48 protein-coding genes, 5 tRNA genes and 1 pseudogene (2 of these 54 cut by a window edge) are annotated in these 57,671 nt (G+C 25.3%); 27 read left to right on the top strand and 27 right to left on the bottom strand.

Annotated features, from left to right (window positions below; translation table 11 throughout):
• From DM815_RS00820 to ileS, 5 genes are all read right to left on the bottom strand, one after another.
• Positions 1 to 9 (bottom strand) — tRNA-Tyr (locus DM815_RS00820); it reaches 75 nt to the left of the window's first position.
• A gap of 14 nt (positions 10 to 23) precedes the next feature.
• A tRNA-Thr gene (locus DM815_RS00815) sits at positions 24 to 97 on the bottom strand.
• Between the two features lie 73 nt (positions 98 to 170).
• The gene (locus DM815_RS00810) at positions 171 to 809 is read right to left on the bottom strand and encodes a lipoprotein signal peptidase (RefSeq protein ID WP_110508628.1); all 639 of its coding nucleotides are present in this window, start codon (positions 807 to 809) and stop codon (positions 171 to 173) included.
• Between the two features lie 12 nt (positions 810 to 821).
• Positions 822 to 1,217 carry a TraR/DksA family transcriptional regulator gene (locus DM815_RS00805; RefSeq protein ID WP_110508626.1) on the bottom strand — a complete coding sequence of 132 codons (396 nt, stop codon included), beginning with the start codon at positions 1,215 to 1,217 and terminating at the stop codon, positions 822 to 824.
• Between the two features lie 2 nt (positions 1,218 to 1,219).
• Entirely contained in the window at positions 1,220 to 4,675 is a 3,456-nt protein-coding gene (gene ileS, locus DM815_RS00800) for an isoleucine--tRNA ligase (protein ID WP_110508624.1), read from the bottom strand.
• Positions 4,676 to 4,771: 96 nt separating this feature from the next.
• Between ileS and mutS the strand changes: the two genes are divergently transcribed.
• The 3 genes from mutS to DM815_RS00785 all read left to right on the top strand — a co-directional run bounded on the left by mutS (position 4,772) and on the right by DM815_RS00785 (position 7,609).
• Positions 4,772 to 7,306 (top strand): DNA mismatch repair protein MutS, encoded by a 2,535-nt coding sequence (mutS, locus tag DM815_RS00795; RefSeq protein WP_110508622.1) that lies wholly within the window; start codon positions 4,772 to 4,774, stop codon positions 7,304 to 7,306.
• 127 nt (positions 7,307 to 7,433) lie between these two features.
• A tRNA-Gly gene (locus tag DM815_RS00790) sits at positions 7,434 to 7,506 on the top strand.
• Positions 7,507 to 7,524: 18 nt separating this feature from the next.
• Positions 7,525 to 7,609: transfer RNA gene (locus tag DM815_RS00785), tRNA-Leu, on the top strand.
• A 3-nt stretch (positions 7,610 to 7,612) separates the two neighbouring features.
• Here DM815_RS00785 and guaB read toward each other — a convergent pair.
• Positions 7,613 to 9,082 (bottom strand): IMP dehydrogenase, encoded by a 1,470-nt coding sequence (guaB, locus tag DM815_RS00780; RefSeq protein ID WP_110508620.1) that lies wholly within the window; start codon positions 9,080 to 9,082, stop codon positions 7,613 to 7,615.
• A 221-nt stretch (positions 9,083 to 9,303) separates the two neighbouring features.
• Here guaB and DM815_RS00775 point away from each other — a divergent pair, with 221 nt between their 5' ends.
• On the top strand, positions 9,304 to 9,585 hold the full coding sequence (locus DM815_RS00775; protein ID WP_110508618.1) for a hypothetical protein: 282 nt from the start codon (positions 9,304 to 9,306) through the stop codon (positions 9,583 to 9,585).
• Between the two features lie 86 nt (positions 9,586 to 9,671).
• On the opposite strand, the gene rplS is transcribed toward DM815_RS00775, so the two are convergent.
• The 9 genes from rplS to DM815_RS00730 all read right to left on the bottom strand — a co-directional run bounded on the left by rplS (position 9,672) and on the right by DM815_RS00730 (position 20,058).
• On the bottom strand, positions 9,672 to 10,010 hold the full coding sequence (rplS, locus tag DM815_RS00770; RefSeq protein ID WP_201260570.1) for a 50S ribosomal protein L19: 339 nt from the start codon (positions 10,008 to 10,010) through the stop codon (positions 9,672 to 9,674).
• A 12-nt stretch (positions 10,011 to 10,022) separates the two neighbouring features.
• Complete coding sequence (gene glmM / locus DM815_RS00765) at positions 10,023 to 11,420, bottom strand: phosphoglucosamine mutase (RefSeq protein WP_110508616.1); 1,398 nt, start codon at positions 11,418 to 11,420, stop codon at positions 10,023 to 10,025.
• 35 nt (positions 11,421 to 11,455) lie between these two features.
• Positions 11,456 to 12,721, bottom strand: coding sequence for an ABC transporter permease (locus tag DM815_RS00760; RefSeq protein ID WP_110508614.1), 1,266 nt, complete (start codon positions 12,719 to 12,721; stop codon positions 11,456 to 11,458).
• Between the two features lie 24 nt (positions 12,722 to 12,745).
• Complete coding sequence (gene dnaB / locus DM815_RS00755) at positions 12,746 to 14,335, bottom strand: replicative DNA helicase (RefSeq protein WP_110508612.1); 1,590 nt, start codon at positions 14,333 to 14,335, stop codon at positions 12,746 to 12,748.
• An 82-nt stretch (positions 14,336 to 14,417) separates the two neighbouring features.
• Positions 14,418 to 15,374 (bottom strand): acetyl-CoA carboxylase carboxyltransferase subunit alpha, encoded by a 957-nt coding sequence (locus tag DM815_RS00750; protein ID WP_110508610.1) that lies wholly within the window; start codon positions 15,372 to 15,374, stop codon positions 14,418 to 14,420.
• A gap of 12 nt (positions 15,375 to 15,386) precedes the next feature.
• Positions 15,387 to 16,142 (bottom strand): succinate dehydrogenase/fumarate reductase iron-sulfur subunit, encoded by a 756-nt coding sequence (locus DM815_RS00745; protein WP_110508608.1) that lies wholly within the window; start codon positions 16,140 to 16,142, stop codon positions 15,387 to 15,389.
• An 8-nt stretch (positions 16,143 to 16,150) separates the two neighbouring features.
• Positions 16,151 to 18,187, bottom strand: a complete 2,037-nt coding sequence (locus tag DM815_RS00740) for a fumarate reductase/succinate dehydrogenase flavoprotein subunit (RefSeq protein ID WP_110508606.1) — start codon at positions 18,185 to 18,187, stop codon at positions 16,151 to 16,153.
• Positions 18,188 to 18,203: 16 nt separating this feature from the next.
• Complete coding sequence (locus tag DM815_RS00735; protein ID WP_110508604.1) at positions 18,204 to 18,839, bottom strand: succinate dehydrogenase cytochrome b subunit; 636 nt, start codon at positions 18,837 to 18,839, stop codon at positions 18,204 to 18,206.
• 43 nt (positions 18,840 to 18,882) lie between these two features.
• Positions 18,883 to 20,058, bottom strand: coding sequence for a cysteine desulfurase family protein (locus DM815_RS00730; protein WP_110508602.1), 1,176 nt, complete (start codon positions 20,056 to 20,058; stop codon positions 18,883 to 18,885).
• A gap of 238 nt (positions 20,059 to 20,296) precedes the next feature.
• Between DM815_RS00730 and rny the strand changes: the two genes are divergently transcribed.
• From rny to lpdA, 3 genes are read left to right on the top strand one after another with little or no spacing between them, the layout of a single operon-like run.
• The gene (gene rny, locus DM815_RS00725; RefSeq protein ID WP_110508600.1) at positions 20,297 to 21,868 is read left to right on the top strand and encodes a ribonuclease Y; all 1,572 of its coding nucleotides are present in this window, start codon (positions 20,297 to 20,299) and stop codon (positions 21,866 to 21,868) included.
• Between the two features lie 13 nt (positions 21,869 to 21,881).
• Positions 21,882 to 22,853, top strand: coding sequence for a deoxyhypusine synthase family protein (locus tag DM815_RS00720; RefSeq protein WP_110508598.1), 972 nt, complete (start codon positions 21,882 to 21,884; stop codon positions 22,851 to 22,853).
• Positions 22,854 to 22,908: 55 nt separating this feature from the next.
• On the top strand, positions 22,909 to 24,333 hold the full coding sequence (gene lpdA, locus DM815_RS00715) for a dihydrolipoyl dehydrogenase (protein WP_110508596.1): 1,425 nt from the start codon (positions 22,909 to 22,911) through the stop codon (positions 24,331 to 24,333).
• Between the two features lie 93 nt (positions 24,334 to 24,426).
• On the opposite strand, the pseudogene ung reads toward lpdA, so the two are convergent.
• Positions 24,427 to 24,992 (bottom strand): annotated as a pseudogene (gene ung, locus DM815_RS00710) (uracil-DNA glycosylase); the annotation flags it as partial.
• Between the two features lie 230 nt (positions 24,993 to 25,222).
• Entirely contained in the window at positions 25,223 to 25,552 is a 330-nt protein-coding gene (locus DM815_RS00705; RefSeq protein WP_110508594.1) for a 4Fe-4S binding protein, read from the bottom strand.
• A 48-nt stretch (positions 25,553 to 25,600) separates the two neighbouring features.
• Between DM815_RS00705 and DM815_RS03175 the strand changes: the two genes are divergently transcribed.
• Entirely contained in the window at positions 25,601 to 25,840 is a 240-nt protein-coding gene (locus DM815_RS03175; RefSeq protein WP_235610019.1) for a hypothetical protein, read from the top strand.
• 706 nt (positions 25,841 to 26,546) lie between these two features.
• Here DM815_RS03175 and ribD read toward each other — a convergent pair.
• The 4 genes from ribD to DM815_RS00680 all read right to left on the bottom strand — a co-directional run bounded on the left by ribD (position 26,547) and on the right by DM815_RS00680 (position 28,677).
• Positions 26,547 to 27,575 (bottom strand): bifunctional diaminohydroxyphosphoribosylaminopyrimidine deaminase/5-amino-6-(5-phosphoribosylamino)uracil reductase RibD, encoded by a 1,029-nt coding sequence (gene ribD, locus DM815_RS00695; RefSeq protein WP_110508592.1) that lies wholly within the window; start codon positions 27,573 to 27,575, stop codon positions 26,547 to 26,549.
• 22 nt (positions 27,576 to 27,597) lie between these two features.
• Complete coding sequence (locus tag DM815_RS00690) at positions 27,598 to 28,377, bottom strand: shikimate dehydrogenase family protein (RefSeq protein ID WP_110508590.1); 780 nt, start codon at positions 28,375 to 28,377, stop codon at positions 27,598 to 27,600.
• Positions 28,374 to 28,571, bottom strand: a complete 198-nt coding sequence (gene rpsU, locus DM815_RS00685; RefSeq protein ID WP_110508588.1) for a 30S ribosomal protein S21 — start codon at positions 28,569 to 28,571, stop codon at positions 28,374 to 28,376. The genes DM815_RS00690 and rpsU overlap by 4 nt, the downstream gene beginning before the upstream one ends.
• A 31-nt stretch (positions 28,572 to 28,602) precedes the next feature.
• A tRNA-Val gene (locus DM815_RS00680) sits at positions 28,603 to 28,677 on the bottom strand.
• A gap of 92 nt (positions 28,678 to 28,769) precedes the next feature.
• Here DM815_RS00680 and recG point away from each other — a divergent pair.
• The 5 genes from recG to murA are packed head-to-tail and all read left to right on the top strand — an operon-like array spanning position 28,770 to position 35,979.
• Positions 28,770 to 30,860 (top strand): ATP-dependent DNA helicase RecG, encoded by a 2,091-nt coding sequence (recG, locus tag DM815_RS00675; RefSeq protein WP_110508586.1) that lies wholly within the window; start codon positions 28,770 to 28,772, stop codon positions 30,858 to 30,860.
• Between the two features lie 46 nt (positions 30,861 to 30,906).
• Positions 30,907 to 33,018 (top strand): ATP-dependent helicase, encoded by a 2,112-nt coding sequence (locus DM815_RS00670; RefSeq protein WP_110508584.1) that lies wholly within the window; start codon positions 30,907 to 30,909, stop codon positions 33,016 to 33,018.
• Between the two features lie 23 nt (positions 33,019 to 33,041).
• Positions 33,042 to 34,076, top strand: a complete 1,035-nt coding sequence (locus tag DM815_RS00665; RefSeq protein ID WP_110508582.1) for a cation diffusion facilitator family transporter — start codon at positions 33,042 to 33,044, stop codon at positions 34,074 to 34,076.
• Entirely contained in the window at positions 34,066 to 34,659 is a 594-nt protein-coding gene (locus tag DM815_RS00660; RefSeq protein WP_110508580.1) for a DUF4290 domain-containing protein, read from the top strand. The genes DM815_RS00665 and DM815_RS00660 overlap by 11 nt, the downstream gene beginning before the upstream one ends.
• 12 nt (positions 34,660 to 34,671) lie before the next feature.
• On the top strand, positions 34,672 to 35,979 hold the full coding sequence (murA, locus tag DM815_RS00655) for a UDP-N-acetylglucosamine 1-carboxyvinyltransferase (protein WP_110508578.1): 1,308 nt from the start codon (positions 34,672 to 34,674) through the stop codon (positions 35,977 to 35,979).
• On the opposite strand, the gene DM815_RS00650 is transcribed toward murA, so the two are convergent.
• Positions 35,965 to 36,435: a thermonuclease family protein gene (locus DM815_RS00650; RefSeq protein ID WP_110508576.1), complete on the bottom strand. Its 471-nt coding sequence runs from the start codon at positions 36,433 to 36,435 to the stop codon at positions 35,965 to 35,967. The genes murA and DM815_RS00650 overlap by 15 nt on opposite strands.
• A 170-nt stretch (positions 36,436 to 36,605) precedes the next feature.
• On the opposite strand from DM815_RS00650, the gene greA reads away from it, so the two are divergent.
• Together greA and DM815_RS00640 are read left to right on the top strand one after the other, a co-directional pair.
• The gene (gene greA, locus DM815_RS00645; RefSeq protein ID WP_110508574.1) at positions 36,606 to 37,088 is read left to right on the top strand and encodes a transcription elongation factor GreA; all 483 of its coding nucleotides are present in this window, start codon (positions 36,606 to 36,608) and stop codon (positions 37,086 to 37,088) included.
• Positions 37,081 to 37,485, top strand: coding sequence for an HIT family protein (locus DM815_RS00640; RefSeq protein ID WP_110508572.1), 405 nt, complete (start codon positions 37,081 to 37,083; stop codon positions 37,483 to 37,485). The genes greA and DM815_RS00640 overlap by 8 nt, the downstream gene beginning before the upstream one ends.
• 17 nt (positions 37,486 to 37,502) lie before the next feature.
• On the opposite strand, the gene DM815_RS00635 is transcribed toward DM815_RS00640, so the two are convergent.
• Positions 37,503 to 38,276, bottom strand: coding sequence for a type III pantothenate kinase (locus DM815_RS00635; RefSeq protein ID WP_110508570.1), 774 nt, complete (start codon positions 38,274 to 38,276; stop codon positions 37,503 to 37,505).
• A 103-nt stretch (positions 38,277 to 38,379) separates the two neighbouring features.
• On the opposite strand from DM815_RS00635, the gene DM815_RS00630 reads away from it, so the two are divergent.
• Together DM815_RS00630 and DM815_RS03170 are read left to right on the top strand one after the other, a co-directional pair.
• Entirely contained in the window at positions 38,380 to 39,189 is an 810-nt protein-coding gene (locus DM815_RS00630) for an alpha/beta fold hydrolase (protein ID WP_110508568.1), read from the top strand.
• A gap of 174 nt (positions 39,190 to 39,363) precedes the next feature.
• Positions 39,364 to 39,813: a 5-formyltetrahydrofolate cyclo-ligase gene (locus DM815_RS03170; RefSeq protein WP_317046303.1), complete on the top strand. Its 450-nt coding sequence runs from the start codon at positions 39,364 to 39,366 to the stop codon at positions 39,811 to 39,813.
• Here DM815_RS03170 and rseP read toward each other — a convergent pair.
• Entirely contained in the window at positions 39,760 to 41,097 is a 1,338-nt protein-coding gene (gene rseP / locus DM815_RS00620; protein ID WP_110508566.1) for an RIP metalloprotease RseP, read from the bottom strand. The two genes, DM815_RS03170 and rseP, sit on opposite strands and share 54 nt — an antisense overlap.
• A 117-nt stretch (positions 41,098 to 41,214) precedes the next feature.
• On the opposite strand from rseP, the gene DM815_RS00615 reads away from it, so the two are divergent.
• Positions 41,215 to 41,436: a ferrous iron transport protein A gene (locus tag DM815_RS00615; protein WP_110508564.1), complete on the top strand. Its 222-nt coding sequence runs from the start codon at positions 41,215 to 41,217 to the stop codon at positions 41,434 to 41,436.
• A gap of 4 nt (positions 41,437 to 41,440) precedes the next feature.
• The gene (gene feoB, locus DM815_RS00610; RefSeq protein ID WP_235610018.1) at positions 41,441 to 43,510 is read left to right on the top strand and encodes a ferrous iron transport protein B; all 2,070 of its coding nucleotides are present in this window, start codon (positions 41,441 to 41,443) and stop codon (positions 43,508 to 43,510) included.
• Between the two features lie 124 nt (positions 43,511 to 43,634).
• Here feoB and DM815_RS00605 read toward each other — a convergent pair whose 3' ends face one another.
• A complete protein-coding gene (locus tag DM815_RS00605) occupies positions 43,635 to 44,624 on the bottom strand; it encodes a D-alanine--D-alanine ligase (RefSeq protein WP_110508561.1) in 990 nt (329 codons plus the stop codon).
• A gap of 30 nt (positions 44,625 to 44,654) precedes the next feature.
• On the opposite strand from DM815_RS00605, the gene DM815_RS00600 reads away from it, so the two are divergent.
• Both DM815_RS00600 and DM815_RS00595 read left to right on the top strand, forming a co-directional pair.
• A complete protein-coding gene (locus tag DM815_RS00600; RefSeq protein WP_110508559.1) occupies positions 44,655 to 45,557 on the top strand; it encodes a PASTA domain-containing protein in 903 nt (300 codons plus the stop codon).
• Entirely contained in the window at positions 45,538 to 46,533 is a 996-nt protein-coding gene (locus tag DM815_RS00595; protein ID WP_110508557.1) for an RluA family pseudouridine synthase, read from the top strand. Before DM815_RS00600 ends, DM815_RS00595 begins: the two co-directional genes overlap by 20 nt.
• Here the strand turns inward: DM815_RS00595 and mgtE are convergent.
• Complete coding sequence (mgtE, locus tag DM815_RS00590; protein ID WP_110508555.1) at positions 46,525 to 47,883, bottom strand: magnesium transporter; 1,359 nt, start codon at positions 47,881 to 47,883, stop codon at positions 46,525 to 46,527. The genes DM815_RS00595 and mgtE overlap by 9 nt on opposite strands.
• A 152-nt stretch (positions 47,884 to 48,035) precedes the next feature.
• Here mgtE and leuS point away from each other — a divergent pair, with 152 nt between their 5' ends.
• From leuS to rpoN, 6 genes are all read left to right on the top strand, one after another.
• On the top strand, positions 48,036 to 50,873 hold the full coding sequence (gene leuS / locus DM815_RS00585; protein WP_110508553.1) for a leucine--tRNA ligase: 2,838 nt from the start codon (positions 48,036 to 48,038) through the stop codon (positions 50,871 to 50,873).
• Between the two features lie 169 nt (positions 50,874 to 51,042).
• On the top strand, positions 51,043 to 52,473 hold the full coding sequence (locus DM815_RS00580; RefSeq protein ID WP_110508551.1) for a Glu/Leu/Phe/Val family dehydrogenase: 1,431 nt from the start codon (positions 51,043 to 51,045) through the stop codon (positions 52,471 to 52,473).
• Positions 52,470 to 53,180: a UMP kinase gene (gene pyrH / locus DM815_RS00575; protein ID WP_110508549.1), complete on the top strand. Its 711-nt coding sequence runs from the start codon at positions 52,470 to 52,472 to the stop codon at positions 53,178 to 53,180. The genes DM815_RS00580 and pyrH overlap by 4 nt, the downstream gene beginning before the upstream one ends.
• Before the next feature lie 10 nt (positions 53,181 to 53,190).
• Entirely contained in the window at positions 53,191 to 53,745 is a 555-nt protein-coding gene (locus DM815_RS00570) for a ribosome-recycling factor (RefSeq protein ID WP_110509354.1), read from the top strand.
• Positions 53,746 to 53,760: 15 nt separating this feature from the next.
• The gene (gene asnS, locus DM815_RS00565) at positions 53,761 to 55,185 is read left to right on the top strand and encodes an asparagine--tRNA ligase (RefSeq protein ID WP_110508547.1); all 1,425 of its coding nucleotides are present in this window, start codon (positions 53,761 to 53,763) and stop codon (positions 55,183 to 55,185) included.
• A gap of 3 nt (positions 55,186 to 55,188) precedes the next feature.
• Complete coding sequence (rpoN, locus tag DM815_RS00560; RefSeq protein ID WP_110508545.1) at positions 55,189 to 56,688, top strand: RNA polymerase factor sigma-54; 1,500 nt, start codon at positions 55,189 to 55,191, stop codon at positions 56,686 to 56,688.
• Positions 56,689 to 56,690: 2 nt separating this feature from the next.
• On the opposite strand, the gene DM815_RS00555 is transcribed toward rpoN, so the two are convergent.
• Positions 56,691 to 57,671, bottom strand: the 3' portion of a protein-coding gene (locus DM815_RS00555) for an aldehyde dehydrogenase family protein (protein WP_110508543.1). 375 nt of this gene lie beyond the right edge of the window; 981 of the gene's 1,356 nt are visible here — the last part of the coding sequence; the start codon falls outside the window, past its right edge — the gene reads right to left on this strand; its stop codon occupies positions 56,691 to 56,693.

The raw sequence follows: 57,671 nt of genomic DNA, 5'->3' as shown, positions 1-57,671 counted from the left end.
TATCTCCCCAAAAAACAAAAAAAAGCCGGAGGAGGGATTCGAACCCACGACACCGAGATTACAAATCACGTGCTCTGACCATCTGAGCTACACCGGCTATTTTTTCAAAACAATTTTCTACCAATAATGAAAATCAGGTAGGTACAAATCTATGGAGATTTTTATAATTATCAAAAAATCTTTACATGTTTAATCTTTTTTTTAAATATTAACAATAAAATAATTCCAATAGATATTACAAAATCAGAAACATTAAAAACAGGTTTAAAAAATTGAAAATTAGATCCTCCAAAAAATGGGATCCAATCAGGAATATAAATATCAAAAATAGGAAAATAAAACATGTCAACTACGCATCCTTTCATAAGGGAAGCATATCCTCCATTCCACGGAAATATATTGGAAATTCCTGAATAAGAAATCCATTTATGAGATTCTTTATTATAAACTGTTCCTGTATCAAATAACAATCCATATAAAAAACTATCTAAAAGATTCCCTATAGCTCCTGAAAAAATAAAAATAGTGGGAATAACTAAATAATTTGAAGATTTTTTCTTTATATTTTTATAAAGAAAAAAAAATAGGAATAAAACTAGAATAAAACGAAAAATACTTAAAATAATTTTTCCAAAATATCCAGGAGCAATAGAAAAACCATAAGCCATTCCAGGATTTTCCACAAATAAAATCCAAAAAAAAGAAAATATAGAAACTCCTTTTCCTAGTTCAAAATGAGTTTTTATATAAATTTTTAAAATCTGATCTATTAACAGAATAGGAAAAATACTTAAAAATATTTTTTTCAAAAAATTAAAAATTTACTTTCTTTTATCTTCTACCTCTCTCTTCCCTTCAATACTTAAAGTGGTATGTGGGACGGCCATAAGACGTGCTTTAGGTATAAGTTTTTTTGTAATACGACAAATTCCATAATCTTTATTTTCAACTCTAATTAAAGCAGAATTTAAACTTCGTATAAATTTTTGCAAATGTTCCATAATTTGAGCATTTTGTTCTTTACTAAGTGTTTCTGATCCTTCTTCAAAAGCTTTAAATGTAGGATAAGTATCATCTGTTCCATTATTTTGATCATTAGCAAAATTTTCTTTAAGAATTGACAAATCTTTTTTTACCTTTTCTAGTTTTTCAAGTATTAGTTTACGAAATTCTTTTCTTTCTTGCATCGAATATCTTTGTTTTGCTTTCTCTTTCATTTTTATGTATTTTCTACTTTTCGAATCAGTATATATATTGGATTTTTTTCAAAATCGATTTTTATGCCTTTTTTTTCTATATTTTTTTCTAAAAAAATATCTACGGCAAGAGTATCTTTACAGATGAAGTTTTTATTGTTCTTTATAACAGACTTTATTCTTTGAATAGAATTTATATATATAAATATTTTATCAATAACATTGTAGTTACACTTTTTTCTTAATTCTTGTATATATCTAATTAATTCTCTTGTAACCCCTTCTTCCCAAAGAGAATTCGTAATATTTAAATCTAAAGCTATTGTAAGTTCATTATCAAATACGATAGACCAATTTTTAATAAATTCGGTAGTAATTTTTACATCTTTTAAAAATAATATAATTTTTTCTCCTTGAAGAGAAAAAATATATTTTTTTTTAGATTCGATTTCTTTAATATTATCCTGAGTAAATTTTTTTATTATTTCCGAGATAATTGGAGTTTTATTTCCAAATCTAGTCCCTAGGGATTTATAGTTTGGTTGAATATGTTTCACTGATTCTAAATCTTTATAAGATTCCGTAAATTCAATATTTTTTACATTTATTTCTTGTTTAAGAATTTCAGACGTTTTTTTCAATCCAAAACGGATTTTTTCATCACGAATTAAAATGAGTAATTTTTTCAAAGGTTGACGAATTTTTATTCCATTTTTTTTCCTTATGGAAAATCCCATAGTAGTAATCCTTTGAACTAAAAGCATTTTTTTTTCCAATTCTTTATTGACAAATGATGAATCATAGATCGGAAAATTGGTAAAATGAATACTTTCAAAATTTTCTATTTTTGTGATAGAATTTAGGTCCATATATAATTTTTCCGAAAAAAATGGAGCAATAGGAGATAATAATTTAGCAATTGTAACCAAACATTTGTAAAGTATTTGATATGCCGAAATTTTATTATTCGTATATTCTTCTTTCCAAAATCTTCGACGACACAACCTTATATACCAATTACTTAATTGATCTAATACAAAAAATGAAATAATACGAGCAGCTTTAGTAGGATTATAATCTGTATAATATTCATCCACTTTTTTAATCATTGTATTTAATTCAGAAAGTATCCAAAGATCTAATTCAGTGTAATTTTTTAAAGAACAATCTACTTCTTTATAGTAGAATCCATCTATATTAGCATATAAAACAAAAAAAGAATAAACATTATAAAGTGTCCCAAAAAATTTATTAATTCCTGTATAAATTCCTTTTATATCAAATTTTAAATTATCCCAAGGTTCAGAATTAAATATAATATACCAACGTATTGCATCAGGACCATAATTTTCTATTAATTCAAAAGGATTTATAGTATTCCCTTTACTTTTAGACATTTTATATCCTTCTTTATCTAAGATTAACCCAGTAGATATAACATTTTTATATGCTATAGAATTAAATAATAAAGAACTAATAGTATGTAACGTGAAAAACCATCCTCTTGTTTGATCTATCCCTTCTGCAATAAAATCTGCAGGAAAAAATTGATATTTATCAATATATTTCCTATTCTCAAAAGGATAATGAAATTGAGCATATGGCATAGCTCCAGAATCGAACCACACATCTATTAAATCTGATTCTCTTTTCATTGGAGCTCCTTTACTAGAAACCAATATAATTTTGTCTAAAAAATGTTTATGCAAATCTATTTTTTCATAATTTTCATCTCTCATATCATCCGGAATAAAATTTTCCAAAATATTGTATGACATAAATCCATGTTCAATAGATTTTTGAATCTCTAAAAACAATTCCTTAATAGATCCTATAACTAATTCTTCTTTTCCATCTTTTGTTCTCCAAATTGGTAAAGGAGTTCCCCAATATCTAGAACGTGATAAATTCCAATCTCTTATATTCTCCAACCAGGAATCAAAACGTTTTGCTCCTATAAATTTAGGAATCCAATTTATTTTTTTATTTAAAGAAATTAATTTTTCTCTTATCCTTGTTGTTCTTATGAACCATGAATCTAAAGGATAATAAAGAATAGGTTTTTCTGTTCTCCAACAATGTGGATAAAAATGTGTATAAGTTTCTACTTTGAAAAGTTTTTTTTCTTTTTCAAGAAAGGAAACTATTTCTTGATCTACAGAAACTAGTTTTTTATTTATATTATTAGTAGTAGTACTAAAATCATTTTTTACGTATTTCCCACTAAATCCATGAGGATAACTATTTAAAAATTTTCCTTGCATATCTACTAAAGGAACAGGAATATTTTCTTCATTCAAGATTAACATAGATGGAATATTATTTTTTCTAGCTATTTTTAAATCATCTATTCCAAATGTAGGAGCTATATGAACAATTCCAGTCCCTTCATTTTCATTTACATAACCATCTCCATTGATTACTTGAAAAGCATTATTTTCTTCTTGATAAGGTTTAAACCAAGGTAATAATTGTTCATATCTACTTTTAAAAAGATCTTTTCCCTTGAATTTATATGCTATGAAATAAGGAATCTTATTTTTATTTTCGATTTTTGATTGATCAAATTCATAATTATTTGATACGGGATAAAATCTATTTGGTAATAATATTTTATAAATTAATTTCTCAGCTAGAATAATGTTCTCTTTTGAAAAAGTATAAGGACAATAAGTCTTCACTAAAACATAATCGATATTCGATCCAATAGCTAATGCTGTATTTGATGGAAGAGTCCAAGGTGTAGTAGTCCAAGATATTAAATATATATCTCCTAAAAAATTTTGAATTTCTTTTGGTAAAGTTTTTTTTTTCGCTTTGAATTTTAATGTAGGAGTTATTTGTTTTACTTTTTTATAAGTTCCTGGCATATTTAATTCATGATAACTTAATCCTGTTCCTGCAGCTGGAGAATAAGGTTGAATAGTATAACCTTTATAAATAATTTTTTTTTGATATAATTTTTTTATCAACCACCATACACTTTCTATATATTTGGTTTTATATGTTATAAAAGAATTTTTAAGATCTACCCAATATCCTATTCTATTTGTAAATTTTATCCATTTTTTCATTGATTTTTTGACAAAATATTTACAAATACTATTATACTTTTCTATACTTATATTTTTTCCTATATCATTTTTAGTAATTCCTATTTTTTTTTCTACATTAAGTTCTATAGGTAATCCATGAGTATCCCATCCCGCTTTTCTAATTGCTATTTTTCCTTTAAGAGTATGATATCTGCAAAATATATCTTTTATAGTTCTAGATACTGTATGATGTATACCAGGACTTCCATTTAAAGAAGGAGGCCCTTCATATAAAATATAATAAGAAAATCTATTCTTTTTATTAAGATTTTTTCTAAACTGAAAACTTTTTTGAATAATTTTATTTTTTTTCCAATATTGAGTTATTTCTTTAGAAATATTCTTGAGATTTAATTCTTTATATTCTTTAAATTTTTTTGACATAATAAATTCATATTCAAAAACAAGATTTTTATTTCCTTAATTAAATTTTTTATTTTATAAAAAAATACCCTACTTTATTTTTAATTACTATTAGGTATGAATAAAGACCAAAATACTTTAATAAAGAAAGAAGAGACTCCATTAATCAAGCAATATAATGATATAAAATCTAAATATCCAGATGCCATATTACTGTTTCAAGTAGGAGATTTTTATGAAACTTTTGGAGAAGATGCCATAAAATGTTCTAAAATATTAGATATTGTTTTAACTAAGCGATCTAGTAAAAAAAAACATGCTATTATTCATCTAGCAGGGTTCCCTTATCACTCTTTAAATGCTTATTTACCTAAATTAATACGATCAGGACACCGTGTAGCCATTTGTGATCAATTAGAAGTACCCAAAAGAGGAAAAAATATTGTCAAAAGAGGAGTTATAGAATTAGTTACACCAGGAATATCTATAGACGAAAATATATTACAAACCAAATCAAATAATTTTTTAGCTTCTATCCATATAGAAAAAAAAAAATTAGGTATAAGTTTTTTAGATATTTCTACAGGAGAATTCTTTATAGCAGAAGATAACCAAGAAAGTATACTACAATACTTAGAACATTTTAATCCAAGTGAAGTTCTTTTTCAAAAAAAAGAAAAAAATTTTTTTGAAAAATTTCTAAAAGACAAATATTATACATTTTTAATAGAAGATTGTATGTTCAATTATTCCTTTTCATATGAAAAATTGATATCTCATTTTCAAACAAATTCTTTAAAAGGTTTTGGAATAGATAATTTAAAACTAGGTATCATTGCTTCCGGAGTTATCTTAAACTATTTATACGATACCCAACATTATAAAATAAAACATATTTCTAATATAAAAAGAATAAAAAAAGAAGAACATATGTGGATTGATGATTTTACATTTAGAAATTTAGAAATATTTCATTGTTTGAATAAAAAAGGTGTATCCTTAATTGATATTATTGATAAAACTATAACTCCTATGGGAGGTAGATTATTAAAAAATTGGATTCATTTTCCTCTAACAAATATTATTCATATACAAAAACGTCATAAAGTAGTAGAAAATCTTTTTTCAAACATTTATATTCGTTCTTTTATCCAAAAAAAACTTAAAGAAATTTATGATATAGAACGAATAATTGCTAAAATGTCTATTGGAAAAATATCCCCACGTGAAGTAATTACATTACATAAATCTTTAACAGCTACAGTTCAAATAAAAAAAAAATTTTTGTCAAATGACCAATATCCAACTTTTTTAGAAATTGGAAATTCATTTCAAGATTGCAATATAATATCCAAAAAAATACTGCATACAATAGACCAGAATCCTCCATATTATATAGAAAAAGGAAATGTAATAGCAAAAGGGGTTTCTAAAGAATTGGATAAAATTCGTAATTTATATTTTTCCAAAAAAGAATACTTGGAAAAACTATGTTCTATTGAAAAATCCAATACAGGAATTCATAATTTAAAAATTGGATATAACAATATTTTTGGATACTTTTTAGAAGTTAAAAAAACAAAAAAATACAAAGTCCCATCTCATTGGATACAAAAACAAACATTAACTAATTCTGAAAGATATACAACTGAAGAATTAAAAAATTATGAGTTACAAATTCTAAATTCTGAACAAAAAATTCTTTCTCTAGAAAAAGAGATTTTTCATGATCTAATTAATCAAATTTTAAAATACATAATCCCTTTACAAAAAAATGCAAAAATAATTGCAGAATTGGATGTATTATGTTCCTTTTCCCTTTCTGCATTAGAAAATTATTATGTAAAACCAGAAATAAATCATTCTTTTAGATTATGCATAAAAAAGGGAAGACATCCAGTTATTGAAAGACAGTTTATCTCAAAAACATCGTATATACCCAATGATGTAATTTTAAATAAAAAAGATCAACAAATTATTATAATAACGGGGCCAAATATGTCAGGAAAATCAGCAATTCTTCGTCAAACGGCTATCATTATAATAATGGCCCATATAGGAAGTTTTGTTCCTGCTAAACATGCAGAAATAGGATTAGTAGATAAAATATTTAGTAGAGTAGGAGCCTCCGATAATCTCTCTTTAGGAGAATCTACTTTCATGGTAGAAATGAATGAAACGGCAAATATATTAAACAATTTTTCTAAAAGAAGTTTTCTTATTTTAGATGAAATAGGACGAGGTACAAGTACTTATGATGGAATAGCTATTGCTTGGTCTATTGTGGAATTTTTACATGAAAGTCCTTTTAGACCTCTTACCTTATTTGCAACTCATTATCATGAATTAAATAAAATAAGTTCTTTTTTTAAAAGAATTCAAAATTATCATATATCTGTAAAAAAAATTTATGAAAATATTATTTTTATGCGAAAAATGATTGAGGGGGGAAGTGAACATAGTTACGGTATTCACGTAGCAAAAATTTCAGGAATGCCCATAGAAATTATTCATAGAGCAAAAGAAATATTAAAAAAATTGGATAAAAAAAGTCTTTTAGAAGAAAAAAAAATGAAAAATAATTTTTTACCCAAAAAAAAATCCTTTTTTCTTTTAAAAAGAATAATAAATTTTTTTAAAAAAAAATATTAATTCTATAAAAAAGAAAACCTATAGAGGTATTCAAAATAATAAAATAAATTAAAAATTTATTGGATGAATAAAAATTTAGACATATATTAATGTGTTTTCCCTATTTTTGGACACTATTTTCGAATTTGCGAGAATAGCTCAGTTGGTAGAGTACGACCTTGCCAAGGTCGGAGCCGCGGGTTCGAGTCCCGTTTCTCGCTTTTCTTTTATTCTACTAAACCCGGGTGGTGGAATTGGTAGACACACAGGACTTAAAATCCTGTGATCATTGTGATCGTACGGGTTCAAATCCCGTCCCGGGTATTTTTATACTCCTATATATTTCCAATAATTGGGAGATTCTTTCGTTATACTTACGCTATGGGGATGGTTTTCTTTTAATCCAGAATTAGTTATCCTTACAAATTTTCCCATTTTCATTAATTCTTTAATTGTCGATACTCCACAATAACCCATTCCAGATCTTAATCCTCCACATATTTGAAAAATAACATCTTTCATTTTCCCTTTATAGGGAACTCTTGCTTCTATTCCTTCTGGAACATACTTTTCTTCAAATTGAAAATAACGATCTCCACTTCCTTTTTTCATAGCTACTAAGGACCCCATTCCTACATATGTTTTAAACTTTCTACCTTGAAAAATAATTTCCTCTCCTGGAGCTTCATCTGTTCCTGCAAATAAACTACCAATCATTACAGAGCTTGCTCCAGCTGCAATAGCTTTTACTACATCTCCTGAATATCTGATCCCCCCATCAGAAATAATATTTACATTTCTTGTTTTAGCATATTCATATACATCATTTATAGCCGTAATTTGAGGCATTCCTACACCAGCTACTACCCTTGTAGTACAAATAGAACCGGATCCTATCCCTACTTTTAAAATAGTAGATCCAGCATCTATTAAATCTTTTGCTGCTTTCATAGTTACCACATTACCAGCTATTAATGCTATATCTGGAAAATAGGTTCGAATAGATTTTATTGTTTTCAATACACTAATAGAATGTCCATGAGCAGAATCTATAGATATAAGATCTACACCAACCTTAACTAAGGATTCCACTCTATCTAAAGTATTTTTATCTATTCCAACAGCAGCTCCTACACGTAAACGTCCTTTAGGATCTTTACAAGCATTTGGATATTCTATTAAATTATCTATATCTCTAATTGTAATTAACCCAACTAATTTTTTAAAATCATCTATAATAGGAAGTTTTTCTATTCTTTCTTTTAAAAGAATATTCTTTGCTTCTTCTAGATTTATATTTTTTTTGGAAGTAATCAAATTTTCTTTTGTCATCACATCTTCTACTAAAGAATCTAAATCTATACGATATTTGATATCTCTATTAGTTATAATACCAACTAAAGTAAAATCTTTTTCAATCACTGGTAATCCAGAAATATGATATTTCTTCATGAGATTTTGTGCATCTCTAAGTGTTGAATCTCTAGAAAGAGTAATCGGATCATCTATCATACCACTTTCACTTCTTTTTACTCTATAAACCTCTTCCGATTGATTTTTTATATTCATATTTTTATGAATAATTCCTATCCCCCCTTCTCTAGCTATGGATATAGCCAAAGAAAATTCTGTAACTGTATCCATAGCAGCACTTAATATAGGAATATTTAGTGTAATATCAAAGGTTAAAGAAGTTTTAAGAGATACTTCTGATGGAAGAATTGAAGAATATGATGGAATTAATAATACATCATCAAAAGTCAAAGCTTCCTTTAAAATCTTTTTATTTAAAGACATAATTTTTTAGTTTTTTTCAAAATATATATAATTTTACTTTTTTATAGAAATAATATAATTTCTAATATTCTTATACTCAAATAAAAAAAGAAATAATATGATGAATTTTTATATTCAATTATTCATTTTTATAAAAAAAATACAAATAATGATATATTTTTTCATTCCAAATTTTTATATAAATTTGTCCAGAATATGTTATAACTGAAATACTATTGATTATGATGAAAAAATTAAGAATTACCATTACCACAATTTTTTTAGCTATATTTTTATTTACAAGTAGTTGTAATAACAAGTCTAAGAACGATAATCCTACTCCAACAGAAGAGGAAAAAACAGCTAATACTAACAATGAAAATCAAACAAATACGACTACAACTCCTCCTTCTACACCACCTAATGAAGAGGAATCCTCCAAAAATGAGGAATCTACTTCAACTAACAACAATAATAATAAAGAAAAAGATAAGGTAAATACAGAGGAAAACGATAAAAAATAAAAAATAAATAGTGAGAATGATAAAAAGCGAAAGAGAGAATCATAAATTAAAATATGATTCTCTTTTTCGCTTTTTCTTTTCATTTACTAAACTCTAGCTTTTTTACCTCTAAGAGATCTAAAATAATAGATTTTAGATCTACGTACTTTTCCTTTTTTATTGACTTCTATTTTTTGTATACTTGGTTGATTAAAAATAAATATACGTTCAATTCCTATCTCTCCACTCATCTTACGAACCGTAAAGGTTTTCGTCAATCCTTTTCCTTGTTTTTTGATAACAACTCCTTTAAAGGATTGAACTCTTTTTTTTTCTCCTTCTTTAATCTCAAAAAAAACAGTGATAGTATCTCCAGAACTAAACAAAGGTAAATCATTTTTTTTTATCCATTTCTCTTCTATATTTTCTACAAAATTATTTGACATATATTTTTTAAATTAATCATAATTTTTTTTTACTTCATATAGAATTTTTTTTTCTAAAAAATTTACTCTTTTTTTTGAAGGACTTTCTATATGTATTCGAATAATATTTTCAGTATTAGATTTCCTTATATGAATCCATTCATTATTTAGAAAATAAATTTTAATTCCATCTTTTAAATCCATTTTTTTTCCTTTATATATTTTTTTTATTCTTTCTAATATTTTTACAATTTTTTGATTGGGAGATAATCGAATTTTTTTTTTGGACATAAAATAATTAGAATACCTTTTTTTTAATTCGGTTAACGGTATTTTAGAAAGTTTTGCTATATAAGTTAAAAATAAAGCGATACCTACTAATGCATCTCTTCCATAACGTAAATCTGGATAAATGATTCCTCCATTTCCTTCTCCCCCAATAACAGCTTTAACTTCTTTCATTTTTTTAACAACATGTACTTCGCCAACAGAAGTAGCATAATAAGAAACTCCTTTATTTATAGATAAATCTTTTAATGCCTGAGAAGAGGAAAAAGTAGAAACTACAGATCCTATTTTATTCTCTAATATGTAATCCGAAATAGATACTAAAGTATATTCCTCCCCAAAAAAATCTCCATTTTCACAAATAAATACAACTCTATCTACATCCGGATCAACAGATATTCCTAAATCAGCTTTTCCTTCTGAAACCATTTTACAAACTGATTTTAAATTTTTTTCAATAGGTTCAGGATTATGAATAAAATCTCCATGAGGAATACAATGCATTTTAATTACTTTAGCTCCAAAATACTCTTCTAAAAGAATCGGGACAGCTATCCCTCCTGTAGAATTAATTCCATCTACTACTATTTTAAATCTAGATTTTTTAATTATCTCTTTATCTACTAATGGTAAAGAGAGGATGATCTCTATATGTTTTTGGATATAATTTTTTCTATATAAATAAAAACCTAATTGATCAAAAGAGGCAAAACTAAAATATTCTTTTTCTGCTATATAAAATAATCTTTCAAGATCTTTTTCAGATAAAAATTCTCCTTGAGAATTAAACATTTTTAATCCATTCCAATTTTTTGGGTTATGACTTGCAGTTAACATAACTCCTCCATCTGCTTTTTCATTTATAACAGCAATACCAACAGTAGGAGTTGTAGATAATCCAATATCAATAACATTTACCCCAAGACTTTGAAAAGTAATCACTAAAAATTGTTGAAATATAGAAGAAGTGGTACGACCATCTCTACCTAATACTATTAGGTACTTATTTTTATTCTTATATTTTTTTTTCATCCAGGAAACATATCCTGCAGAAAATTTAATGATTTCTATAGGAGAAAATCCTTTCCCTACTTTTCCTCCCAATGTTCCTCTTATTCCAGATGAAGATTTTACGAGTATCAAAAATTAATTGAATTTTTTTTGTAAAAATACAATATTTACTCAAACTCTATAGATCTAATAGGGGGAATTTTCTTAATAATAAACCAAGAAGAAAAAAATACGGTAGAAAAACATATCAATAAAATAGATAAATTAATAAGTAAAATATGATTTATATTAAAATGAACAGGAACATACTCAACATAATATTTCATTTTATTTAAAGATAAAAACCTAAATTTATTTTGAAAAATCAAAAAAGAAATCCCTATGCTATTCCCTATTACCAATGGAGGACCTAAAATTTGTATAATGTAATATAAAAATATTTTATGTATAACTTTATTTCTAGCACCTAAAGTTTTTAAAATCCCTATAGTTTTAATTCTTTCTAGAATAAGTATTAAAAAGAATACAATCACATTGAATAAAACAGTTATAATCACGATCATACTAATAACAAAAATATTAATATCAAAAATTTTTATCCATTCTATAATTTTTTCATAAGATTGATCATAAATAGTTTTTACTAAAAAATTATCAGAATATTTTTGATCAATTTTTTTTTTAATAGATTTTATTTTATTAAAATTTATATAAGATACAAAAATTTCAACTCCTTCTAAAAAATCTTCATCCCAACCATTATTATTAACACTACTATTCATAAATGACTGTATATGTTTGATATCTCCAATGAGATAAACATCATCAAATTCTGGAATACTCGTATCATATAAACCACAAACATAAAATTTTTTAGAAACAAAAAAAGGATTTCCATTTTTAGAAAAAAAAAAGTTTATGATAATAGATGATCCAATATTTAATCCTAAAGAAATAGATACTTTTTTAGATATAAGAATTCCATAATTAGAAAATAAATTTTTCTTTACTTTTCCCAAAGAACCTATAACCAAAAAATTTTTAAAAAAAATAGGATTATAATCTTTAGATATCCCTTTGAATATAAATTTATCAACATTTTGATATTTATAGTCACAAATAATTACATCTTTTTCAGAAAAAGGATTAATACGACGAACAAAATTAAAAAGAAATAAATCTTTTAAAAAAGATTTATTTCTAATAATAGAATTTCCTATCTTTAAATTCGTAACAATAATTTGTCCTTGAATATTTAATAATTTTTTTTTTATAACTTCTTTAAATCCAAATCCTATAGAAAAAGTTATAATGGATACAATTATACCAAACGCTATTGTAGTTTGTGTAACTAAAACTATTGTCCGTAATATTCTACTTTTTCTGCAATCTTTCCAAATTGTTTTTTTGGAAAAAAACCATTCAAAATTCAATGAATAATAAATTCTAGTATTCTTTTAAAAAGAAAAACTATCTTCATCTTTTAGATAATTCTTATGATAATTCAAATCATTCTCATCTTGAGAATATTCTTCTGAAAAAAAATCGTTGTTTTCATTAATAGTTTCAATAAAAAAACTTTCTTTATCAAGTTTTTTATAATCTTCTTCCCAAACTAAAGAAGAGGATATTCCCTTTTCTTCAAAATCTATAAATTTTACTTGATCACTTATAAATTTCAAACGAAACTTGTTCAATCCTCCATTTCTATGTTTAGCAATGATTATTTCTGCTTGACCAATACAAGAATCCTTTTCATCAGAGTCCCAAGTATTAAATCCATAATATTCAGGTCTATAAATAAATAAAACAATATCTGCATCTTGTTCAATAGCTCCTGACTCACGCAAATCAGATAATAATGGACGTTTACTTCCACCTCTTGTTTCTACTGCCCTAGATAACTGTGATAAAGCAATGATAGGAATATCTAATTCCTTAGCTATAGATTTTAAATTACGAGAAATTATAGATATTTCTTGTTCTCTATTTCTTAATTTAGAACCAGAATCACTAATTCCCATTAATTGCATATAATCTATCATTACTAATTTTATTCCATGCTGAGATATTAAACGACGACATTTAGTACGTAAACTAAATACCGATAAAGAAGGAGTATCATCTATAAAAAGGGGAGATTTTTTTAATTTTTTAGTCTTGTGGAAAAGACATTTCCAATCTAAATTAGATAGACAAGCTTTCTTAATTTTTTCTGAAGAAATACCAGTTTCTGATGAAATTAATCTTGTGATTAATTGAATAGAAGACATTTCTAATGAAAAAATGACAACAGGAATTTCTTGTTTTATAACAATATTTCTAACCATAGATAACATAAAAGAAGTTTTCCCCATTCCAGGTCTAGAAGCAAGTATAATTAAATCTGAATTTTGCCATCCAGAAGTAATTTGATCCATTTTATAAAAACCAGAAGAAATTCCACTCAAGCCTTCTTTATTACTTTCAACTTTCTTTATCTTATCAATTGCCTTCATTATAAGAATCTGAGTATTCTCATATTTTTTTTCTCTTAAATATTTTTGATTTATTTCAAATAATTTTGATTCTGCTTTATCCAAAAGTTCAAAAACATCCGTACTATCATCATAACAATTTTCTATAATATCTGAAGAAATGCGGATTAATCTTCTTAGAATAAATTTTTGTTGTACAATACGACTATGATATTCTATATGTGCAGAAGAAATAACTTTTTGTGTTAATTCTATAAGATAAGATTCGTTTCCAACGAATTCAAGATTTCTATCTTCTCTAAGCTGATTAGAAACTGTATAAATATCTATAGGTTTAGAATTATGGTATAACTTTTGTATAGAACGAAATATTTCTTGATGTTCTTTTTTATAAAAAACTTCAGGAAATAGGATATCAATAATTTCATCTAAACCTTTTTTATCTATCATAATAGATCCTATTATAGCCTCTTCTAAATCCAAAGCTTGAGGAGGAATTTTTCCATTTTTAATGAAATCATAACGAAACTTTTTATCTTCCTCTTGGATTAGAGAATTCATTTTTTTCATGATGGTAAAAAAGGTTATACGATTTTTCTATATAATGATTTGAAAAGAAATAAAAGAGAAAAATGGGCTATAAAATAACTTTCTAATCATTAAAATAACCTATAGCAATATACTTATTTTTCCTATCAATAATAAGTGTTTCTATATCAATAGAAGATAATTCTTTATAGTATTTTATTATTTTCTTTTTAACAATTTTATATGCCTGTTCTGGATTAAAGTGTGCACCTCCTAAAGGTTCTTTAATAACATCATCTATAAGATTTAATTTTTTCATATCTTCTGCCGTTAATTTCAATGCCTCTGCTGATTTTTCTTTTTCTTTCCAATTTCCCCAAAGTATTGTAGAACAACTTTCAGGAGAAATTACGGAATACCAAGAATTTTCCATCATAGATACTTTATCTCCTATTCCAATTCCTAAAGCTCCACCACTAGCCCCTTCTCCTATAATTAGGATAATTATAGGTACTTTTAGACCCATCATTTCATAAATATTCTTTCCAATAGCTTCTCCTTGACCTCTTTGTTCTGCTTCTATTCCAGGAAAAGCTCCTGGTGTATCTATAAAGATAACAATAGGTTTACGAAATTTTTCTGCTAATTTCATAAGACGTAATGCTTTTCTATATCCTTCTGGATTAGGCATCCCAAACCTTCTATATTGTCTATCTTTAGTGTTTTTTCCTTTTTGAGTGCCTATAAACATAAAAGTTATACCCTCTATCTTACCAAATCCACCTATCATAGCTTTATCATCTCCAAAATGACGATCACCATGTAATTCAATAAAAGGCTCATTCTTTGTAATAGATAATATATAATCCAATGTATAAGGTCTATTCGGATGTCTAGATAATTGTACTCTCTGCCAAGGAGTTAATTTACTGTACAATCTCTTTATAGTTTTTTCTAATTTAGATTGTAATTGATTACAAACGCCTTTCATATCCACCCCACTTTTTCTTTCTATAATAATACAATTAATATACTGGTCCTGAATTTCTTGTATAGGTTTTTCAAAATCTAAATATTCCATATAAAATTAAAATCAAATAAAAGATTGAATATATTCCTTATTCATAAAAGAAATATTCTCTGTGGAAATACCCTTTGGACAATCAATTTCACACGCCTTAGTATTAGTACAATTCCCAAATCCTTCTTCATCCATTTTTTTGACCATATTTAATACACGTTTTTTTCTTTCTATTTTTCCTTGAGGTAATAAAGAAAATTGTGAAATTTTTGCTGAAACAAACAGCATTGCAGATCTATTTTTACATGAAGAAACACATGCTCCGCAACCAATACATGTTCCTGCGTCAAAAGCTTTATCTGCATCTTCTTTTGGAATAGGGATCAGGTTTCCATCTATAGTTCTTCCAAACGTATTTACAGAAATGTAACCCCCTGATACAATGATTCTATCAAAAGAAGATCTATCTACAACAAGATCCTTAATTATAGGAAACGATTTAGCTCTCCATGGTTCAATATATATAGTCTCTCCATTATTAAAATGCCGCATATGCAGTTGACAAGTTGTAATCAAGCTTTCTGGACCATGAGAACGGCCATTTATATACAAAGAACACATTCCACAAATACCTTCACGACAATCATGATCAAAAGAAATAGGACTTCCCTCCTTTTTATATAAAATTTTATTATTTAATAGGTCTAACATCTCTAAAAAGGAACTATCAGGAGATATATCATAAATTCTATAAGTTTCAAATTTTCCCTTTTCTTTATTATTTTTTTGTCTCCATATTTTTAATATAAAATTTAGTAATTCTTTCATAAAATTTTTTATTTATAAGAACGTGATTGCAATTTCACAAAACTAAAAGTTAAGTTTTCTTTATACATAATTTCTTCGGAAATCGATTTATTTTCTTGATATTTCCATATAGAAACATGTTTATAATGAAGATCATCACGAATTGATTCCCCCTCCTTTGTTTGATTTTCTATACGAAAATGACTACCACAAGACTCTTTTCTATAGAGAGCATCCATTGCTATTAATTCTCCTAATTCTAAAAAATCGGCTACACGTTCCGCTTTTTCTAATTCTGAATTAAATCCATCTTCAATATTTCCAGGAACGAAAATATTTCTCCAAAATTCACCACGAAGTTCTTGTATTTTTTTTATAGCTTTAGATAACCCACTATGATTTCTACTCATACCAACATATTTCCACATAATATTTCCAAGTTTCCTATGAAAAAAATCAACAGATAAATCTCCATTATTAGAAATTAATTGTAGAATTCTATTTTTTACCTTTTTTTCTGATTTATCAAATTCTACATGCTTTGTAGATATCTCTTTTTTATTATGTATATATATAGATAAATAATCAGATATAGTATATGGTAAAATAAAATAACCATCAGCCAGACCTTGCATTAAAGCGGATGCTCCAAGACGATTAGATCCATGATCAGAAAAATTAGCCTCTCCTATAACATAACAACCAGGTATAGATGACATTAAATTATAATCCACCCATAACCCCCCCATTGTGTAATGAACAGCTGGATATATTTTCATGGGATTTTTATAAGGATTTTTATCTGTTATTTTTTCATACATATGAAATAAATTTCCATATTTAGATTCTAGAGCTTCTTCTCCAAATCTTTTAATGTCCATGAAACTAGGATTTTTTATTCCAAGTTCGTTTGCTTTTTCTATTCCATATCGTTCTATAGAAGAAGAAAAATCCAAAAAAACACCTTCTCTATTTTCATTATTTTCTATTCCAAATCCTTTATCACAACGTTCTTTAGCTGCACGAGATGCTACATCTCTTGGTACAAGATTTCCAAATGATGGATAACGCCTTTCTAGATAATAATCCCTTTCTTCTTCTACAATATTTTCAGGATTTTTTTCTCCATTTCGTATAGATATAGAATCTTCTATATTTTTAGGGACCCATATACGTCCGTCATTTCTCAAAGATTCGGACATTAATGTTAATTTAGATTGATAATCCCCATGTGATGGAATGCAAGTTGGATGTATTTGAGTAAAACAAGGATTTGCAAAAAATCCACCTTTTTTATGAACTTTCCATATTGCACTGGAATTAGATCCCATTGCATTAGTGGATAAAAAAAATACATTTCCATAACCTCCTGATGCAATTATAACTGCATGAGCTGCATAACGTTCAATTTTTCCAGATACCAAATTTCTAGCAATAATTCCTCTAGCTATACCATCAATTACTACTAATTCCAGCATTTCATAACGGTTATACATTTTTATTCTACCTTTTCCTATTTGTCTAGACATAGCTGAATAACAAGCTAGTAAAAGTTGTTGTCCTGTTTGTCCTTTAGCATAAAAAGTTCTAGAGACTTTTGTTCCACCAAAAGATCTATTTTCAAGATAACCAGCATAATCCCTAGCAAATGGAACTCCTTGAGCTACACATTGATCAATGATATTGGAAGATATTTCCGCTAAACGATAAACATTCGCTTCACGGGATCTGTAATCTCCTCCTTTAATAGTATCATAAAAAAGTTGATAGACAGAATCATTATCTCCTTTATAATTTTTAGAAGCATTAATACCTCCTTGAGCAGCAACAGAGTGTGCTCTTCTAGGAGAATCTTGATAACAAAAAACTTTTACTTTATATCCTAATTCAGCTAAAGTTGCCGAGGCAGATCCCCCAGAAAGACCTGTTCCAACAACAATAATCTCTATATTAGATCGATTATTAGGTGAAACTAATTTTAAAGAAGATTTGTGATTAATCCATTTATGATTTAATGGACCAATCGGTATTTTTGAATCTATTTTCAAATAATTTTTAATGATCATTGAAAATTATTAATTACTATTGAAAAAAAAACCAAATAGCGATAATAGAGAAACCCGAACAAACAAACCAAAAATAAAAAAATCCTAACTTCTTTATCCAAAAAAATTTCTTTTTTTTATACAAACCTAATGATTGAAAAGAAGATTGAAATCCATGATTTAAATGAATACCTAAAACTAAAAAGGAGAAAACATATATGAATGTATATAGTGGATTTTTAAATAAGGTAATTACCATAATATAATCCGAAGTATTGCTATTATATTTCATGGGAATCGTAAAATTCATTAAATGCAAAATTAAAAAACATAATATGAGAAATCCAGTATAAATCATTGTTCTACTACTAAATGTAGTAATAGATTTTTTTACGAAAAAATCTACTTTACCTTTTGATTTTTCATTTTCCAAATGTATTTTTATTCCAAATAAAATATGGATAATGAAACCAAATGCAAGAACATATTCTAATATTCGTATAAAAATATTTTTTCTCATAAAAAAAACAGCATTATTAAATGCTTCTTCTCCGTAAAAAAGAAAGAAATTTACACTTAAATGAATCAAAAGAAAAGACATAAGAAATATTCCAGTAGTAGCCATAACTACCTTTTTACCAATAGAGGATTGAATAAAATTATACTGATTCACTGAATAAATAGGGAAAATACATTAAAGCAAAGATATTTCTTTTTTACCTTTTTTTAAGAAAAAATTTTTTTTCTATATTTTTAAAAGCTTCGATTAATAAATCAATATCTTTTTTTTCATTAAAAATTCCAAAAGAAATCCTTACAGGAGTCATATTCTTTAATAAATATTTATTTGAAATCGATTGAATAACATGAGATACATTTTTTAATGTTCTAGAACTACAAGAACTTCCCTTAGAAATAGCAATACCCATTAAATCTAAATGAAAATACAATAAATGATCTTTTTTTGGATAAAAAAAATTCAATATAGTAGGAATACTTTTATCAAAAGAATCTGATAAACCATTAAAAATAATATTAGGAATTATTTTTTTCAATTCTGAAATACAATAAGATTTTAAATTTCTAATTTTTTCTATATGATTCATAAAATTACAATAAGATAAATGTAAGGCTTCCGATAAACCAAGAATTCCATAAACATTTTCTGTTCCTGAACGAATTCCATATTCTTGATTTCCCCCTGTAATTAATGATTTTATTTTTTTTATTAATTTTTCCCTAACAAAAATAAATCCTATTCCTTTCGGTCCATAAAATTTATGTGCACTAGCAGTGGCGAAATCAAAAGGTAATTGATTCATATTAATGGGAAAGTTCCCAATCATTTGAATTGTATCGGAATGAAAATAAGCGTTATTTTCTTTACAAAGAGTCCCCACTTTATCTATTTCTAATAGATTACCTATTTCGTTATTAGCGTACATTAAACTCACAAGAATTTTTTTAGAACGATTTTTTTTTAATAGAATTTCCAGATGATTTAAATCTATAGTTCCTTTATCTTTAATTTTAATCAGTTCTACAAAAACTTTATATTTACAACATAAATCTGAAACTGTTTGTAATACGGAATGATGTTCCAATGGAGAAGTCAATATATATTGAACTTTTAAATCCATGACCGCCGATCTCAAAATTATGTTGTTCGCCTCCGTTCCACCAGAAGTAAAGATGATTTCATATGGAGAAGACTTTATATTTTTTGCTATACGAATTCTAGATTCTTCTATTATAGAACGAGCTTCTCTTCCATAACGGTGTTGTGTAGAAGAGGGATTTCCAAATGAATATTTTAATGCATTCACCATAACTTTTATAACTTCGTTTCTTACAGGTGTTGTAGCCGCATTATCCAAGTATGCTCGTTTCATTAAATTAATTCTTTATAGAAAGTTAAAAATATAAGATTCTAACAAATATATAGCTTCTTATATAATAAAACTCCGTAGGCTAAAAAATATTTAAAAAAATACTTCATTTGTATATTTATGATTGATCCTAGTCTTTATTAGAATAATTATAAGATTTTATATCTTCTACTTATTTATTAGTTTTTTTTTAAAAATGTTATTAAAATGTCTATTTTATTTTTATTTAAATTAAGTAAATATGAAAATAAATGTTGGATTTTCGGTCCTAATGGGGTTCATGATTGGAATTATTACATGTTATTTTTTTGGAAAAAAAACAATATTAAAAAAATATATTCAATTATTAGAAAAAGCTAATATTAAAGCAAAAAAGATTATAAAAAATGCAGAAAAAGAAGGAGATTCTATAAAAAAAAATAAAATTTTTCAAGCAAGAGAAAAATTTATAGAACTTAAATCTAAATATGAAAAAGACATTCATTTTAGAGAAAAAAAAATAATTAATATAGAAAATCAAACAAAAGAAAAAGAAAATAGACTTTCAAAAGAAATTGAAATTTATTTTAAAAGAAATAATCGCCTAGAAGAAAAAATGCTTGATTATGAAAAAAAATTTCAAATTATTCAAAAAAAACAGGAAGAATTTAACAATATTCATATGAAACAAGTAGAATTACTTGAGGAAATATCCGAATATTCTTCTGAAGAAGCTAAAAATGAATTAATTGAAATACTCAAAGAAGAAGCAAAAGTAAAAGCACAATCACATATACAAAACATTATAGAAGAATCACAATTAACTGCTAAAATGCAAGCAAGAAAAATTATAATTCAAGCTATCCAAAGAATTGGGACGGAACAAGCAGTTGAAAATTCTGTATCTATTTTTAACATAGAATCAGATGATGTAAAAGGACGTATTATTGGACGAGAAGGAAGAAACATAAGATCTTTGGAAAAAGAAACAGGTGTAGAAATTATTGTAGATGATACTCCAGAAGCAATTCTTTTATCTTGTTTTAATCCTATACGAAGAGAAGTAGCTAGATTAGCTCTTCATAAATTGGTAATAGATGGTCGTATACATCCTGCAAGAATTGAAGAAATTGTATCAAAAACCGAAAAACAAATTGAAGAAGAAATCATAGAAATAGGAAAAAAAAATATAATTGATTTAGGGATTCATTCTATACATCCAGAATTAATTAGAATGATAGGACGAATGAAATACCGTTCTTCTTATGGACAAAATCTTTTACAACATTCTCGAGAAGTTTCTCATTTATCCGGAATATTAGCTTCTGAATTAGGATTAAATTCAAAATTGGCAAAACGTGCAGGATTATTACACGATATTGGAAAAGTTCCTGAAAAAGAATCTGAACTTTCTCATGCTATTTTAGGAATGCAATGGGCTGAAAAATATGGAGAAAATGTGGAAATTTGTAACGCTATAGGATCTCATCATGATGAAATAGAAATGAAAACTCTCATTTCTCCCATTGTACAGGTATCGGATTCTATTAGTGGAGCACGTCCTGGAGTAAGAAAAAATTCTTTTGAATCTTATTCAAAAAGATTAAAAAACTTGGAAAATATAGCTTTCAGTTTTTATGGAGTTAATAAGGCTTTTGCTGTACAAGCAGGTAGAGAACTACGTGTTTTAGTAGAAAGCGAAAAAATAGATGATAAAAAAGCTTTTCAATTATCTTGTGATATAACAGAAAAAATAAAAAAAGAAATGACTTATCCTGGTCAAATAAAAGTAACAGTAATTAGAGAAACCAGAGCTGTACAAATAGCCAGATAAAATAAAAAAAATCATGAAAGAGTCTATCACTTCATTTATCGAAAAATATTTTCTTCATTTTAACGCTCTATCTTTATCAGAAGCAGCTAAAGCCTATAAATATCATATTAAAAATAATGGAAAAATGATGATAACATTAGCGGGAGCTATGAGTACTGCAGAATTAGGAAAAATTCTAGCTGAAATGATACGAAAAGATAAAGTTCATATTATTTCTTGTACTGGGGCTAATTTAGAAGAAGATATAATGAATTTAATAGCTCATACACATTATAAAAAAATTTTTAATTATAGGGATTTAACTCCTGATGAAGAAAAATCTTTTTTAAAAAAAGGTTTTAACCGTGTTACGGACACTTGTATTCCAGAAGAACAAGCTTTTAAACAATTACAAAAACCTATTTTCAGGATTTGGAAAAGAGCTCAAGAAAAGGCCGAAAGATATTTCCCCCATGAATATATTTATCAATTATTACTGGAAAATATTTTAGAACCCTATTACAATATTAATTCAAAAGATAGTTGGGTCTTAGCTGCAGCAAAAAAAAATTTACCTATAGTAGTTCCAGGTTGGGAAGATAGTACAATAGGAAATCTTTTTTCTTCATATTGTATAAAAAAATTATTTTCTCCATTTATCGTAAAAAATGGAATCGAATATATGATTTATTTAGCAAAATGGTATCAAAAAGAATCTATAAAAAATAAAATAGGATTCTTCCAAATAGGCGGAGGAATATCTGGGGATTTTCCTATTTGTGTTGTTCCTATGCTATCACAAGATATAGGATTAAAAAATACACCTTTTTGGGCTTATTTTTGTCAAATTTCTGATTCTACTACTAGTTATGGATCCTATTCAGGAGCTATTCCTAACGAAAAAATAAGTTGGGGAAAATTAGAAAAAAATACTCCTAAATTTATTATTGAATCAGACGCAACTATTGTTGCTCCATTAATTTTTGCATATATATTAAATATGTAATTTATTCTAACTTGTTTATTTATGTAACTTCTTTACATAAATAAAAAATTTCATAATGAATAATTACGATATTGTTATTATAGGTTCTGGTCCAGGAGGTTATATTTCTGCTATTCGTTCAAGTCAACTCGGTCTTCGGACAGCTATTATAGAAAAACATCAAAAATTAGGTGGGACCTGTCTAAATGTAGGATGCATTCCTTCCAAATCACTTTTATATTCTTCCAAATATTTTCTTTTTGCGAAAAAACAACACTATCTACATGGAATTTTTTACGAAAAATTATCCTTAGATTTCGAAAAAATGATGAAAAGAAAAAACGATATAGTAAAAAAAATAAATGAAGGGGTTCAATATTTAATGAAAAAAAATAAAATTGATTTATATCAAGGAATAGCATCGTTCAAGACTAATCATAGTTTATCTATCATAGATAAAAAATCTTTAAAAGAAATAAAAAAAATACAATTTCAATATTGTATTATAGCAACAGGATCCAAACCTACCTGTCTTCCTTCATTAAATTTTGATATAAAAAAAAGAATTATTTCCTCTACAGAAGCCCTTTTTCTAAATGAAATACCAAAAAAATTAATAGTAATAGGAGGAGGAATTATTGGATTAGAATTAGGTTCTATTTATCATAGATTAGGAAGTCAGGTGATTATTATTGAAACTATGGATAAAATTATATCAAATATGGATCATTCCTTAAGTAAGGAAATTCAAAAAATTTTGGAAAAATCTTCTATTCAAATAGAAAATTCCTTATTAATAAATAATATAGAAACATTAGAAGATACTAAAGAAGTAATGGTTCATGTTAAAAATAAAAATAATGGAAAAAAAATGAAATACATAGGGGATTATTGTCTCCTATCAATAGGAAGAGATCCCTATACTAAAAATCTTGGATTGGAAAATATAGGTATAAAAAAAGATAAAAAAGGATTTATCCTGGTTAATGATTTTTTACAAAGTTCTATAAATAATATCTATGCTATAGGAGATGTAATAGGAGGAAAAATGTTAGCACATAAGGCAGAAGAAGAAGGATTATACGCTTCAGAACACATAGCTGGACAAAAACCAAATAAAATAAACTATAACTTGGTCCCTTCCGTAATCTATACTCATCCTGAAGTTTCCAGCGTTGGAAAAACAGAAAAAGAAATAAAAAAAGAAGGAATAGAATATAATATAGGAATTTTTCCAATGAAAGTATTAGGAATAGCACTTGCAAGTGGCCATACATCAGGTTTTGTAAAAATTTTATCCCATAAAAAAACGGATGAAATACTAGGAGTTCATATGATAGGGGAACATGCCTCAGATATGATTATGGAAGCCACTGTAGCAATGGAATTCCGTGCTTCTTCAGAGGATATTTATAGAATATGTCATCCTCATCCAACTTTTAGCGAATCTATCAAAGAAGCGGCATTATTGAGTTTTGAAAATAATTCAATACATATGTAATCACCAGATTACAGGATCTTTCCCTTTTTTAATCAAAAATTGATTAGCTTTTAAGAAATGTTTTGATCCAAAAAATCCAAGATTTGCAGAAATAGGAGATGGATGAGAAGTCTTTAAAAGATAATGATTATTGGAAGAAGAATGAATTATAGACTCTTTTTTTTTTGCATATTTTCCCCATAATAAAAAAACAATATTTTTTTTTTATTGGAAATTATACGGATTATTTGATCCGTAAAGATTTCCCATCCCCTATTTTTATGAGATCCAGGTATACCCATTCTTACTGTTAAGATAGAGTTAAGTAATAAAACCCCTTGTTTTGCCCAAACGATTAAAGATCCACTAGAAGGAAAAAATTTCCTTTCAAAACAACTATTCACTTCTATAAATATATTTTTTAATGAAGGTGGAAAAGAAATACCTTTAGGAACAGAAAAGGAAAGACCATCGGCTTGATTTTTTTTATAATAAGGATCTTGTCCTAAGATAACTACTTTAACTTCTTGAAAAGGGCAATAATTGAAAGAGGAAAAAATATTTTTTTTATCTGGAAAACATATATGATCTCTATATTCTACTTTAATGAAATTTAATAATGATTGAAAATAAGGTTTATTCCATTCCTTTTTAATAAAATATTTCCAATTACAATTCATTTTATTACTTTTTTTTATTCCTAATGTTTATGGAAATTTCAAACTTCCTGAATAATTAACTTTAGTTACATATTTATCAAAAATAGTATTTTTACTATGAAAAAAATAATAGAAATTGAAAGCCCCCTTTTTTCTCAATAAAAAAATGGATTAATTAATGGGAATCTATTATGTATAGAATAAATAGTATCTAAAAAAAAATGATCAAAAAATGAACGATAAATTCTATATTAGAATTTTCTATGGACCCCATCATGTAAAAAATTCTTCTTCTTAAGAAGATTATCCTTGGATTCTAAATGATTTTCATCCAATACACAACAATTCACTGGACAAATAATTGCACATTGAGGTTCTTCATAAAAACCAACACATTCTGTACATTTTTCTGATACAATAAAATAAATATCCTTTTTTTTAGGATTTTTAGGTTTTGTTTTTTCTTTAGATGTCCCATCTGATATTCTCCATTTTTTCCCTCCTTCATATATTGCATGATTAGGACATTCCAATTCGCAAGCTCCACAATTTATACATTCCTCTGTTATTTTTATAGACATTTAAATTAAATAAGATAATTTCATTAATTAAATTAATAGAATAATATTATGATTCAAGTTTTTGATGAATTAGGTCATTTTCTTCGAAAATTTAAGAAATTTTATGTAAATGAAAAATATATTTCAAGTCATTTTAGAAAATTTTTTTATCCTTTTCAAAATATTATTCAAAAAATTCCAACTTTCAATAGTGGGTTTAGAAAAGAATATTTATTAATTACTATTGAACAATGGGGAAATATACTTAGAAAAGTAATTATAGAATATTGGATTAAACAATATTCTTGAAAAAAAAACCAATAAAAATTGTTTTAGTAATTATTCCAGGTAATATACAAATAGTTGTATTTCATGATTTCTTATATGTTATTTTATCAGGAAATCGTATTTTAATAAAATTTTCCGAGGAATAAAATTTATTTTTTCCATTTTTATGAAAAAAAATTACTTATATAAATTATTTATTGAAAAATAAAATTTACTAAAAATTTTTTCAAAGAAAAATATAATTATGTTATAGAAAGCGGAAGTAATAATCCAGCTCTTTATTTCGAATATTATTTTCGAAAATATCCTATGATTCTTAGAAAAAAACGACCATCTATAGATAGACTAAAAAAAATGAAAATAATAGAGATTTAATCTCTTTAAATAGAGATATACTAACTTATTCTGGAATAGGATATAGAAATGTTGGAAAAATATTTATTCCTTTTATACGTACGATGAATAGATATTCTATTCATAAAAATGATCTAATTTTTTTAATAGAAAATAAAGACTATCATAGTCCAATATATGTAGTTTTCTACGAATTTTATAAAAATTAAAACGATTTAAAAATATCTATTAAAAAAAATAGAGAACATATACAATGTATAGTATCAAAAAATATTTTTACAAATGAAGTATCTTTTGGAAAAATAAAAAATCCTAAATTAAATGATTATGCCAATAATATTGATACAATCCTATTTCTTATAGAAGAAGATCATTAAAATGGAATCTTAATAACTAATTTATCTTTTTCTATATACTTTTTTCTTAAAATTTTTCCACTTATTATAGGTGCTTCTAATCCATTTTTCAAAAAAATATTACAGATAAAAATTCTAGATTCATCCCAAACTTTTTCTTTTATAAAACTTTCTAAGGTCATTTTACCTCCCTCCACAATTAGAGAAAGAATTTTTTTTTTGTGTAAATAATTTAAGATATTTTTTATTACTCTTTTATCAAAAGAAATCTGAACAAATTCTGTATTTCTACGGTTTTCTTTTTTTTTCTCTGTAAAAATAATTGTGTATTTCGTTCTATCTAAAACAAAATAAGAATCGGATATACTTAAATTTCTATCAAGGACAATTCTAATAGGATTATTTCCAAACCATTTTCTAACGTCTAATTTTGGATTATCATTGATAACCGTTTTTCTACCAACTAAAATACTATCCTCTTCAGATCTCCATTTATGACTCAATTGTCTAGAATAAACTCCACTAATCCATGAATTTTTTTTTATTAAATCATCCATAAACCCGTCATAACTTTGTGCCCACTTCAATATAACATAAGGTCTATTTTTTTCATAGAAAGTAAAAAATCTTTTATTCAAAAAACGGCATTCATTTTTTAATACATTTTCTATTACCTCTATTCCACATTCCCTTAATTTTTTTATCCCTAATCCATTTACCTTATCACAAGGATCTTTTATTCCTATTACAACTCTAGGAATCCTATTTTTAATAATTAAATCAACACAAGGGGGGGTTTTACCAAAATGAACACATGGTTCTAATGTTACATAAAGTGTAGAATCCACCAACAAGGATACATCTTTCACAAAATTAATAGCATTTTTCTCTGCATGAAACATACCTACTTTATAATGCCATCCTTCTGAAAGGATCAATCCATTTCTTTCTATAACACATCCTACCATAGGATTAGGGGAGGTCATCCCTAATCCATTTTTAGCCAATTGAATAGCTCTATACATAAAGATTTTTTTATATTCCATTTTTAAAAATTTAATATGGAGATCAAGAATTCCATATCTTCCAAGATTCTTCTGCTTGAATACGAAACATTTCTAATCCATTTCGAATCATTGCTCCTTTTTCCTCTCCTTTTTTTAAAAATAAAGTTTTAGGTGGATTATAAACTAAATCATAGAGATAATGATGAGAAGATATATATTCATAAGGTAAAGAAGGACATAAATTTATTTTTGGATAAGTTCCTAAAGGAGTACAATTAATAATAATTTTATAATTTTCTAATAAATCTTGATTAATTTCTTCATAACCAAAAAAATCTTTATTTTTTTTCCTAGAAACATATTTATGATATATTCCTAATTTATTTAAAATAAAGGAAATAGAACTGGAAACCCCCCCAGTTCCTAAAATTAATGCTTTTGGATTTTTATATGATAATTTATTTATATCCTTTTTAAAGGATAATTCAAAACCTAAAATATCTGTATTGTATCCAATACGATTTTTTTCCTTATCAATTTTTACAACATTTACAGATCCAATAATTTTTGCTTCTGGCATTAATTCAGTAATAAAAGAAATGATGCTTTTTTTATATGGAATAGTAATATTGCATCCTTTTAAATAAGGATTATTAAAAATAGATAAAACTTCCTCTATATTTGGAATATCGAATATTTCATAAGTAACTTTAAGAATAGATTCTTTTTTAAATTTTTTTAGAAAAAATTTCTTTGAAAAAGAATAACTAATTCCTTTTCCAATCAATCCAAAAATATATTTATGGTTTTTTTTTTTAGAAAAACTACTACATTTTATCATTCTTCTCTTTTTAATCTCATTCTCTCTCTATATATAGCTCGTAATATTTCATTTCTTCTTCCTTCAGAAGGTTTTATATATTGTTGTTTTTCTCTAAAATCCTTTAAAATACGAGTTTTATCAAATTTTTTTTTGCATTTTTTTAGAGCTTTATCAATAGATTCTCCTTCTCTAACTGTCGTAATTAATACCATATAAAAAAATAATTGAAATAAAAAATCATAGTGGACACTATCGGATTTGAACCGACGACCTCTACTCTGTCAAAGTAGTGCTCTAAACCAACTGAGCTAAATGTCCTTTTTTACAAAATTAAGTATTTTTTATTTATGTAATAACAAGAGAATTGATTATTATCCTTAATTAAAAATAGACTATATAAATTAAAAAAAATGTTACATAATATATTAGAAAAATCTATAGAAAATTTAAAAGGATTAAGCTTAAAAAAAGCACGTTTATTCAAAATAGAATTAAATATTCATACATACGAAGATTTTCTTTTTTTTTATCCAAAAAAATATGTCAATTATCCCATATTAGAGGATATATCGGAATTAAAATTAAAAAAAAAAACTTACGAAAGTATCATACAAATATCGGGAAAAATTACAAAAATTGAAGAAGTTAATTATAGAAATAAAAAAGGAAAAATATTAATAGCACGTTTAGAAAATAAAACGGGATTTATTGAATTACTATGGTTCCATAAAACCAATTTTTTCAAAAGAAATATAAAAAAAAACGTTCCTATAATAGTTTATGGAAATATTAAATATTTTCAAAAAAAAATTCAAATTATTCATCCAAATATTCAAAAATTTCAATTATTAAAAAAATTTCTTTCCATATTTCCTATATACTCTATATCTAAAAAACTAAAAAAAAATGGAATAAGTAATTTTTTTATGATCAATTTATTGAAAAATATAATAGAAGAATCAAAAAATAATATAGAAGAATTTTTTTTTCAGGATTTGATGAAAAAAAAATTAATGCATAGAAGAGAAGCATTGATTCAAATCCACTTTCCACAATCTTTAGAAAAACTATTCCAAGCACAATATCGTTTAAAATTTGAAGAGTTATTTTTTTTTAAACTATCTCTACTATCCAAAAAAAATAGAAATAAAAAATTTTTATATAGTTATCCTTTTTTTAAATTAGGCAAAAATTTTTACAAATTTTACAAATATTGTTTACCATTTTCTTTAACAGAAGAACAAAAAAGAGCTTTTAAAGAAATACGAAATGACTTAAAAAAATCCATTCAGATGAATCGATTATTACAAGGAGATGTAGGATGTGGAAAAACGATAATTGCTGTATTATCTATGCTTACTGCATTGGATAATGGATACCAATCTTGTTTAATGGTTCCTACTGAAGTTTTAGCTATACAACATTATTTTTCTATTCAGAAAATGGTTTCTTTAATTGGAATTAGAACTGCTTTATTAACAAGTTCTATCTCTATGAAAAAACGAAAATGTATATATCGTGATCTTCTTACAGGTAGAATATCTATTCTTATAGGAACACACACTTTAATTCAAGAAACAGTTCATTTTCAAAATCTTGGATTAGCAATAATTGATGAACAACAACGTTTTGGTGTAGAGCAAAGAGCTAAAATTTTGGAAAAAAATAAAAAACCACCTCATATTTTGATTATGACAGCTACCCCTATTCCTAGAACCTTATCAATGACTCTTTATCATGATTTAAATATTTCCATTATCAAAGAATTACCTTTAGAAAGAAAACCAATAAAAACCATTCATTTTTGGAATAAAAAAAGACCTAAGGTACTTGAAATTATAAAAAATCAAATTTTGAAAGGAAGACAAATATACATTATATATCCTACTATAGAAAAATCAAAAAAAAATGAATATCAAAATTTGATAAATGGCTATCAAATCCTAAAAAAAGAATTCCAAAATTTAGAAAATAAAATAGGAATTCTACATGGTAGAATGAACTATCAAGAAAAAAATATTCAAATGGATCGATTTTTAAGTGGAAAAAATAAAATAATGGTTTCTACTACGGTGATAGAAGTAGGAGTTGATGTTCCTAATGCTTCAGTTATTTTAATAGAAAATGCAGATTGTTTTGGATTATCTCAATTACATCAATTAAGAGGGCGAGTTGGTAGAGGCCCATATCAAAGTTATTGTTTTCTTATGACAAATGAAAAAATAAGCATTGAAAGCCGTTTTAGAATGAAAGTAATGTGCCAGACTAATGATGGATTAGAAATATCTAAAAAAGATCTTAAATTACGAGGGAGTGGAGATTTAATAATAGGGACAAAACAAAGTGGAAAAAGTTGTTTACGAATGGCAAATCTTATAAAAGATTATAAATTAATGAAAGAAGTAATCCCAATTGCTCAAAATTTTTTTTACAAAAAATCCAATTTTTTTTTAAATCATAGAGTTTATAAATACTATAATAAATACTTATGGAAAAAATAAGTTAGTTGATTTGCAAGAAATCTAAAAACATGAATGATATATATATATGTATAGTTTGAATAGTTTACAACGTAAAATTATAAAAACAATTAAAGGGCCAGTTCTTGTTATTGCTGGAGCTGGATCTGGAAAAACACGTATTATAACACATAGGATTGTTCATATGATCAATAATTTAGGAATAAATCCATCTAATATATTGGCTTTAACTTTTACTAATAAAGCGGCTAAAGAAATGAAAAATCGTATTTCAAATATGATGAATAAAACTGATTTTAGTTTAATTTCATTAGGAACTTTTCATTCTATATTTTCTGGAATTTTACGAAAAGAATCTCATTGGCTTGGTTACAAATCTAATTATACTATTTATGATCAAAGAGATTCAGAAAATGTTATAAAAAAAATATTAGACGATACAAATTTTAAAACATCTTTTAGTCCCATAAATATTAGAAAAAAAATATCTGAATATAAAAATAATTTATTCGATAAATTAAGAAAAAAAGAAAAATTCTATTATAAGGATATAAAAAAAATTTATGAAATTTATGTAAAAAGATGCTCAAAAGCCGAAGCTTTAGATTTTGATGATATACTGCTTCATACAAATTATTTATTTTTTCGTTTTCCAAATGTACTGCATAAATACCAAGAAAAATTTCAATATATACTGATTGATGAATATCAGGATACCAATTTTTCTCAAAGCACTATCATTAAAAAATTATCCTATAAATATAGAAATATTTTTGCAGTAGGCGATGATGCGCAAAGTATTTATGCTTTTCGGGGAGCAAATATTTCAAATATTTTAAATTTTCATAAAGAATACAATGAAGCCAAAATTTTTCGTCTTGAACAAAATTATCGTTCCACTAATCACATAGTAGAGGCCTCTAATAAAATTATTTCTTTTAATAAAAATCAACTTTTTAAAAAAGTTTGGACCAAAAACGAAAAAGGAGATGAAATAAAAATATATGGGGCTTTTTCAGAAAAAGAAGAAGCACAATATATTGCTGATTATATCCTTTTTCAGAAAAAAATTAAAAAATTTCAAAACAAAGACTTTGCTATTCTTTATAGAACAAATACACAATCCCATATTCTAGAATATGCAATGAAAGAAAAAAATATACCCTATAAAATAGGTGGATCTATATCATTTTATAAACGTAAAGAAATTCAAGATTTATTAGCTTATTTTAGAATTATCAATAACCAAAAAGATGAGGAATCTTTATTAAGAATAATCAAAAAAAAAATAAACAATAAAAAAACTATTAAATTAATATTAATATTCTCTCAAAAAGAGAATAAAACTATATATAATATTTTAAAAAATCTGAATATATATCATCCGTACATAAAAATACATAAAAAAACAAAAGATAAATTAGAAAATTTAATTTTTATAATAGAAAATTTTCGTTTAAAATTAAAAGATAAAAATACATATACAATAGCCAAATATATAATTAATTTTTTATTGAAAGAAAACAAAAAGAACAATTATAATCATGATAATTTTAAACTTATATTGGATAATATATCTCATTATATTAATGATCAAAAACAATTAAAAGAAAATGGAGATATAAGTTTATCTGGTTTTTTACAAAATTTTTCTTTAAAAGAAGGAATAAATGAAAATGAAGAAGAAAATAAAGTTTCGTTAATGACAATTCATTTATCTAAAGGGTTAGAGTTTCCAGTTATTTTTATTACAGGGTTAGAAGAAAATTTATTTCCTTCAAAATCTAGTTTAGAAAACCAATTAAAACTTGAAGAAGAACGTCGTTTATTCTATGTTGCTTTAACCAGAGCTCAAAAAAAAGCTGTATTAACTTATACAAAATATCGTTTTTTATGGGGTAAAAAAATTGTGAATATTCCTAGTCGTTTTATTCATGAACTCAATGAAAAGTTTATTGAAAAAAAAAAAATATCAATTCCTAATTATTCATACAAATTAAAAAAAACTGATTATGAAAAAACATTAATAAAAAAAGGAATAAAAGTATTTCACAAAAATTTTGGAATAGGAACAATTCTAGATATACAAAGACAAAATGAAATAGCTATAATTAAATTTCAACAATCAGGAGAAAAGAAAATTTTACTAAAATTAGCTAAACTGATTATTTATTCATAAACTTTTTTCCATCCATTTTTATTATGGAAGATAAAAAGATAAAAGTAAATTTTAGTCTACAAAAACTAATTTGTTTCGTAGCAGTAATTTTATTTTTCATTAAATTAATTACTTGGCATATAACTTCTTCTATTTCTATATTTAGTGATGCTATGGAAAGCATAACCAATATAATTAGTGGATTTATAGGATTATATAGTCTTTATGTATCTTCTTTACCTAAAGATCACAATCATCCATATGGTCATGGAAAAATAGAATTTATATCCACAGCAATAGAAGGTTTTTTAATTTTTTTCGTAGGAATTATCATTTTTATAAAAACTTTTATACGTGTAAAAAATCATGAAACGATCTTCTTCCTAAGATTAGATTATGGAGTTTATTTAATGTCTTTCACAGCAATTATTAATTACTTTTTAGGTATTTTTGTCTGTAAAATAGGAAATAAAAATGGAGCTTTAACGTTAATAGCTAGTGGAAAACATCTTCAAATAGATACCTATTCTACTTTTGGTCTAGTGATAGGATTAATATTACTAAATATAACTAAATGTATATGGATTGATTCTATTATTTCTATTATTTTTTCCTCTCTAATTTTTTATACAGGGTTAAAATTATTAAGATATGCTACGGCTGGAATTATGGATGAATCTGATAAAAAACTTTTAAAAAAGTTATCTTTTTATATAAATGAAAAAAGAGATATTCATTGGATTGATCTTCATCATTTAAAAATCATTAAATATGGAAGTTCTTTACATATTGATTGTCATCTAACTGTCCCATGGTTTTTTAATATAAAAGATGCTAATCAAGAAGTCCTAAAATTAACAAAATTAACAAAAGATAAATTTGGAAATAAAGTAGAATTATCTGTACACGTAGATGCTTGCACAGAAAATCATTGTTTCACCTGTTTCAATAATTCATGTAGAGTTAGAAAAAATTTTTTTCAAAAAAAAATTCTTTGGACGTTAGATAAAACTTCATATTACAATAATAATAGAAGAAAAGATCTTATTTTTATAAAAAAAAATAAATATGGAATATAATACTAATCGTTTTAAATTAGTTATACCAGAATATGGAAGAAATATTCATAAAATGATCGATTATGCGATAAAAATAAAAAATAGAAAAGAACGTAATCGTTGCGCATGGAGTATCATTAAATTAATGACGTATTCCAATCCTAGATTTAAAATTCCTTATTTTCAACATAAATTATGGAATCAATTATTTATTATGTCTAAATACCAATTGGACATTGATCCACCTTTTCCAAAACCAAATCCAGAAAAAAGAAAAATTTATCATTATAAAAAAGTTGTATACCCTGAATATTTAACCGATTTTCGATATTATGGAAAAATTATAAGAAATATGATACATGTAGCCATACATTGTAAAAATAGTAAAAAAAAAGAAGGATTATTCTATGCTATAGCAAATACCATGAAGAAAAATTATTTAAGATGGAATAAAAATATTGTAGAAGATGGTGTCATATTTAAAGATTTAAAAGACCTTTCAAAAGGAAAAATTTGTTTAATGAATAAAACAAATCCATTATTACAATATTCCTATCTTTTAAATCCCAAAAGAAAAAAAAATTATATGAGAAAAAAAACATGAATATGAAAAATAATGGCTTCTTTTAAAATAGAAGGTGGAAATTTTTTAAGTGGAGAAATAAAACCACAAGGAGCAAAAAATGAAGCTTTACAAGTTTTATGTGCAGTTTTATTGACATCAGAAAAAATAAGAATAAAAAATATTCCAGAAATAGGAGATGTTAAATGTTTGATAAAAATTCTTAAAAATTTAGGAGTTCTAGTAAAAAAAAATAATATTGGAGATTATACTTTTCAAGCAAAAGACATTTACCTTGAATATTTAAACACGAAAAAATTTTTTAGTGAGTATGGAAAATCTATTAGGGGGTCTGTCATGATTGCTGGTCCTTTATTAGCTAGATTTGGAAAAGTATGTATGCCAATTCCAGGAGGGGATAGAATTGGTCGTAGACGTTTAGATATTCATTTAAGAGGGTTTGAATCCTTAGGAAGTCATATAGATTATAAAGAAGATAAATATTTCTATATTTATTCTAAATATTTAACAGGCCAATATCTTCTTCTAGAAGAAGCTTCTGTAACAGGGACAGCGAATATTATCATGGCCTCCACTTTAGCTAAAGGAAAAACAACTATTTATAATGCTGCTTGTGAACCATATATTCAACAATTATGTAGATTATTGAATAGAATGGGAGCCAAAATAAAAGGAATAGGTTCTAATTTAATTCATATTATCGGAGTTACAGAATTAAGTGGATGCACACATACCATTTTACCTGATATGGTAGAAATAGGAAGTTGGATAGGATTAGCAGCAATTACTAGTTCCGAAATAAAAATTCGAAATGTTAGTTGGAAAAATCTAGGAATAATTCCAAATACATTTAAAAAAATGGGAATAAAATTAGAAAAAAAAAATGATGATATTTATATTCCATCTCAAAAATATTATAGAATAAAAAAATTATTAAATAACGCTATATTAACAATATCCGATTCCCCATGGCCAGGATTAACTCCAGATTTGTTAAGTATTTTAACAGTTGTAGCCACTCAAGCAAAAGGAAGTGTTTTGATTCATCAAAAAATGTTCGAAAGCAGATTATTTTTTGTAGATAAACTGATTGAAATGGGTGCACAAATAATATTATGTGATCCTCATAGAGCAACTATTATTGGATTAAATCATCAATCTTTTTTGCGAGGATCTATCTTAAATTCTCCAGACATACGTGCAGGTATATCCCTTTTAATAGCAGCACTTTCTGCTAAAGGAACTAGCATAATAAAAAATATAGAACAAATAGATAGAGGATATGAAAATATTGATCAACGATTACGTATTTTAGGAGCAAATATTTCACGAATAGAATAATTTTTTACTTTTTCTCCAGTAATATGGATTAATAGGGTTCTTTTCCCTCCATAATCCCATTTTATTTTTTTTCGCTATATTTTCTATTTTTTTATATTGAATATTTTTAGAAAATTTCCATACCCAAGCTAAACCTGATTTTAGTATCTCCTTCCCTAAATCTTTATTATTCTCATAAAGGACTAATCCAACAAAACGATTGTATCTATCTCTTTTCACATTTTTAATTATAACTATTTTATTCAAAATTTTTTTTATTAAAAAATTTTTTGCTATTATCCCATAAGCTTGATTTTTTTCTGGGCAATCTATATCCGAAATCCTTATTTTGTAATCTTTCATTTTTTTTTCATAAATTTTAAAAGTATCTCCATCATAAATTTTAATCACTTTTCCTGTAATTTGCGATATTATCGATAATGAAATAATGAAAAAAAACTTAACAAAAAAAGTCATATTTTATTTTTTTTAAGAAAAAAATATTTTCCAAATTTTCATGTATAAACCAATAATTGAATTAAAAATAATTTTTTATACAATTTATTATTATTCCCAAAATCAATTAACTTTATATATAATATAAATGAATAAATGAAAAAAATAAGATACAATAATAATGAAAAATTATGGAAAAATTCGAATATATAACTAAAGGAGGATTAAAAAAATTACAACAAGAAATAGAAAGACTAGAAAATATAGAACGGCCAAAAATATCAATGCAAATAGCTGAAGCAAGAGATAAAGGAGATATTTCAGAAAATGCAGAATATGATGCAATAAAAGAAGCACAAGGATTCTTAGAAATGAATATAGCTAAATTAAAAAAAAAACTATTCAATGCAAGAATTATAGATGAATCACAAATAAATAGAACTAGAGTCTCTATTTTATCTACAGTAAGAGTTAAAAATATAACCTATGGAGGAGAACAAATATATACCTTAGTTCCAGAAGGAGAAGCCGATTTAAAATCAGGTAAAATTTCTATAAATACTCCTATATCTACAGGGTTACTTGGTAAAAAAGTAGGAGAAATGGCCCATATTCATTTACCTAATAAGATGATACTTGATTACGAAATTTTAGAAATAGGATTTAGTGAATAGAGATATATTTACAAAAATAATTAAAAATGAAATTTCCGCTTATAAAATAGCAGAAAATTCTGATCATTTAGCTATTTTAGATATTTATCCAGTAAAAATTGGACATACTTTAGTGATTCCCAAAAAAAAAAATGTAGAAAAAATATTTTCTCTTACAGAAAAAGAATTTATCTCTATTATGTCTTTTACTCGAAAAGTAGCTATAGGTCTTGAAAAGATAATACCTTGTAATCGGATAGGAATATTTGTTCTTGGATTTGAAATTCCTCATGTTCATATACACTTAATTCCTATGGATGAAGAAAGTGATGGAGATTTTTCTAAAAGAAGAATAGATTTATCGGAAAAATGTTTTAAAATTTTATCAAATAAAATAAGAAAATCTATTGAAATTTAAAAAAATCATAATTTATTTTATTTATTCCAATGAAATAGGATTTTTAATCCTCTTATTGTATGCAACTTATCTTTAAAGTGAATTTTTTTAGTTAAAGGAGTATATATATGAGAAAGGCCTCCAGTAGCAATTACAAAACAATTTTCTTTTAATTCTTTATTAATACGATTAATAAGACCTTCTACCATACTTAAATATCCATAAATAATCCCACTTTGTATACATGTTTCAGTATATTGTCCTAATATACTAGGAGGTTTTTTTAATTTTATTTTTGAAAGTTGAGCAGTGTTACCAATCAATGCAGACAATGAACTATTTACTCCTGGGGCAATAATAACTCCTTTAAGATGTCCATATTTATCTATACATGTAAAACTTAATGAAGTTCCAAAATCTATTACTAAAGTATTTTCTTTATTTTTATTGTATAATGTATATGCCGCTATAGCATTAGCATATAAATCTGTTCCTAATTGATGAGAATAGTGTTTTATTGGAGAAAAAGAATATCTATCTACTATTATCGGTTTTATTTTGTGTATTTCATATAAAGACTGTTCTACAATGTTCGTAAGAGTAGGAACTACAGATCCAATAACAATATTTTGTATTAATTTTGAAAAAATTCCATATTGTTGATATATATTCCTAAACAATAAAATATATTCATCTAATGATCTATGTGGATTACTATTAATAATCCATGAAAAATTACATTTCAGATTATAATTATTATTAAATAGTCCAAAACGTAGACTGGAATTTCCAATATTTATAGTTAACAACATTATTAAATTCATTTTTTAATAATAAAAAATGTAATTAAATTTGAATTATATTTCATAGTAGTTATCTATTTTTCAGTTATTTATTCTTCTTAAATATAAGAATATGTTTATATATTTTCATAATAAAAAAAAGATTTATTACAAAATAAAAGGAAATGGACGATCTATTGTTTTTTTACATGGATTTATGGAAAGTTCAGAAATTTGGAATTTTTTTTATGATATATTTTCTGAAGAGTATAAGATTCTTTTAATTGACTTTCCTGGTCATGGAAAAAGTTCCTCCTATGAAGAAAAAACTATTTTTACTATGGAAGAAGTAGCTGATATAGTAAAATTTATTTTAGAAAAAGAAAATATAGAAAAATCCATTTTTGTTGGTCACTCTATGGGAGGATATATTGCTCTTGCACTTGCAGAAAAATATCCAGAAATATTTTTGGGTTTATGTTTACTTCATTCTACTGCAGAATCAGATACAAAAGAAAAAAAGAGAAATAGAATTCGTTCTATACAATTTGCAATAAATAATTATCCTTTATTTATCTCTTCTAGTATACAGAAACTGTTTAATCCTAAAAAATTAGATCTTTTGAAAAGAGAAATTAATTTATTAAAAAAAATAACTTTATCTACTTCCTCTAAAAGTGCAATTTCTTTTTTACGAGGAATGTCTATTCGAAAAGACAGAAGATTTTTATTAAAAAAAACAAAATTTCCAAAATTGTATATAATAGGGTTACATGATTTAATTCTTCATAAAAAAAGAATACGTGAAGAAGCAAAATTTGGGTATAATTGCCATTTCATTGAGATATCAACAGGTCATATGGGCCATATAGAAAAACCTAAAGAAATAAGCAAGATATTAGAAAAATTCATGAATTTCATAAAAAATGATTTATTATTATAAATAAAATGGATAAAAATAAATTACGAAAAAAATATCTATTTTACAGAAAATCTTTTTCAAGAGAAGAAGTACTAAAAAAAAGTTATGAAATATTTTTTCAAGTAAAAAAACTATTCATATGGAATAAAAAATATTATCATATTTTTTTACCCATACAGAGAAATAACGAAATAAATACGTTTTTCATTATTAATTTTCTTCATAAAAAAAAAATATATAACAATTCCTCATTCAAATTTTCATAAATTATCTATAGATAATTGTCTTTTTGATAGAAAAACATTGATAAAAATAAATAAATATGGAATTCCGGAACCTATACAAAAGAATATTATTCCTCCTTATTTTATTGAAGTTATATTTGTTCCATTATTAGTTTTCGATTTAAAAGGATATCGTATTGGTTACGGAAAAGGATTTTACGATAGATTTCTTACACTATGTAAAAAAAATGTCCTAAAAATAGGATTGAGTTTATTTGAACCTATAAATTGTATTAAATCAATACATAAAAACGATCTTACAATAGATATAGGAGTCACTATGACTCATACTTTTTTCTTTAAAAATTCAAGAAAAAAATACTTTAAAGATATCCCAAATAATGACCATAAACATAATTAAACTGATAGTTAGAAAACCAATGATCGTAAAACGTTCAAAAATTCTCTCGTTTATCCTTTTCTTAGTTATCATTTCTATCATAATAAATAGTATATAACCTCCATCTAATGATGGAATAGGAAATAAATTCAAAAAAGCTAACCATATAGATAAAGTAGCTGTTAAGGTCCAGAATAATCCCCAATTCCATTGATCAGGGAACTCTTTAGCCATAGAAAAAAAACTACCTATATGTTTGTAAGCTCTAGTTTCTAGATGAAAAACATTTTTAAAAAAAAATATTTGATTTTTTAGAACATCCCAGGATTTTTTTAAACCATAAGGAAAACTTTCAATTATAGAATAATTTTTTTTTTCGAATGAAAAAATTTGATCCATATCTATAAAATCCTTTAAATAAATCCCTAATATACCTTTTTGATTTAAAAAAACTTCCTTTTGAAAAAGCTTTCCATTTCTATTGATAGAAATTAATATAGTTTGGTTCTTATATTTCGATAAAATATCTTTGAGTTGATCGGAAAATAAAATAAATTCCGAATTAATTGCTAAAATTTCATCATTATTTTTCAATCCAGATTTATATGCTCCTGAATTTTTAATTACGTAATTTATAATAGGAGGGACACGAGGTTTAATAAAAAATCTAAATTCTTTTCTATCAAAAAAATATCTTTTTTTATCGTCATTCAATGATAAATGAATAATTTTACCCATACGATCTATAGTAATGGAATTTCCTAAAATAACTGCTTTAGGTATATCATTAAAATATGGTATAAATTTTCCATTTACAAATAGAATTTTATCCCCGTTTTTTAATCCAATTTTTTTACCCAAAGAATCTACTTCAATTCCGTATTTTACATTTTTTGTAGGAAGGAATATATCTCCATATTTAAATAACAAAAAAGAAAAAATAATAATAGATAACAATACATTGGAAATAATCCCTCCTAAAACAATTAATAATCGTTTTACTGAAGACTTTGAACGAAATTCCCAATCTTTCGTACTTTTTTTTTCTGTAGAAGTACTTTTATCTTCTTCTGTTATCATTCCAGATATTTTTACATATCCTCCTAAAGGAATCCACCCTATTCCATAAATAGTCTTTCCTATTTTTTTTTTAAATATAGAAAACCAAGGATCAAAAAACAAAAAAAATCTTTCTACATGGACTTTAAATGCTTTAGCTAACAAAAAGTGTCCTAATTCATGAATAACTATCAATATAGAAACACTAAACAGTAACTGTATGGATCTAACTAAAATAGACGTCATAAGTTATAACATATTTTTTTTCAAATAGTAGATAAATTTAAACCTTTATTTTATTTTTTTACAACACATATATTCTTAGAAGTATATTTAACTATATAATTTTAAATACACATAAATTTGAACTTATCTAATCTTAAAAAAGGAGAAAAAGGAATTATTAAGGGATATAAAAATGAAGATTTTCCTATAAAATTATTAGAATTAGGTATTTTACCTGGTGTTAAATTTGAAATACTTTTCGTTTCTATTTTTTATGATCCACTTTGTATTAGTTATGATCAATCTTGTGTAACATTACGAAAAAAAGAAGCAGAAAATATTATAATAGAACCTATTTAAAATAATGAAAAAAACAATTAAATTGGCTCTTATTGGGAATCCCAATGTGGGAAAAACTTCTTTATTTAATAAATTAACCGGACTTAATCAAAAAGTAGGAAATTACTTAGGTGTAACAATTGATAAAAAAATAGGATATTTTTTTTACAAAAAAATCTATTATCAAATAATCGATCTTCCTGGAACTTATAGCATATACCCATCCTCTGAAGATGAGGAGATAGTGTGTAGATTATTAAATGATAAAAAAAACGTGAATGATTATCCAGATAAAATTATCGTTGTAGCGGATTCATCTAATATAAAAAAAAGTATTCTTTTACTTAGACAAATACAAGATTTAGGATTTCCTGTTTTATTCATATTGAATATGATTGATGAAGCAAAAAAAAAGGGAATTTTTATTGATATAAAAAAATTAAAAAAATTTCTTATAACGGAAATTGTATCAATTAATGCAAGAAAAGGAATAGGAATAGAAAAAGTTAAAAATAAAATAAATAAAATAAACTATAAAAAAAAAAATAACTTCTTGTTTTTTAATCCAAAATTGGATTATCTCACTGCTATTAAAGATGTAAAAATTTGTTATCCAGTTAACTCTTATAGGGCTTGGTATTATTTAGCTAATAATAAAATCTTTTTAAAAAAAGAAGATAAAATTTTAAATAAAATTAAAAAAAAACATAATATTATTTCTAAAAAATTGCAAATTAAAGAAATACTGTATAGATATCAGGAAATAAGTTCCATTTTCTCTAAAACGGTTTCTGAATTTATTTCGGATAAAGAAAGAAATTATTTAAATTTTCAAAAAAAAATAGATAAATCTTTATTAGTCCATCCTTTATGGGGTTATTTAATTTTCTTTTTTTTATTATTCATTATATTTCAAAGTGTTTTTTTTTTATCAGAAAATACTAAAGGATTTATAGAATTTTTTTTTTATATTATTAAAAAAAAACTGGAAAATTTTTATCCAGGTCCTTTAAATAATTTTTTTATACAGGGAATTTTACCTGGAATTAGTACTATTATTACTTTTATCCCACCAATTTTTATTTTATTATTTTTTATTCTTCTTATGGAAGAAAGTGGTTATATAAGTAGAGTAATATTTTTAATGGATAGGATTATGCGTCCATTTGGATTAAATGGAAAAAGTGTGGTTCCTCTTATTTCTAGCTTTTCTTGTTGCATTCCAGCAATAATGGCTTCTAGACATATAGAAAATTCTAGAGATCGTCTAATCACTATTTTAGTCACTCCTTTTATGACATGTTCAGCTAGATTACCTGTTTATACATTAATCATTTCTTTAATTATTCCGGATAAAAAATGGTATTTTATACAACTAAGAGGATTGGTACTCATGGCTATGTACCTATTAGGTCTTTTTTCTGCTCTAAGTATTTCCATGATTATTCATCATTTTATTCTAAAAAAAGATTATAAAAGTCATCTTATTATGGAAATGCCTACTTATAAATATCCTATATTCATCAATATATGGATTCCTTTATGGATAAATATAAAATCTTTTATTTTTAATGCAGGAAAAGTGATTTTATTAGTAAATATATTAATTTGGGTATTAGGATCTTTTGGTCCTTCAAAAAAATTATCAAATAAGAATTCTATTTTTTTGGAAGAAATAATCAAAAAGAAAGAACTTCCTAATTCTTATTTAGGTTTAATAGGAAAAAAAATAGAACCATTGATTCATCCATTAGGATATAATTGGAAAATAGGAATTGGGTTAATTTCATCTCTTGTAGCAAGAGAAGTTTTTGTTAGTACAATGGATTCGGTCTATAATATAGAAAAGGGAAATTTTTTATTAAAAGAAAAAATGAAAAAAGAAGAATTTTATGATACAAAAAAACCTGTTTACAATCTTGCGACAGGATTTTCTTTACTTTTTTTTTACGCATTTTCTATGCAATGTATGAGCACCTTATCTACAGTAAAAAAAGAAACCAAGTCTTGGAAATGGCCTATTATACAATTTTTTTTTATGACAACATTAGCTTATTTTTCTTCTTTTTTCATTTATCAAATATTAAAAACATAAAAAAATGTGGCAGTATATGATTATTGGTCTATTCTTTTCGTATTCTATCATTTGTTTACTCAAAAAGTTTTTGAATTTTTTTTCAAAAAAAAGGAATTTTTGTAAAAAAAAATGCAATTGTAAATTATAAATTTTTTGAATTTTCAATAGAATAATCTATATATTTTTTAAATAAATCTGAGAGAGAAATCCCAGCAATACTTAATTGTTTTGGAAAAATACTTTTTTTAGAAAGACCAGGAATCGTATTTATTTCTAGAAAAAAAGGCTCTCCATTTACAAGAATAAATTCCGATCTAGATATTCCGGATAAATTTAAAATATTACATATTTTTTTTGCCAATTTTTGAATCTTATTTTCAATACTTGGAAGTAACCGAGCAGGTGTAATTTCTTTAGATCCTCCATAATATTTTGACTCAAAATCGAAAAAATCATTTTTACTAATTATTTCTGTAATTGGTAATACGGTAATTTCATGATTAAAGGAAATAACTCCTACTGAAATTTCAATTCCTTTTAGAAAAGATTCCATAATGATTTCGTCATCTTCTTTAAAAGCCTTTTCTATAGAGGGCAATAGCTCTTCTTTTTTATACACTTTTGATATACCTAAACTAGATCCGGATCTACTAGGTTTTACAAAACATGGTAACCCTACTTTTTTGATAATTTTTTTTTCGCAAAAAGGTTGATTTCGATTCAAAAAAAAGGAAACTGCTGTATTGATTCCAAATTCCTTTAATAAGGTTAAACAATACTTTTTGTTAAAAGTAAGATTTGCCTGATTAAAATGACATCCTGTATAGGGTATTTTCAATAAATGAAAATAAGATTGTAAAATTCCATCTTCTCCTGGAGTTCCATGAATAGCATTAAATACACAATCAAATTTTAAAGTTTGATTACTTGTAAGACGAATTGTAAAATCATGTTTATTAATAGAATATTCATTATTTTTTTCCCCCATTAAAACCCATTTATCTCTGAATATATAGATTTTATAAGGATCAAATTCTTCTCTATTTAAATTTTCGTAAACTACTTTTCCACTTTTTAGTGAAATGAGAGATTCTTCTGTATACCCTCCCATAATAATAGCAATTTTTTTCATTATTCTTTATTTATTTTATATTTATTCAGTATGAAATATTCGAAATATTTTTTAATTTTAGTCTTAAATTTATTAATATCTATACTTATTTTATATAAAATAATTAATTTCGCATTGAAATGGGTTAATTTTTACACAAAACATGGATCTTATGTAAAAGTTCCTGATCTTCATCATTTAACTTTAAATCAATCCTTATCTATTTTAAATAAATTAGGACTAAAATACGATGTAGATACATCTCGTTATGATCCCTATTTTGATCCTTTTCAAGTTATTTCTTTTTTTCCAGAAGCTGGAGATCATGTTAAAAAAGGAAGATCTATATATATACAAGCTAATCCAAAAAATTATCAATCTACTGTCTTACCAAATATAATAAATCAGCATAAACATATAGCAATTAAATTGATTCATGCTAATCATCTCCTAGTAAAAAATATAAAATATATAAAGGATCTTTCCAAGGATATTGTTCTAAAAGTTTTTTATAAAGGAAAATCGATTCCATCTGGATATATTTTACCGCATAAAGATAAAATTACCTTAATAGTTGGAAAAGGATATGAAAAAAATAATTTTATAATTCCAAATGTTATTGGAATGTCTTTTTCTTCTGCAAATTATACTTTGAAAGAAAAATCATTTAACATTATTAATTTTTATTATGACCAGTCATTGGAGGATCATTCTATCAATAATGCAAAAGTTTATCGTCAAGAACCTTATCCTGGAAAAATAAAGGATAAAAATCAACCTATAACTCTTTGGTTAACATCGAATAATTCAAAAGAATTATTCGATGATTTTATCCAAAAATATGAATCTAATCCTTCTAAAAATATAAACAGAAAAAATGCTTTAAAAAAATGGATACATCCTAATAAAAGAATAAGAGGAATAGAAAGAATAAATGAACATAAAAAAATTTAGTTTTTTATTAAAAAAAAATCAAAAATCTATTCGAGTTGATAAATTTTTAATGCAATCAATCCAAAATATTAGTAGAAATCAAATCCAAAAGGCTGCAAGTTTAGGAAAAATTTTGGTAAATAAACGTTTTATAAAAAAAAACTACCAAATAAAACCTTTTGATTTTATAGAAGTAGAAATATCTTATCCATCTATTTTAGATTCAGAATATAAAAATATTATTGCAGAAAAAATACCTCTTGATATTCTTCATGAAGATGAAGATATTATCGTAGTTAATAAAAAACCAGGAATGGTAGTCCATCCAGGGGTTGGAAACGAAAAAGGAACTTTAATTCACGGAATTAAATATCATTTAAAAAATGATAATAAATTATTATATAGGTTAGGGTTAGTTCACCGAATAGATAAAGATACTTCAGGATTACTTGTTTTAGCTAAAAACGAACAGGCACAAAAATGTTTATTTCAACAATTTATTTCTAAAACTATTAAAAGAAAATATATAGCTTTAGTATGGGGTAATTTGAAAAATGAAGAAGGAACTATAACTGGATTTATAGGAAGAGATCCTAAAAATAGAAAAAGAATGACTCTTTTTAAAAAAGATTTTTATAGAGGAAGATATTCAATAACTCATTACAAAGTTTTAGAAAGATTTAAATATATAACATATGTTTCCTGTAATTTAGGTACTGGAAAAACACATCAAATAAGAGTTCATTTTAAATATTTAGGACATCCATTATTCAATGACTTTATTTATGGTGGAAATAAAATTGTAAAAAGTTTTTCAAAAAAACATTTTAAATTTTTAAAAATATGTTTAAATATTTTAAAAAGACAAGCATTGCATGCCGTTTCTCTTACCTTCACCCATCCAAAAAATGGAAAATGTCATTTTACGTGTCCAATTCCTGAAGATTGGAAAAAAGTTATTCAAAAATTTAGAGAAAGATTTTCCTTTTTACAATAAAGTCCCATGAAGAAGAATATAAGACATAGAAAAATATATAATTAATCCAATAACATCCACTAATGTAGCCACAAAAGGAGCAGAAGAACTGGCTGGATCTCCTCTAAATTTTTTAATTACAAAAGGTAACATAGATCCACTAAAAGTACCCCATAAAACAACGAAAATCAAGGATAAAAAAACTGTTAATCCAACCAATATAAAATGAGGTCCATAGTTGAAAAAATTTATATTATGCCATGCCAAAACACGGATAAATCCAGTGAATCCTAAGATACTTCCTAAAAAAAAACCACATATTATTTCTCTTCGCATGACTATCCACCAATCTTTTATTTTCACTTCTCCCAAAGCCATTGCTTGAATAATTAAGCTGGAAGCTTGAGATCCACTATTCCCCCCACTAGAAACCACTAAGGGAATAAATAATGCCAAAACTACGGCTTTTTCTATAACACTTGAAAAATTCTGCATAACAGTTGTCGTTAACATTTCACCTATAAATAATAAGATTAACCATCCAGCTCTTTTCTTAATTAATTTAGATAAAGGAACATTTAAATAAGATTGATTCAAAACTTCCATCCCCCCTATTTTTTGAATATCTTCTCTATAATTTTCATTTAAAACCCATAATATATCATCTATAGTTACTATTCCAAGCAAATTTTTTTTATCATCTATTACTGGAAGTGAAACTCTATTATTCATAGAAAATATTTTATTGGCTTCTTCTTCTGTATCGGTAACACTTAAAGCAGCAGTATATCTTCCATCCATTAATTCTTCTACTTTAGTATCTATATCTACTAATAAAAATTCTCTTATTTTTATATCATCCACTAATTTTCCTTTTTGATTTACTATATAAATAATTTCTATTACATCACTATTTTTCCCTTCTTTTCGTATATATTCTAAAACTTCCTTAACCCTCCAAGTATCTTTTACAGCAAGATAAAATGGAATCATAAGACGTCCTACACTATTTTCAGGATATCCTAAATAAATTAAAGTTTTACGTTTTTCTTCCGGATTTAAATATTTAATCAAATCTTTTAAAGAATCTTTTGGTAGATCCTCTAAAAAAGAGACACGATCATCTACAGATAGTTGATTCATGAATTCCATCATTTTAATAGATGGAAGACCTTCAATAATTTTTTTTTTTATAAAAAAATCTAAAAATTTAAAAACGGAAGTAGCTTTATTTATTTTCAATAAAATAAATATTTCTACAGAATTATCCGGATCATCTTGAATTAATGTTACCAAATAACTAATAGTTTGATTATTTAAAAATTTTTGGTTAAAATTATTTTCTAAATAATCTTGATGGTTATTAAACATTTCTTTTCTTTTTTAGAAAAACTCTTTTTTATTATTATCAAATAATTATGGATAATTATATTTTTAAATTAAATATTGTTTTTCACAGAAACCACTAAAATTACGTAATAAAATTATTGAATTTTTTATATAGAATTTAAAATAAAATAAACATGGAATATAATTTTCGAAAATTAGAAAAACGTTGGCAAATATATTGGAAAAAAAACAATATTTTTCATACAGAAGAAAACGAGAATTACACAAAAAAAAAATACTATATTTTAAATATGTTTCCTTATCCTTCCGGAGCCGGTCTTCATATAGGACATTGTTTAGGATATATAGCATCCGATATTTATGCACGATATAAACGTGCAGAAGGTTATAACGTCCTAAATCCTATAGGATTTGATTCTTTTGGCCTTCCTGCAGAACAATATGCCATTCAAACTGGACAGCATCCTTACGAAACTACTAGAAAAAATATACAAAAATATCAAAAACAGATGGATAAAATAGGTCTGTCTTTCGATTGGAGTCGTAAATTATGCACCAGTAACCCAGATTATTATCGTTGGACTCAATGGATGTTTATTCAAATTTTTAATTCTTGGTACGATAAAGATAGTGAAAAAGCTAAGCCTATAAACTTTTTAATTAAAGAATTTAATAAAAACGGAAATTTATCTGTTAATGCTAGTACTCCCTTTAACTATAAATTTGATTCAAAAAAATGGAAAAAATTTAGTTCTCTAAAAAAAGATTCGATTCTTTTAAATTACCGATTGGCATTTTTATGTAAAAATACGGTTAATTGGTGCCCGGATCTAGGGACTGTATTAGCTAATGATGAAATAAAAAATGGAAAAAGTCAAAGAGGTGGATATCCAATTTATAAGAAGAAAATGCTTCAATGGCATATAAGAATTACCGCTTACGTAGAAAGACTTTTAAAAGGGCTAGATCTTATTAAATGTTCTAATTCTCTTAAGAAACTACAATATAATTGGATTGGTAAAAAAACAGGGGCTACCATATTTTTAGAACTTCTTTTCTCTAATAATAAAAATGATAAAAAAATAGAATCTTTTATTTTTCGTCCAGAAATTGTATTTGGAATGACCTTTATTATTGTATCTACAGATCATCCATTATTAGAAAAAATTACTATTCCTTATCATAAAAAAAATCTTATTGAATATTTGAATAAACAAGAAAATTATGTAGAAGAATCAGAAAAAGAAAAAAATATTTCAGGTTTTTTTACAGGAAACTATGTTCTACATCCATTTATTAATGGTAAAAAAATTCCTATTTATGTTAGTAATTATTTTTCTGTAGATCCTCAAACAAAATCTATAGTAGGTATACCTAGTCATGAAAAAGATAGCCTAAAATTTGCAAAAAAATTTGGATTAGAAATTTTACCAGTTTTTATTGAAAAAACTAAAAATAATAAAGATGAACTTTATGAAGGAAAAAATGGAATTTGCATTAATTCTTATTTTTTAAATGGATTAAAAGAAAAAGAAGCCAGGGAAAAAATAATCCAAATTTTGAAAAATAAAAACATTGGAATAAAAAAAAACAGTTATCGGTTACTAGACGCTGTTTTTTCTAGACAGAGGTACTGGGGAGAACCCATTCCAATTTATTTTAAAAATAAAATACCTAAAACTATTCCAATGGAAAAACTTCCTCTTCTTTTGCCAAGAATAAAAAATTATCATCCAAAAGACGGAAAATCTCCATTAATGAGAGTAAAAAATTGGGCTTGGGACGAAAAAAATATGAAAATAGTTTCAAATACTCTTATTGATAATAAATATGTATTTCCAATAGAAACTAGTACAATGCCTTGTTGGGCTGGATCCAGTTGGTATTTTCTTCGTTATATGGATGTTCATAATAAAAAATTTTTTTTGGACAATAAAAAAGAAAATTATTGGAAGAATATAGATCTATATATCGGGGGTTCTGAACATTCTACAGGGCATTTAATTTATGCAAGATTTTGGCATAAATTTCTTAAAGATAGAGGATGGATAAAAAAAGAAGAACCTTTTAATAAAATATTAAATCAAGGGATGATACTTATTCATTCTGCTATTATATTAAAAATTATTGGAAAAAATATATTTGTTTCCTATGGATTATTGAAAAATAAGGATGGTTTATCATTTCAAGAAATATATGTAGATATTTCTCTAATCAATCATAATAACCAATTAAATATAAATAAATTGAAACAATGGAACCCTGAATTTTCAAATTCCAAATTTCTTTTAGAAAAAGGAATTTTCTTTTGTAAAAGAAAATTAGAAAAAATGTCCAAATCTAAATACAATATTATAAATCCAGATCATATTTCTGATAAATATGGATCAGATGTTTTTCGTATTTACGAAATGTTTTTAGGTCCAATTACACTATCTAAACCTTGGAATGATCAAAAAATAAATGGAATAAAAAAATTTATAAATAAATTTTGGCGTTTATTCCATAAAAATGGATTATTTCAAATTAGTGATTTATCTCCAACATTTAAGGAATTGAAAATTTTGCATTACACAATCAAAAAATTAAAGGAAAGAATAGAATCCTTTTCTTTTAATACATCTATTAGTTATTTGATGATGATGGTTAATAAATTAACTATTTTAAAATGTAATAAAAGAAAAATATTGGAACCTCTAGTTAAATTAATGGCTCCCTTTTCTCCTCATATATCTGAGGAAATTTGGAAAAAACTAGGAGGTAAAAAATCTATTTTATTTTCACCTATACCTATTTTTAATCCAAAATTTCTTGTAGAAAAAAAAATTACATATCCAATTATGTTTAATGGGAAATTAAAATTTAAAGAGATTTTTGACTCAAATCTAACAGTAGAAAAAATAAAATACAAAATTTTAAATCATCCTAAAACTATATTCTTTTTAAAAGAAAAAGTATTACAAAAAGTAATTATTATTCAATATAAAATAATAAATATTTTATTTATTTAATTAAATATCAGTTTATTAATTAATAATTAAAATAATCTATGTTCAAATAGATATTTTGTATATTTAAAAAATATTTCAACATAAAACGTAGATTTGTATTCAACAAATACAGCATTTTTTTTTTGAATTTTTTCATTTTAGATTTAAAAATGTGTAAAAACTTTTTTTTATGTCAAAAAAAAATAAAAGTAAAGCTGATATATATAATTTTTTTAGTTATATAGAAAAAAATTTTGATAAAGCTGCACGATTTATTTCTATTGAAAAAGGACTTTTAGAACAAATTAAATATTGTAATGCTGTATATCGGATGCACTTTCCTGTAAAAATAGGAAAAGAAATCAAAGTTATTGAAGCCTATAGGGTACAACACTCTCATCATAAACTACCCTGTAAAGGTGGGATCAGATATAGTATAAAAGTAAATCAAGATGAAATTATGACTTTAGCTGCGCTTATGACATATAAATGTGCTATAGTAGATGTCCCATTTGGTGGATCTAAAGGTGGAATTAAAATAGATCCACAAACTATTTCTGTAGAAAATCTAGAAAAGATTACACGTCGTTATACTTCTGAATTAATTAAAAAAAATTTTATAGGTCCAGGAATTGATGTTCCAGCTCCTGATTATGGAACTGGAGAGAGAGAGATGAGCTGGATTTTTGACACTTTTTTATCTATAATTCCTGGAGAAGTAGATGCACTAGCCTGTGTAACGGGGAAACCTATTTCTCAAGGAGGAGTTAGAGGTAGAAAAGAAGCAACTGGATTAGGAGTTTTTTATGGAATTAGAGAATTATGTTGTATGAAAGAATATATGTGTTCTATTGGTCTTGATTTAGGATTAGATGGTAAAAAAATTATAATACAAGGTCTAGGTAATGTAGGTTATCATGCCGCTAATTTTTTTCATGAATCAGGTGCTATTATTGTTGCCTTAGCAGAAAGAGAGGGTGCTATTTACAATCAAAAAGGATTGAATGTATCCAAAGTGATACTACATTTAAAAAATACTGGATCCATATTAAATTTTCCAGGATCAAAAAATATTGAAAATACAGAGAAAGCGTTAGAATTAGAATGTGACATACTTATCCCTGCTGCATTAGAAAATGTTATACATAAGAATAATGCTAATCGTATTAAAGCTAAAATTATTGGAGAAGCGGCAAATGGACCGGTAACTCCTGAAGCAGATGAAATATTAGGAAAAATGGGGGTAATTATAGTTCCAGATATTTATTTAAATGCTGGAGGAGTTACAGTCTCTTATTTTGAATGGTTAAAAAATTTAAGTCATGTACGTTATGGACGTATGGAAAAACGATTTAATGAAAATATGAATTCTGAACTTTTGCAGGTCATTGAAACTATTTGTCATAAAAAAATTCCAAAAGAAGAGAAAAAAATTATTTTGAGAGGACCAAGAGAAATAGATTTAGTACGTAGTGGATTAGAAGATACAATGATTAGTGGATTTCATAAAATTCATGATCTAAAAAAATCATTAAAAATAGAAACCATGCGAACTTCTGCCTTTGTACTTTCCATAAATAAAATCATAGATTCTTATGAAAAATTAGGAATTTTTCCATGAAGTATAAAAGATCATTATTGAAATTAAGCGGAGAATCTCTTATGGGAAATAAGAATTTTGGATTTCATTCTACTCGTCTTCAGCAATATGCTGAAGAAGTAAAAAAGGTTGTCGATATGGGGGCTCAAGTAGCTATAGTTATTGGTGGTGGAAATATATTTAGAGGTTTTTCTAGGTTAAATAGTACGATAGATCGTATAGGGGGAGATTATATGGGAATGCTAGCTACTGTTATAAACGGAATAGCCCTACAATCTTACTTAGAAAACGTAGGTATATGTACCTCTATACAAACAGCTATTAGAATGGATCAAATAGCGGAACCCTTTGTCAAGGATAGAGCTATTCATCATTTAGAAAAAGGAAGAGTAGTTATATTTGTAGCAGGATTAGGAAATCCCTATTTTACTACAGATACAGCCGCTGTCTTACGTGCTATAGAAATAAAGGCCGATGTTTTATTGAAAGGGACTAGAGTTGATGGGATCTATACTACAGATCCAGAAAAAGATAAATATGCTAAAAAATTAAAAAAAATATCCTTCGATATGGCTTATCAAATGGGAATCAAAGTGATGGACCAAACCGCTTTTATTTTAGGAAATGAAAATAATTTACCCATTATTATTTTTGATATCAATAGAAAAGGTAATTTTAAAAAAGTAATTTCAGGAGAAGAAATTGGAACCTTGGTTATTAAAAAATAATAAAAAAATTATGGATGAATTAAATAAAATTTTTTTTTCTTGTAAAAAAGACATGGAAATAATTTTAAAAAAATTACAAGAAGAAATTCATCGAATTCGTTTAGGTAGTAAATCCATTCTCTCCTTTTTGGAAAAAATAAAAATAAAGTGTTATGGGAGCTTTTTACCTTTAATAGAAGTAGCCAATATTACTATTGTAGACAATATGAATCTAACTATTCAACCTTGGGATCGTTCTATCATTTCACATATAGATAAAGCTATTATAGATACTAATTTAGGATTTATGCCTACTAACAAAGGGGAATATATTCACATTAATCTTCCTATTATTACAGAAGAAGGAAGAAAAAATTTGATGAAAAGAATCAAAAAACAAACAGAAAAGGCAAAAGTATCCGTGAGAATAGTACGAAAAAAAAATAATCAATCCATAAAAAAATTAAAATTAGCCCAAGATTTATCTAAATCAGGAGAAAATAGGATACAAAAAATAACGATTGAATATATTAAAAATATTGATAATTTTTTTCTTTATAAAGAAAAAGAAATTTTAAAAATATAAAAATTTGGATATTTCATGATAAAAAAATATTCGATTAAAGAATTATTGAATAAAGGGGAAACTTTTTTATCTAAAAAAGTTTTAGTGGAGGGATGGATACGCTCTTTTCGAAATTCTATTTTTATCGCATTAAACGATGGATCTACAATTAAAAATATTCAAATCGTTTTATCTAAAAAAATAGATAAAAACTTGATAAAAAAAATAACAATTGGAACATCTATTAAAGTTATAGGAATCATAAAAGAAAGTATAGGGAAAAAACAATCTATAGAAATTATATCTTTTTATATAAGTATATATGGAGAAGTAGATTCCAAAAATTTTCAAAAATCTATTTTACAACCTAAAAAACATAGTTTAGAAAAACTTCGTAAACAAGCACATTTGCGTTTTCGTACAAGTATTTTTAGTAGCATTATGCGTATACGTCACCATATAGCTTTTTCTATACACAAATATTTTCATGAACATGGATTTTTTTATATAAATACTCCAATTATTACTACTTCAAATTCTGAAGGAACTGGAAATATGTTTCAGGTTACAACTATGGATTTAAAAAATATTCCATGTGTAAAAAGAGGGAATATAATAGATTATAAAAAAGATTTTTTTCAATGTAAAACCTATCTTAGTGTATCTGGACAATTAGAAGCAGAAACGGCTTCTTTATCTTTGGGAAAAGTCTATACTTTTGGACCTGCTTTTCGTGCAGAAAATTCCAATACTTCACGACATTTATCCGAATTTTGGATGATAGAACCAGAAATTGCCTTTTATCATTTAGAAGAAAATATGAATTTAGCAGAAGATTTTTTAAAATTTATCATACGATATATTATTGAAAATTGTGTAGAAGATTTATCCTTTTTAAAAGAAAATATAAAAAAATGGAATCAAGAGGAAAATTCTTCCATTCTAGAGAAACTAGAACTTATATTAAAATTTCCGTTTAAAAGGATTAGTTATACTGAAGCTATAAAAATTCTTGAAAAAAAAAATAAAAAAGAAAAATTTTTTCATCCAGTAATTTGGGGTATGGATTTAAAATCAGAACATGAACAATATTTAGTGAATGAACATTTTCAACATCCTGTAATTGTTTTTGATTATCCTTCCTGTATTAAAGCTTTTTACATGCGTATAAATAACGATGGTAAAACAGTTAGAGCTATGGATATTTTGTTCCCAAAAATAGGAGAAATAATCGGAGGATCTCAAAGAGAAGAACGTTATGATCTTTTATTGAAGCGTATGAAAGATACAAAAATAGATGATAAAAAACTTTGGTGGTATTTAGATACACGTCGTTTTGGTTCTGTTCCTCATAGTGGATTTGGTTTAGGATTTGATCGTTTAGTTCAATTTATTACAGGAATGAAAAATATTAGGGACGTCATACCTTTTCCAAGGACACCAAATAATGCAGAATTCTAAAACATGTTAAAACAAAAATTATTACAAAAAGGAAAACAAAAACTTTCCCCCCAGCAAATTAAGCTAATGAAATTGGTTCAATTATCCACTTTGGATTTTGAACAAAGAGTAAAACAGGAATTGGAAGAAAATCCAGCATTGGAAATGGAAGAAGATGTATTGAATTCTATGAGTAGTAGTGAAGAAGATGAAAATTCAGATATATCAGAAAATATGATGGATTCTGATCTTTCAGAAGATCAAAATTCATCCATAGATAGTTATGAAATAAATATTGATGAATACTTAAGTGATGATGAAATTTTAGATTTCAAAAATAATATACCCAATCAAAATTATAGTGAAAAAAAATATATACCCATAGTTTCTGGAATTACTTTTCAGGAATATTTAAAAAATCAATTGCATACTTTTCGTTTTTTAAATAAGGAAGATTTATTGATATCAGATTTTATAATAGGAAATATAGATGAAAACGGATATATAAGAAGAAATCTACCTTCTATAGTAGATGACATATTTTTGATACTTGGAATATCTGTTACTGAAGAAAAAATTGAAAAATTGCTTTTAAATTATATACAAAAACTAGATCCTATAGGAATAGGAGCTAGAGATTTACAAGAATGTATTCTTCTACAATTAGAAAATAAAAAAAAATCACCAGAGGTTAATCTTGCCAAAGATATTATACAAAATAATTTTGAATTTTTTACAAAAAAACATTATCAAAAACTGCAAAATAAATTAAGAATAACAAGAAAAAATTTAAGAAAAGCTATTGATCAAATAGAAAAATTGAATCCAAAACCAGGAAAAATATATTCTGAAAATACTAAAAATTTAGATCATTTAATTCCAGATTTTACTATTTGTATAGTAGATGGTAAGTTGGAATTATCTCTAAATCATAGAAATACACCAGAACTAAAAATATCTTCCTTATATTTAGATATGTTAAGATCTTATAAGTATTCAAAAGGAAGAAATCTGAAAAGAAATGATAATAATACTATTTTTTTTATAAAACAAAAAATAGATTCTGCTAAATGGTTTGTTGACTCGATAAAACAACGTCAAAATACATTAATGTTAACGATGAACGCTATTATGGATTATCAAAAAGAATATTTTTTTACTGGAGATCCATACAAAATAAAACCTATGATTTTAAAAAATATATCCCAAAAAATTGGAGTAGGTATATCCACGGTTTCTCGTGTTGCTAACAGTAAATATGTAAATACTCCATACGGCACTTTCTTGATAAAAAGTTTTTTTTCTGAAAAAATGATTAATGAAGATGGAAAAGAAATTTCTTCCATTGAAATCAAGAAATTATTAGGAGAATATATTGAAAAAGAAAATAAAAAAAGACCACTTACTGATGAAAAATTATCAAAAATTCTCAAAAAAAAAGGATATATAGTGGCAAGAAGAACTGTAGCTAAATACAGAAATAAAATGAAAATTTCCGTTTCAAGAATGCGAAAGATTTTATGATTTTATTTTTTTATAATAATGGTTTTCCAATTAGAAAATTCTTTTATGGATAGAACAGAAAGTTCTCTTCCATATCCAGATTTTTTGACTCCTCCAAAAGGGAAACGAGGATCTGATTTTACAATTTCATTTACAAATACCATTCCAGTATTTATTTTTTTGGATAATATTTCTGCTTTTTTTAAATCTTTAGTCCATATAGATGCTCCTAAACCATAACATGTAGCATTAACAATAGAAGGAATTTCTTTTTCATTATAAAAAGTATAAACTAATCCTATTGGTCCAAATATTTCCTCTGAAAAAAAGAAATTATTATCTTCTATCTTTAATAAAGAAGGAGAAAAAAAGTTTCCATTTCTTATAGTTTCTAAGCATATTTTACCACCATTAGAAATAATGGTCTTATATTGTTTATACAATTTTTCCGATAAATCTGAACGAGATATATAACCAATCTTAGTAGATTCCTCATATAAATCCCCTTTATGATATTTTTTCATTTCTTGAATAACGACATCTATAAAATCATTGACAATAGAATGATCTATAATAAAACGTTTAGCAGAAATACAGGATTGTCCTGTATTATTCAATCTAGACTCTGTAGCCAATTTTGCCGTTTTTTGAATATTATTTACATCTTTCATGACAATAAAAGCATCATTTCCTCCTAATTCTAAAACCGATTTTTTAATATACTTACCTGCTAAATGTCCTATATGACTCCCAGTTAAATGACTTCCTGTAAAGGAAACTCCTTGTATGATAGGGTTCCCTATTACTAATTCTATTTTAGGGATGTCTATTAAAAAAACTTGAAAAATCCCTTTTGGAAACCCAGATTCAATAAATATTTTTTCTAAGAGAATAGAACAACCTGCCGTATTTATAGAAGGTTTAAGAATAATTACATTTCCTAATAAAATATTAGGAATCGCATATCTTATGATTTGCCAAATAGGATAGTTCCAAGGCATAAT

The organism is Blattabacterium sp. (Cryptocercus kyebangensis), assembly GCF_003226855.1.
In the GTDB taxonomy this organism is placed as follows: Bacteria; Bacteroidota; Bacteroidia; order Flavobacteriales; family Blattabacteriaceae; genus Blattabacterium.
Note: the sequence above shows the minus strand (reverse complement) of the source record. Positions and strands in the feature narration are given on the sequence as shown.

What these genes read in the sequence shown, in the direction of transcription:
- DM815_RS00805 (WP_110508626.1), bottom strand. Translation starts at nt 1,217, where the DNA reads ATGAAAGAGAAAGCAAAACAAAGATATTCGATGCAAGAAAGAAAAGAA.
- DM815_RS00775 (WP_110508618.1), top strand. Translation starts at nt 9,304, where the DNA reads ATGATGAAAAAATTAAGAATTACCATTACCACAATTTTTTTAGCTATA.
- murA (WP_110508578.1), top strand. Translation starts at nt 34,672, where the DNA reads ATGGCTTCTTTTAAAATAGAAGGTGGAAATTTTTTAAGTGGAGAAATA.
- greA (WP_110508574.1), top strand. Translation starts at nt 36,606, where the DNA reads ATGGAAAAATTCGAATATATAACTAAAGGAGGATTAAAAAAATTACAA.
- rny (WP_110508600.1), top strand. Translation starts at nt 20,297, where the DNA reads ATGAAAATAAATGTTGGATTTTCGGTCCTAATGGGGTTCATGATTGGA.
- lpdA (WP_110508596.1), top strand. Translation starts at nt 22,909, where the DNA reads ATGAATAATTACGATATTGTTATTATAGGTTCTGGTCCAGGAGGTTAT.
- DM815_RS00600 (WP_110508559.1), top strand. Translation starts at nt 44,655, where the DNA reads ATGAAATATTCGAAATATTTTTTAATTTTAGTCTTAAATTTATTAATA.
- DM815_RS00690 (WP_110508590.1), bottom strand. Translation starts at nt 28,377, where the DNA reads ATGATAAAATGTAGTAGTTTTTCTAAAAAAAAAAACCATAAATATATT.
- ileS (WP_110508624.1), bottom strand. Translation starts at nt 4,675, where the DNA reads ATGTCAAAAAAATTTAAAGAATATAAAGAATTAAATCTCAAGAATATT.
- DM815_RS00730 (WP_110508602.1), bottom strand. Translation starts at nt 20,058, where the DNA reads ATGAAACGAGCATACTTGGATAATGCGGCTACAACACCTGTAAGAAAC.
- DM815_RS00670 (WP_110508584.1), top strand. Translation starts at nt 30,907, where the DNA reads ATGTATAGTTTGAATAGTTTACAACGTAAAATTATAAAAACAATTAAA.
- mgtE (WP_110508555.1), bottom strand. Translation starts at nt 47,883, where the DNA reads ATGTTTAATAACCATCAAGATTATTTAGAAAATAATTTTAACCAAAAA.
- DM815_RS00665 (WP_110508582.1), top strand. Translation starts at nt 33,042, where the DNA reads ATGGAAGATAAAAAGATAAAAGTAAATTTTAGTCTACAAAAACTAATT.
- DM815_RS00750 (WP_110508610.1), bottom strand. Translation starts at nt 15,374, where the DNA reads ATGGAATATTTAGATTTTGAAAAACCTATACAAGAAATTCAGGACCAG.
- asnS (WP_110508547.1), top strand. Translation starts at nt 53,761, where the DNA reads ATGATAAAAAAATATTCGATTAAAGAATTATTGAATAAAGGGGAAACT.
- DM815_RS00745 (WP_110508608.1), bottom strand. Translation starts at nt 16,142, where the DNA reads ATGAAAGAATTACTAAATTTTATATTAAAAATATGGAGACAAAAAAAT.
- rplS (WP_201260570.1), bottom strand. Translation starts at nt 10,010, where the DNA reads ATGTCAAATAATTTTGTAGAAAATATAGAAGAGAAATGGATAAAAAAA.
- recG (WP_110508586.1), top strand. Translation starts at nt 28,770, where the DNA reads ATGTTACATAATATATTAGAAAAATCTATAGAAAATTTAAAAGGATTA.
- pyrH (WP_110508549.1), top strand. Translation starts at nt 52,470, where the DNA reads ATGAAGTATAAAAGATCATTATTGAAATTAAGCGGAGAATCTCTTATG.
- DM815_RS00570 (WP_110509354.1), top strand. Translation starts at nt 53,191, where the DNA reads ATGGATGAATTAAATAAAATTTTTTTTTCTTGTAAAAAAGACATGGAA.
- DM815_RS00580 (WP_110508551.1), top strand. Translation starts at nt 51,043, where the DNA reads ATGTCAAAAAAAAATAAAAGTAAAGCTGATATATATAATTTTTTTAGT.
- leuS (WP_110508553.1), top strand. Translation starts at nt 48,036, where the DNA reads ATGGAATATAATTTTCGAAAATTAGAAAAACGTTGGCAAATATATTGG.
- mutS (WP_110508622.1), top strand. Translation starts at nt 4,772, where the DNA reads ATGAATAAAGACCAAAATACTTTAATAAAGAAAGAAGAGACTCCATTA.
- DM815_RS00630 (WP_110508568.1), top strand. Translation starts at nt 38,380, where the DNA reads ATGTTTATATATTTTCATAATAAAAAAAAGATTTATTACAAAATAAAA.
- feoB (WP_235610018.1), top strand. Translation starts at nt 41,441, where the DNA reads ATGAAAAAAACAATTAAATTGGCTCTTATTGGGAATCCCAATGTGGGA.
- DM815_RS03175 (WP_235610019.1), top strand. Translation starts at nt 25,601, where the DNA reads ATGATTCAAGTTTTTGATGAATTAGGTCATTTTCTTCGAAAATTTAAG.
- DM815_RS00705 (WP_110508594.1), bottom strand. Translation starts at nt 25,552, where the DNA reads ATGTCTATAAAAATAACAGAGGAATGTATAAATTGTGGAGCTTGCGAA.
- rpsU (WP_110508588.1), bottom strand. Translation starts at nt 28,571, where the DNA reads ATGGTATTAATTACGACAGTTAGAGAAGGAGAATCTATTGATAAAGCT.
- DM815_RS00595 (WP_110508557.1), top strand. Translation starts at nt 45,538, where the DNA reads ATGAACATAAAAAAATTTAGTTTTTTATTAAAAAAAAATCAAAAATCT.
- guaB (WP_110508620.1), bottom strand. Translation starts at nt 9,082, where the DNA reads ATGTCTTTAAATAAAAAGATTTTAAAGGAAGCTTTGACTTTTGATGAT.
- ribD (WP_110508592.1), bottom strand. Translation starts at nt 27,575, where the DNA reads ATGGAATATAAAAAAATCTTTATGTATAGAGCTATTCAATTGGCTAAA.
- DM815_RS00660 (WP_110508580.1), top strand. Translation starts at nt 34,066, where the DNA reads ATGGAATATAATACTAATCGTTTTAAATTAGTTATACCAGAATATGGA.
- DM815_RS00720 (WP_110508598.1), top strand. Translation starts at nt 21,882, where the DNA reads ATGAAAGAGTCTATCACTTCATTTATCGAAAAATATTTTCTTCATTTT.
- dnaB (WP_110508612.1), bottom strand. Translation starts at nt 14,335, where the DNA reads ATGAAAAAAATGAATTCTCTAATCCAAGAGGAAGATAAAAAGTTTCGT.
- rpoN (WP_110508545.1), top strand. Translation starts at nt 55,189, where the DNA reads ATGTTAAAACAAAAATTATTACAAAAAGGAAAACAAAAACTTTCCCCC.
- rseP (WP_110508566.1), bottom strand. Translation starts at nt 41,097, where the DNA reads ATGACGTCTATTTTAGTTAGATCCATACAGTTACTGTTTAGTGTTTCT.
- DM815_RS00635 (WP_110508570.1), bottom strand. Translation starts at nt 38,276, where the DNA reads ATGTTGTTAACTATAAATATTGGAAATTCCAGTCTACGTTTTGGACTA.
- DM815_RS00740 (WP_110508606.1), bottom strand. Translation starts at nt 18,187, where the DNA reads ATGATCATTAAAAATTATTTGAAAATAGATTCAAAAATACCGATTGGT.
- DM815_RS00605 (WP_110508561.1), bottom strand. Translation starts at nt 44,624, where the DNA reads ATGAAAAAAATTGCTATTATTATGGGAGGGTATACAGAAGAATCTCTC.
- DM815_RS00650 (WP_110508576.1), bottom strand. Translation starts at nt 36,435, where the DNA reads ATGACTTTTTTTGTTAAGTTTTTTTTCATTATTTCATTATCGATAATA.